The sequence below is a fragment of the Streptomyces sp. NPDC055632 genome (assembly GCF_053618675.1).
On record NZ_JBSHHY010000019.1, the window covers coordinates 1 to 56,037 of the forward strand.

The 56,037-nt window shown below is 73.2% G+C and carries 49 protein-coding genes and 1 tRNA gene (1 of these 50 only partly in view); 18 read left to right on the top strand and 32 right to left on the bottom strand.

Features of this window, described 5'->3' with window-relative positions:
* Positions 1 to 46: 46 nt before the first annotated feature.
* Together ACWGSR_RS23180 and ACWGSR_RS23185 are read right to left on the bottom strand one after the other, a co-directional pair.
* Positions 47 to 340 (bottom strand): YkvA family protein, encoded by a 294-nt coding sequence (locus tag ACWGSR_RS23180; protein WP_376232920.1) that lies wholly within the window; start codon positions 338 to 340, stop codon positions 47 to 49.
* Between the two features lie 167 nt (positions 341 to 507).
* Positions 508 to 3,603, bottom strand: a complete 3,096-nt coding sequence (locus ACWGSR_RS23185; RefSeq protein WP_453568616.1) for a glycoside hydrolase family 3 protein — start codon at positions 3,601 to 3,603, stop codon at positions 508 to 510.
* A 472-nt stretch (positions 3,604 to 4,075) separates the two neighbouring features.
* On the opposite strand from ACWGSR_RS23185, the gene ACWGSR_RS23190 reads away from it, so the two are divergent.
* Together ACWGSR_RS23190 and ACWGSR_RS23195 are read left to right on the top strand one after the other, a co-directional pair.
* A complete protein-coding gene (locus ACWGSR_RS23190; RefSeq protein WP_376232917.1) occupies positions 4,076 to 4,801 on the top strand; it encodes an LppU/SCO3897 family protein in 726 nt (241 codons plus the stop codon).
* A gap of 38 nt (positions 4,802 to 4,839) precedes the next feature.
* Positions 4,840 to 5,286 (top strand): hypothetical protein, encoded by a 447-nt coding sequence (locus ACWGSR_RS23195; protein ID WP_376232915.1) that lies wholly within the window; start codon positions 4,840 to 4,842, stop codon positions 5,284 to 5,286.
* 21 nt (positions 5,287 to 5,307) lie between these two features.
* Here ACWGSR_RS23195 and ACWGSR_RS23200 read toward each other — a convergent pair whose 3' ends face one another.
* On the bottom strand, positions 5,308 to 8,667 hold the full coding sequence (locus ACWGSR_RS23200; RefSeq protein WP_453568618.1) for a S8 family peptidase: 3,360 nt from the start codon (positions 8,665 to 8,667) through the stop codon (positions 5,308 to 5,310).
* 467 nt (positions 8,668 to 9,134) lie between these two features.
* Positions 9,135 to 10,160: a DUF5954 family protein gene (locus ACWGSR_RS23205; RefSeq protein WP_453568620.1), complete on the bottom strand. Its 1,026-nt coding sequence runs from the start codon at positions 10,158 to 10,160 to the stop codon at positions 9,135 to 9,137.
* A 159-nt stretch (positions 10,161 to 10,319) separates the two neighbouring features.
* On the opposite strand from ACWGSR_RS23205, the gene ACWGSR_RS23210 reads away from it, so the two are divergent.
* Positions 10,320 to 10,394 (top strand) — tRNA-Trp (locus tag ACWGSR_RS23210).
* A gap of 42 nt (positions 10,395 to 10,436) precedes the next feature.
* Here the strand turns inward: ACWGSR_RS23210 and ACWGSR_RS23215 are convergent.
* From ACWGSR_RS23215 to ACWGSR_RS23225, 3 genes are all read right to left on the bottom strand, one after another.
* The gene (locus tag ACWGSR_RS23215; protein WP_376232909.1) at positions 10,437 to 11,570 is read right to left on the bottom strand and encodes an AI-2E family transporter; all 1,134 of its coding nucleotides are present in this window, start codon (positions 11,568 to 11,570) and stop codon (positions 10,437 to 10,439) included.
* Between the two features lie 113 nt (positions 11,571 to 11,683).
* Positions 11,684 to 12,682, bottom strand: coding sequence for an NEW3 domain-containing protein (locus tag ACWGSR_RS23220; RefSeq protein WP_453568622.1), 999 nt, complete (start codon positions 12,680 to 12,682; stop codon positions 11,684 to 11,686).
* Between the two features lie 59 nt (positions 12,683 to 12,741).
* Positions 12,742 to 14,175, bottom strand: a complete 1,434-nt coding sequence (locus ACWGSR_RS23225; RefSeq protein ID WP_453568624.1) for a Gfo/Idh/MocA family protein — start codon at positions 14,173 to 14,175, stop codon at positions 12,742 to 12,744.
* Between the two features lie 266 nt (positions 14,176 to 14,441).
* Between ACWGSR_RS23225 and ACWGSR_RS23230 the strand changes: the two genes are divergently transcribed.
* Positions 14,442 to 15,029 carry a GNAT family N-acetyltransferase gene (locus ACWGSR_RS23230; protein ID WP_453568626.1) on the top strand — a complete coding sequence of 196 codons (588 nt, stop codon included), beginning with the start codon at positions 14,442 to 14,444 and terminating at the stop codon, positions 15,027 to 15,029.
* A 78-nt stretch (positions 15,030 to 15,107) separates the two neighbouring features.
* On the opposite strand, the gene ACWGSR_RS23235 is transcribed toward ACWGSR_RS23230, so the two are convergent.
* Both ACWGSR_RS23235 and ACWGSR_RS23240 read right to left on the bottom strand, forming a co-directional pair.
* The gene (locus ACWGSR_RS23235; RefSeq protein WP_453568628.1) at positions 15,108 to 15,635 is read right to left on the bottom strand and encodes an NUDIX hydrolase; all 528 of its coding nucleotides are present in this window, start codon (positions 15,633 to 15,635) and stop codon (positions 15,108 to 15,110) included.
* A gap of 377 nt (positions 15,636 to 16,012) precedes the next feature.
* Positions 16,013 to 16,438: a contact-dependent growth inhibition system immunity protein gene (locus tag ACWGSR_RS23240; protein WP_453568630.1), complete on the bottom strand. Its 426-nt coding sequence runs from the start codon at positions 16,436 to 16,438 to the stop codon at positions 16,013 to 16,015.
* 255 nt (positions 16,439 to 16,693) lie between these two features.
* On the opposite strand from ACWGSR_RS23240, the gene ACWGSR_RS23245 reads away from it, so the two are divergent.
* Entirely contained in the window at positions 16,694 to 19,168 is a 2,475-nt protein-coding gene (locus tag ACWGSR_RS23245; RefSeq protein WP_453568632.1) for a polysaccharide lyase 8 family protein, read from the top strand.
* 38 nt (positions 19,169 to 19,206) lie between these two features.
* Here the strand turns inward: ACWGSR_RS23245 and ACWGSR_RS23250 are convergent, their stop codons facing one another.
* Positions 19,207 to 19,659 carry a VOC family protein gene (locus ACWGSR_RS23250; RefSeq protein WP_453568634.1) on the bottom strand — a complete coding sequence of 151 codons (453 nt, stop codon included), beginning with the start codon at positions 19,657 to 19,659 and terminating at the stop codon, positions 19,207 to 19,209.
* 94 nt (positions 19,660 to 19,753) lie between these two features.
* On the opposite strand from ACWGSR_RS23250, the gene ACWGSR_RS23255 reads away from it, so the two are divergent.
* Together ACWGSR_RS23255 and ACWGSR_RS23260 are read left to right on the top strand one after the other, a co-directional pair.
* Positions 19,754 to 20,332: a TetR/AcrR family transcriptional regulator gene (locus tag ACWGSR_RS23255; protein WP_453568636.1), complete on the top strand. Its 579-nt coding sequence runs from the start codon at positions 19,754 to 19,756 to the stop codon at positions 20,330 to 20,332.
* A gap of 191 nt (positions 20,333 to 20,523) precedes the next feature.
* Positions 20,524 to 20,898, top strand: a complete 375-nt coding sequence (locus tag ACWGSR_RS23260; RefSeq protein ID WP_453568638.1) for a hypothetical protein — start codon at positions 20,524 to 20,526, stop codon at positions 20,896 to 20,898.
* A gap of 97 nt (positions 20,899 to 20,995) precedes the next feature.
* Here ACWGSR_RS23260 and ACWGSR_RS23265 read toward each other — a convergent pair whose 3' ends face one another.
* Together ACWGSR_RS23265 and ACWGSR_RS23270 are read right to left on the bottom strand one after the other, a co-directional pair.
* Positions 20,996 to 21,601, bottom strand: coding sequence for a GOLPH3/VPS74 family protein (locus tag ACWGSR_RS23265; protein ID WP_453568640.1), 606 nt, complete (start codon positions 21,599 to 21,601; stop codon positions 20,996 to 20,998).
* A 201-nt stretch (positions 21,602 to 21,802) separates the two neighbouring features.
* Entirely contained in the window at positions 21,803 to 22,411 is a 609-nt protein-coding gene (locus ACWGSR_RS23270; protein ID WP_453568642.1) for a hypothetical protein, read from the bottom strand.
* Positions 22,412 to 22,581: 170 nt separating this feature from the next.
* Here ACWGSR_RS23270 and ACWGSR_RS23275 point away from each other — a divergent pair, with 170 nt between their 5' ends.
* Entirely contained in the window at positions 22,582 to 23,106 is a 525-nt protein-coding gene (locus ACWGSR_RS23275) for an AAA family ATPase (protein ID WP_453568644.1), read from the top strand.
* A gap of 22 nt (positions 23,107 to 23,128) precedes the next feature.
* On the opposite strand, the gene ACWGSR_RS23280 is transcribed toward ACWGSR_RS23275, so the two are convergent.
* The 3 genes from ACWGSR_RS23280 to ACWGSR_RS23290 form a co-directional block, all read right to left on the bottom strand.
* Positions 23,129 to 24,166, bottom strand: coding sequence for an MASE1 domain-containing protein (locus ACWGSR_RS23280; RefSeq protein ID WP_453568646.1), 1,038 nt, complete (start codon positions 24,164 to 24,166; stop codon positions 23,129 to 23,131).
* Between the two features lie 278 nt (positions 24,167 to 24,444).
* Entirely contained in the window at positions 24,445 to 25,344 is a 900-nt protein-coding gene (locus tag ACWGSR_RS23285) for a PP2C family protein-serine/threonine phosphatase (RefSeq protein ID WP_453568648.1), read from the bottom strand.
* A gap of 173 nt (positions 25,345 to 25,517) precedes the next feature.
* Positions 25,518 to 26,510, bottom strand: a complete 993-nt coding sequence (locus ACWGSR_RS23290) for a LacI family DNA-binding transcriptional regulator (RefSeq protein WP_376232879.1) — start codon at positions 26,508 to 26,510, stop codon at positions 25,518 to 25,520.
* Between the two features lie 333 nt (positions 26,511 to 26,843).
* Here ACWGSR_RS23290 and ACWGSR_RS23295 point away from each other — a divergent pair, with 333 nt between their 5' ends.
* The 3 genes from ACWGSR_RS23295 to ACWGSR_RS23305 all read left to right on the top strand — a co-directional run bounded on the left by ACWGSR_RS23295 (position 26,844) and on the right by ACWGSR_RS23305 (position 30,600).
* Positions 26,844 to 28,556: a discoidin domain-containing protein gene (locus ACWGSR_RS23295; RefSeq protein WP_376232877.1), complete on the top strand. Its 1,713-nt coding sequence runs from the start codon at positions 26,844 to 26,846 to the stop codon at positions 28,554 to 28,556.
* A gap of 80 nt (positions 28,557 to 28,636) precedes the next feature.
* Entirely contained in the window at positions 28,637 to 30,064 is a 1,428-nt protein-coding gene (locus ACWGSR_RS23300; protein ID WP_453568650.1) for a DUF1996 domain-containing protein, read from the top strand.
* Entirely contained in the window at positions 30,040 to 30,600 is a 561-nt protein-coding gene (locus ACWGSR_RS23305) for a DUF305 domain-containing protein (RefSeq protein ID WP_453568652.1), read from the top strand. Before ACWGSR_RS23300 ends, ACWGSR_RS23305 begins: the two co-directional genes overlap by 25 nt.
* Before the next feature lie 118 nt (positions 30,601 to 30,718).
* On the opposite strand, the gene ACWGSR_RS23310 is transcribed toward ACWGSR_RS23305, so the two are convergent.
* From ACWGSR_RS23310 to ACWGSR_RS23370, 13 genes are all read right to left on the bottom strand, one after another.
* Positions 30,719 to 30,940: a ferredoxin gene (locus tag ACWGSR_RS23310; protein WP_453568654.1), complete on the bottom strand. Its 222-nt coding sequence runs from the start codon at positions 30,938 to 30,940 to the stop codon at positions 30,719 to 30,721.
* Complete coding sequence (locus tag ACWGSR_RS23315; RefSeq protein WP_453568656.1) at positions 30,937 to 32,130, bottom strand: cytochrome P450; 1,194 nt, start codon at positions 32,128 to 32,130, stop codon at positions 30,937 to 30,939. The genes ACWGSR_RS23310 and ACWGSR_RS23315 overlap by 4 nt, the downstream gene beginning before the upstream one ends.
* A 196-nt stretch (positions 32,131 to 32,326) precedes the next feature.
* Positions 32,327 to 34,075 carry an alpha-amylase family protein gene (locus tag ACWGSR_RS23320; protein WP_453568658.1) on the bottom strand — a complete coding sequence of 583 codons (1,749 nt, stop codon included), beginning with the start codon at positions 34,073 to 34,075 and terminating at the stop codon, positions 32,327 to 32,329.
* A complete protein-coding gene (locus ACWGSR_RS23325; protein ID WP_376232864.1) occupies positions 34,072 to 35,070 on the bottom strand; it encodes a TIGR03885 family FMN-dependent LLM class oxidoreductase in 999 nt (332 codons plus the stop codon). Before ACWGSR_RS23325 ends, ACWGSR_RS23320 begins: the two co-directional genes overlap by 4 nt.
* A gap of 69 nt (positions 35,071 to 35,139) precedes the next feature.
* Positions 35,140 to 36,840, bottom strand: a complete 1,701-nt coding sequence (locus ACWGSR_RS23330) for a glycoside hydrolase family 13 protein (RefSeq protein WP_453568661.1) — start codon at positions 36,838 to 36,840, stop codon at positions 35,140 to 35,142.
* Between the two features lie 109 nt (positions 36,841 to 36,949).
* Entirely contained in the window at positions 36,950 to 37,654 is a 705-nt protein-coding gene (locus tag ACWGSR_RS23335) for a nitroreductase (protein WP_453568663.1), read from the bottom strand.
* 116 nt (positions 37,655 to 37,770) lie between these two features.
* Positions 37,771 to 38,349: a Clp protease N-terminal domain-containing protein gene (locus ACWGSR_RS23340; RefSeq protein WP_453568665.1), complete on the bottom strand. Its 579-nt coding sequence runs from the start codon at positions 38,347 to 38,349 to the stop codon at positions 37,771 to 37,773.
* Positions 38,349 to 38,558, bottom strand: a complete 210-nt coding sequence (locus ACWGSR_RS23345) for a helix-turn-helix domain-containing protein (RefSeq protein ID WP_366377428.1) — start codon at positions 38,556 to 38,558, stop codon at positions 38,349 to 38,351. Before ACWGSR_RS23345 ends, ACWGSR_RS23340 begins: the two co-directional genes overlap by 1 nt.
* A gap of 68 nt (positions 38,559 to 38,626) precedes the next feature.
* Positions 38,627 to 39,964 (bottom strand): MFS transporter, encoded by a 1,338-nt coding sequence (locus ACWGSR_RS23350; RefSeq protein ID WP_453568667.1) that lies wholly within the window; start codon positions 39,962 to 39,964, stop codon positions 38,627 to 38,629.
* A complete protein-coding gene (locus tag ACWGSR_RS23355) occupies positions 39,961 to 41,967 on the bottom strand; it encodes a carbamoyltransferase C-terminal domain-containing protein (RefSeq protein ID WP_453568668.1) in 2,007 nt (668 codons plus the stop codon). Before ACWGSR_RS23355 ends, ACWGSR_RS23350 begins: the two co-directional genes overlap by 4 nt.
* A gap of 5 nt (positions 41,968 to 41,972) precedes the next feature.
* Positions 41,973 to 42,698, bottom strand: a complete 726-nt coding sequence (locus tag ACWGSR_RS23360; RefSeq protein WP_453568670.1) for a hypothetical protein — start codon at positions 42,696 to 42,698, stop codon at positions 41,973 to 41,975.
* The gene (locus ACWGSR_RS23365; RefSeq protein ID WP_376232849.1) at positions 42,698 to 43,411 is read right to left on the bottom strand and encodes a hypothetical protein; all 714 of its coding nucleotides are present in this window, start codon (positions 43,409 to 43,411) and stop codon (positions 42,698 to 42,700) included. Before ACWGSR_RS23365 ends, ACWGSR_RS23360 begins: the two co-directional genes overlap by 1 nt.
* 34 nt (positions 43,412 to 43,445) lie before the next feature.
* Positions 43,446 to 43,754 (bottom strand): hypothetical protein, encoded by a 309-nt coding sequence (locus tag ACWGSR_RS23370; protein WP_366377423.1) that lies wholly within the window; start codon positions 43,752 to 43,754, stop codon positions 43,446 to 43,448.
* 107 nt (positions 43,755 to 43,861) lie between these two features.
* On the opposite strand from ACWGSR_RS23370, the gene ACWGSR_RS23375 reads away from it, so the two are divergent.
* A complete protein-coding gene (locus ACWGSR_RS23375) occupies positions 43,862 to 44,359 on the top strand; it encodes a GNAT family N-acetyltransferase (protein ID WP_376232846.1) in 498 nt (165 codons plus the stop codon).
* Positions 44,360 to 44,595: 236 nt separating this feature from the next.
* Here ACWGSR_RS23375 and ACWGSR_RS23380 read toward each other — a convergent pair whose 3' ends face one another.
* From ACWGSR_RS23380 to ACWGSR_RS23395, 4 genes are all read right to left on the bottom strand, one after another.
* Positions 44,596 to 45,726 carry a DUF1015 family protein gene (locus ACWGSR_RS23380; RefSeq protein WP_453568673.1) on the bottom strand — a complete coding sequence of 377 codons (1,131 nt, stop codon included), beginning with the start codon at positions 45,724 to 45,726 and terminating at the stop codon, positions 44,596 to 44,598.
* 271 nt (positions 45,727 to 45,997) lie between these two features.
* Positions 45,998 to 47,263, bottom strand: coding sequence for a pyridoxal phosphate-dependent aminotransferase (locus ACWGSR_RS23385; RefSeq protein ID WP_376232842.1), 1,266 nt, complete (start codon positions 47,261 to 47,263; stop codon positions 45,998 to 46,000).
* Entirely contained in the window at positions 47,256 to 48,638 is a 1,383-nt protein-coding gene (locus ACWGSR_RS23390; protein WP_453568675.1) for a KamA family radical SAM protein, read from the bottom strand. Before ACWGSR_RS23390 ends, ACWGSR_RS23385 begins: the two co-directional genes overlap by 8 nt.
* A 151-nt stretch (positions 48,639 to 48,789) precedes the next feature.
* Complete coding sequence (locus tag ACWGSR_RS23395; RefSeq protein WP_453568677.1) at positions 48,790 to 50,094, bottom strand: MFS transporter; 1,305 nt, start codon at positions 50,092 to 50,094, stop codon at positions 48,790 to 48,792.
* A 152-nt stretch (positions 50,095 to 50,246) separates the two neighbouring features.
* Here ACWGSR_RS23395 and ACWGSR_RS23400 point away from each other — a divergent pair, with 152 nt between their 5' ends.
* The 6 genes from ACWGSR_RS23400 to ACWGSR_RS23425 all read left to right on the top strand — a co-directional run.
* Positions 50,247 to 50,792, top strand: coding sequence for a CGNR zinc finger domain-containing protein (locus tag ACWGSR_RS23400; protein WP_376232836.1), 546 nt, complete (start codon positions 50,247 to 50,249; stop codon positions 50,790 to 50,792).
* A 434-nt stretch (positions 50,793 to 51,226) separates the two neighbouring features.
* Positions 51,227 to 51,967 carry an SDR family NAD(P)-dependent oxidoreductase gene (locus ACWGSR_RS23405; protein ID WP_376232834.1) on the top strand — a complete coding sequence of 247 codons (741 nt, stop codon included), beginning with the start codon at positions 51,227 to 51,229 and terminating at the stop codon, positions 51,965 to 51,967.
* A complete protein-coding gene (locus ACWGSR_RS23410; protein WP_453568680.1) occupies positions 51,964 to 53,268 on the top strand; it encodes a glutamate-5-semialdehyde dehydrogenase in 1,305 nt (434 codons plus the stop codon). Before ACWGSR_RS23405 ends, ACWGSR_RS23410 begins: the two co-directional genes overlap by 4 nt.
* Positions 53,269 to 53,430: 162 nt before the next feature.
* Entirely contained in the window at positions 53,431 to 53,715 is a 285-nt protein-coding gene (locus tag ACWGSR_RS23415) for an acyl carrier protein (protein ID WP_376232830.1), read from the top strand.
* Positions 53,712 to 55,094: a TrpB-like pyridoxal phosphate-dependent enzyme gene (locus tag ACWGSR_RS23420; protein WP_453568682.1), complete on the top strand. Its 1,383-nt coding sequence runs from the start codon at positions 53,712 to 53,714 to the stop codon at positions 55,092 to 55,094. Before ACWGSR_RS23415 ends, ACWGSR_RS23420 begins: the two co-directional genes overlap by 4 nt.
* A protein-coding gene (locus ACWGSR_RS23425) for a phosphopantetheine-binding protein (RefSeq protein ID WP_453568684.1) crosses the window boundary here: on the top strand, positions 55,091 to 56,037 show its 5' portion. 175 nt of this gene lie beyond the right edge of the window; 947 of the gene's 1,122 nt are visible here — the first part of the coding sequence; its start codon is at positions 55,091 to 55,093; its stop codon lies off the right edge, out of view. Before ACWGSR_RS23420 ends, ACWGSR_RS23425 begins: the two co-directional genes overlap by 4 nt.

Consider the following 56,037-nt stretch of genomic DNA (forward strand, 5'->3'; position numbering starts at 1 on the left):
GGTCCCCGCAGCCACTGCGGGGACCGCCTCGTCATATCAGCTCGGGTCAGCCCTTCAGCTCCTCGCCGCCCGCCCTGCTCCTGGCCGCCGCCGAGTGCAGCGCGCGCAGGGCCAGCAGGAGGACGCCGACGTCGTCCAGGTAGACGGGGTCGGGGATCAGGTCGATCGGCGACACCGTGTACACCACGGCCGCCCAGAAGAGGGCCTTGGACTGCAACGGGACGCCGGCGTCGAGGAGGAGCCTGCGGGCCCGGAAGACGCGTACGAGCAGAACGGCCGCGTATCCCGCCACCACGAGCGCGAGAACCGCGACCACCACGATCCAGAAGGAGCTGTCCATACCGCTCTCCTACCCCGTGCCTCTCCCGCATGCCTCCGGACCGTACCGATCGTACGTTTCGCCGCCCGCCGGACGGACACCGGGAACCGGCGGCCGGCACGTCACCCGCGGGAAGGGGCCCTTCCCGCACCCGGGAAGGGCCCCTCGCACACGCCGTGCCCGCCGGCTCAGGCCGCCCGGTACGCCGTGGTCAGCCGTGCGACCGCGCCCGTCAGATCACCCGTGAGCAGCAGCCGGTCCGCCTCCGCGAACGGCTTGGCCGTCGCCGGGGTGACGTTCTGGCCGATCTTCTTCTGCACGACGTCCCGCGCCCGGGACAGCAGCTCGCGGCCCTCCGGCGACGTCCCGCGACCGGCCGCCTGGAGCACCTTGGCCGCGACCCCGATCGCCTTGAGCGTCAGCTCGCCCCCGGCCTGCGGGACCGGCCGGGTCGTCAGACCCCAGCCGAACGGGAACTGCGGGTCGTACGAGGCGTCGCCGACGTTGATCGGCAGCTGCGCCTCCGACTTCGGCCAGGTGACCGGGAGCTGGCCGGTGAACGGCCGGGCCCCGTACAGGACGTCCGCCACGCCGTCGCCCTCGGTGCCGGGCAGCCAGGAGGCCACCAGGGCGTCGATCGCCCCGAGCCGGTCGCCGATCAGCTGCGGCCGCCCGGAGACGACCAGGACCGCGCACGGCATCGCCGCGCAGACCTTGTCCACCGCGGCCCTGTCCGCCGCCGTCAGCTCCAGGTCGTGGCCGTTGCCCACGTCGCCGATGCCCTCGGCGTACGGCGTCTCGCCGACCACCACGACCCCGACGTCGTATCCCCCGGTCGCGGCCGAGGCGTCCTTCGAGTAGGCGATCTCGGTGTCCGGGGCCGCCTTGCGCATGCCTTCCAGGATCGTCGTGCCGGTCGTGTTCCGGCCGGACGAGCCCTGCCAGCTGATGGTCCAGCCACCGGCCTGGTTGCCCAGGTCGTCGGCGTTGGAACCGGCGACGTACACCTTCTGCGACTTCTTCAGCGGCAGCACGCCGCCGTCGTTCTTCAGCAGTACCTGCGACTTGGCGACCGCCTCCCGCGCCACGGCGCGGTGCGCGGCCGAGCCGACCGAACCGAGGTGGGTGGTGTCGGCGTACGGCCTCTCGAACAGGCCGAGCCGGAACTTCTGGGTCAGGATCCGCGCGACCGCGTCGTCCACGCGCGCCCGGGAGACCCGCCCGGCGGTGACCTCCTCCGCGAGGATCCGGGTGAAGTCCTGGTAGTTGGTCGGCACCATGATCATGTCGAGGCCGGCGTTGACCGAGGTCCGGACGTCGCTCGCGTAGTCGCCGGGGATCTGGTCGATCGCCTGCCAGTCGCTGATGACGAAGCCCTCGAAGCCCATGCGGTCCTTGAGGACGCCGTTGATCATCTCGGCGTTGGCGTGCATCTTCACCGGGCCCTTGTCGTCCCCGATGATGTCGAGCGAGGAGTACGAGGGCATCACCGTGCCCGCCCCGCGCTTCACCGCCTCGGCGAACGGCGCCAGGTGCACCGCCTCCAGCTCCTGCCGGGTCACCTTGGTGACGCCCTGGTCGATCGTGTACGAACCCGTCGTCGACGACCCGAACTCCGTGCCGCCGTCGCCGACGAAGTGCTTGGCGCTGGTGAGGACCTTGTCGTTGCGGTGCAGGTCCGCGCCGCTGCTCGCACCCTGCATGCCGTCGATGACCGTCTCCATGGCCTTCACCAGGGCCGGGTCCTCGCCGAACGCCTCGTACGAACGGCCCCAGCGCTCGTCCCGGGTGACGCACACGCAGGGCGCGAAGTCCCACGGGATGCCGGTGGCCCGGACCTCCTTGGCGGTGACCGCCCCGGTCCGCTCGGCGACCTTCGGGTCGCGTCCGGCGCCGATGCCGATGTTGTGCGGCATGATCGTCGCGCCGATGACGTTGTTGTGCCCGTGCACCGCGTCCACGCCGTAGATCAGCGGCACCTGGAAGCGGGTGGCCCGCGCCCGGAGCTGGTAGGCGTCGATCATCTTCGCCCACGCCTCGGGCGTGTTGGGCGTCGGCACCGAGCCGCCGCCGGAGAGCAGCGAGCCGAGCCGGTAGGAGGCGATGTCGCCCTGCGACCGCAGCGCGTTGCGCTCGGCCTGCGTCATCTGCCCGACCTTCTCCTCGAGCGTCATCCGCGCGAGGAGGTCCGCGACCCGTTTCTTCACCGGCAGCCGCTTGTCGAGGTACGGGAGGCCGTGCGCGTCCACGACGACCTGCGGCGTCTCGGCGGGCGCCTTGGCGCCGGTCACGTCGAGCGTGAGCGGGATCGTCTCGGCCTCCTCGGCCGAACCGTCCTTCTTCGTCGCCACGGTGACGACGTGCGAGGTGCCGGACGGAGTCCCGGCCGGGAAGGTCAGGGTGCCGCTGACCGGCGCGTAGTCCTTGCCCGCCTCGGCGGTCCCCTTCCCGGTCGTGTACGCGACGGTGACGGGCTCGCCGATGGGGCCCGAACCGGTGGTGGCCACCGTCACCTTCACCCGCGCGCCGCCGCCCTCGGCCACCGGGTACACGGCGGCGTCGGTGATCACCTTGGTGTTCAGCGCGGGCTCCGCCTTGCCGTACAGCTCCACCCCGTCCAGGGCGAACTCGCCGGGGGAGCCGGGCGGCAGGGTCAGGGCGTAGCCCCACATCTCGTTGAGCCCGAGGACCTGGTCGATGCCGCCGACGGGCTGGTAGTCCGCCCGGTACCGGAACTCGGAGAACGGGATCTCGACGAGGTGCCAGCCCTCCCAGTCGTCGGTGAAGGACGTGGTCCACAGCTCGGACGCCTCGCCGTTGGCGCCGCCGTCCTTGAGCTCGAAGTTGATCCGCTTGCCCGAACCGGGCGGCAGCGGAGCGGTGTTCTGGCCGTACCACCAGAAGCGGATGCCCTTGAAGGCGGTCCAGTCGTGGGCCGGCCGGTCGAAGGCGAAGTCGTGGGTGAACCCGCCCCAGCCGCTGATGTCGAACGTGCCCTCCAGGACCTTGGAGCCCTCGGGCGCGTCGGCGCGCTCGGCGAGCCGCAGCGCCGGGTGGTCGTCGGCGTCGCTGCCCCAGGTGAAGATGCCCTCCGCCGGCGGATTGCCGAAGGGGACCTCGCCCTCGAACCGGTCGACGGCCACCGGCACGGGCTCGTCGGCGGCGGCGCTCGGCAGCGCCCCGGCGAGCAGCCCGCCGAGCACGGCGCCGGCGGCGACCACCGCGGTCGCGGTTCTGCCCCGGACGCGGTTCCCGAAGCGGCTCTGGTGTCTGGTGCGTGGCATTGCGGCTCCTTCAGTACGGGGTGCGGTGGTGCGAAGGGGGCGGGCCGGGCGAGTTCCTTCGATCACTTCACGAACGCGGTGCGGGACCGTGGAGCCCGTCTCGGCCCCGGCGCCCGGGGCCCGGGGAACGGCGGTGCCGCCGTCCTTCCTCACGTGGGAAGTCGGCGATCGTGGCACGCATCGGGGCCTCCGCGTCGAGGGACGACATCGCTGTCAGAACCGCTCTGGAAGCGCTCTCAGCGCGGTGCGGGCGAGTCAACCGCCAGCCCGTCACGTCGTCAAGAGTCAACACCGACAACGACCGAAACACGGGGCGCCCCGGTCAGGCCTCCCTCCCGGCACCTGCTTTGCGTTCAAAGCCTGAACATTCAAAGGCCCTTGACGGCTCGTCCCCTGCGGAGGGGAGCGCCGACATGGGCATGGCGAGGTTGCGGTTAGGGTGCTGGTCGACGACGAAGGGGGAGCCGGCTCCATGACGTTTCCGCATCCGCAGGCGCAACCGCACCCGCCGCACCATCCGCAGCAGTACCCGCCTCCACAGCCGTACCCGCACCCGCATCCGCAGTCGTACGGGCCCGGGCACCCGGTGGCGGCCGGCTGCGAGGTCTGCGGAGCGCACCCCGCGATCCCCGTGACCGTCCGCGCCCACCAGGGCATGATCGTCATCATGCGCACGGTCACGCGGCGCGGCACCTTCTGCCGCACGTGCGGACTCGCCGTCTACCGGCAGATGACCTCCGACACCCTGCTGACCGGCTGGTGGGGCCTCTTCTCCTTCTTCGTCACGCCCTTCGTGGTCCTGGGGAACGCCTTCGGCGCCCGGGCCGCCCTGCGCCGGCTGCCCGAGCCGTACGGCGCCGTGCGGCCCCCGCTCCACCCGGGCCGACGCGTCCTGCGCCGGGCCCCCGCGCTGCTGATCCTCACCCCGATCGCCCTGATCGCCCTGGCGGTCCCCGCCCTGCTGCTCGTGGGGCTGCTCACGAGCGGCGGCGGACCCGTCGCGCTGTCGGTGGGCGATTGCGTACGCAACGAGGCCGACTGGCCCGAGCAGCGGTTGCTGAAGGTGGACTGCGGGTCCCCGCTGGCCGAGTACCTGGTGTTGGACGAGGCGTCCTGCGGCCCCGGCGACTACCTGCTGTACCCCGAGTACGTGACCGACTCGCCCGGAAGGCCGGGCTCCTGCGTCACGCCCCGCTGACGGACCGGTGCGCACCGGCGACGCGAAGGAGGAACGCCATGGAGCGGCAGGCACCGTTCGTCCGCTTCCAGGGGGTGGTGAGGCATCCGCGAGGACACTTTCCCGGTGTCTTCGTGCTCGCCAACGAGCTGGCGGCGCAGGGCCGGCTGACCGAGGAGCAGCACCGGTTCTGGAGGGCCGGCAACGACTGGTACGACGCCAACTACACCAATCCGACCCGTGTGGACCCCTCCGTCTACGACCCCCGGGTGCATCCGGGCGCCGTCGCCTGGTTCAAGACGTCCGCCCGGCACCTGATCGAGCGCGTGGACGGCTACCTGGAACTCCTCGCCGCCCACGGCGTCGAGTGCCGCCGCCTGGAGTCCTGGAACCCCGGCCGGATCCTCTACGAGGACGAGCACCAGGTCGTGGTGGCGGCGGAGGAGGCGCCGGACGGACCCCGGCCCGGTGCCACCGCTCCGGGCGGCGGCACCGGGCCGGGGTAGGGAACGGTCACGCGGCAGGCGTCACCGGCCGTACCACGCGTTGCGGATCGCCAGGGTCGACGCATTGCCCCGCTTGTCCACGACCACGGCGGAGAGGGAGACGCCCCTGCCCTTCGCCGGGCTCTTCACGGAGATCCGGCCGTTCCGGACCTCCACGGCCTTCCAGCTCTTCCCGTCGTCGTAACTCACCGACACGGCGAGCGACTTGAGGTTCGCGCCGGCCGCCGCGCCCTGCACGGTCACCGGGACCGTGACCGGAGCGCCCGCGGGAAGCCGCGAGGCGAGGTCGACCGGGGGCGCGAAGCGGACCGTGGACACCGGCAGGGCGGTGGTGGCCGCGACCCGCCGCGAGCGGAACGCGAAGCCGACGTCGACCCGGGTGGAGGCCGCGGCGATCTCCGCCGGGCGCTCCACGGAGGCCGTCAGCCGGTACTCGGCGTCGGCGGCGTCGACCGTGAACGGCTGCGAGCCGCTCAGCGGGTCGTCGTTCCTGCCGATCTCGACGCCGTCGCGGTACAGCGCCGACGTGGCCGAGGTGTACTCCGTGCTCCCCGCGTGCCCCTCGCCGTCGGCGAGCAGCGGCAGGGCGCCGACGATCCGCTGCTCGCCGGTGGCCGGGTCGGGAGCGGTGCGGTAGACGCCCGTGTCCTCGCCCAGGAGCGGGCCGAGGACGCCCGTGTTGAACGTCTCCCGGTACGTCCCGCCGGCCTCGTAGCGCTTCGGCCGGACCGTCTCGTAGGTGCCTTCGAGGGCCGGGTAGCCCCACTCGTCGGGCGCGCCGAGCTGGTTGAACCTGGTGAGCCACGTGACCCCGTCGCCGGTGGAGACGTGGAAGGTGCGCGTGCCCGGCGCCGTCTGCGGCGCGGAGAACCCGTTGCCCTCCGGCGCGCCGGGGATGCGGGCGTACGGGGAGGCGAGGGCGGACTTCCCGGGGGCGGAGGCGCCGAGGCCGACCTTCAGCGTGGCCAGCTCGTTCGCCCTCACGTGCTTGGCGTAGCCGGTCGCGACCCTGTCCGTCCCGCCGCCGAAGGCCACCGCGTACTGGGTGGCGGCGTCCTTGACGAAGTGCGCGTCCCAGGTCTGCAGGAGGGAGCCGTCGGTGACGGCCGGGCCCATGTGGGCCGTGCGGAAGCCGGTGAAGCCCCTGAGGACCCAGCCGTTGCCGACGCGGCCGATCTCGGTGGCGCGCTCGTAGTACGTCCCCGCGTAGTCCGCCTCGTCGATGCCCGGCACGGTGAGGGACACCGGCTTCGTGGTGCGCGCGTCGGCGACGAGCGTGGTGTCACCGGCGACGTCCAGCTTCGGCCGCACGATCCAGTCGGTGCCCTTGGTGAAGTCCGAAGGGTCCTGGTAGACGGCCGTGTTGAACGTGTACGAGCCCTTGGGCACGCGGATCGTGTGGCTGCCCGGCTCGTCGTTGACGGAGGCCTGGAAGCCCGCGGCGGGCCCGGCGACGCCGAACAGGGTGGTGGCGAAGTTCCGGGCGTCGGCGCCGTCGCGGCCGACGGCCCGGAACGTGAGGTCGTAGGACTCCGCCTCCCGTACGGCCACCGCGGCCGTACGGACGGACCGGCCCGCGCCGGTGGCGGTGACGTAGCCGGAGTAGGCGCCGTCGGCGTCACCGATCCGGGTGTCGGCGACGAGGTCGACCCCGGCCGTGCCGCCGGCGGGCACGGTCACCTTCGGGGAGCCGAGCGAGAAGAACCCGGCCGGGGCTTGCCTGCCCGCCGGGTCCAGGGCGGACACCGACAGGTCGAGGGTGACGTCCTCGGTCCCGAGGTTGCGGTAGACGACCTTCCTGGTGAGGGGCAGGTCGTCGGTGTGCGGCCACCGGGCCGTGCCGAAGTTCAGCGAGACCGGTTCGGCGACGACGCTCTGCGCCAGCGCCCCGTCGACCTGGACGCGGCCCGCGCCCTGCTGGAAGACGGTGAGGTCGCCGCCCTTCGCGGACGCGGTCAGCGCGCCCTTGAGCTCGGCGGCCTTCCAGTCGGGGTGCCGCTGCTTCAGGATCGCGGCCGCGCCCGCGACGTGCGGGGTCGCCATGGAGGTGCCGTCGATCTGCAGGTACCCCGGTGCGGGGTGCGGGACGCCGGGCCGGGTGTCGAGGGCGCTGCCGGGGGCGGCGGCCGCGGTGATCGCCACGCCGGGCGCGGTCAGATCCGGCTTGACGGCGCCGTCGCCGACGCGCGGGCCGGTGCTGGAGAAGGGCGCCAACCGGTCGTCCCCGTCGACCGCGCCGACGGTCAGGGCGGCGTCCGCGCTGCCCGGCGAGCCGACCGTCGACCCGCCGCTCTCGCCCTCGTTGCCCGCCGCGACGGCGAACAGGACGCCCTTCTCGGCGGACAGCCTGTCGATCGTCTCCTCCAGCGGGTCGACGCCGGGGCTGTCGGGGCCGCCGAGGCTGAGGTTGACCACGTCCGCGCCCTCGGCGGCGGCCCACTCCATGCCCGCGATGACGGCGGAGTCGTCCCCGTAGCCGTCGTCGTCGAGCACCTTCCCGCTGATCAGCTCGGCGCCGGGGGCCACGCCCTTGTACCGGCCGCCCGACTTGGCGCCGGTGCCGGCGGCGATCGACGCGACGTGCGTGCCGTGCCCGACGCGGTCCACGGCGTCGGGGGAGGCGGAGAAGTTCTTCTCGCCCACGACCCGGGTCCGCAGGTCGTCGTGGGTCCGGTCGACGCCGGTGTCCAGGACGGCGATCCTGACGCCCGTGCCGTCGTACCCGGACTCCCACGCCCTGTCGGCGCCGATCTGCCGGACGCTGCGGTCAAGGCGCGCGCCGCGCACCCCGTCCAGCCACACCTTGTCGATGCCGGAGGCGGTGGCGCGCACGCCGTTCCCCCGCCGGTCGGTCAGCGCCTCCCACACCTCGGCCAGGTCCTCCCGCGAGGCCCGTACGGCGTCGGCGCCGAGGGTCGGGAACGTGCGCCGCAGCTCGGTGTCGCCGGCCGCGCGCACCTCGGTCCGCGCGGCGCCTGCGCCCCCTTCGTACCGCACGATCAGCTTGAGCCCGTCGCCGTGGCTCTCGCGCAGCCGCGGGTCGGTGAGCACGTCGAGGTCGAAGAGTCGCTGGTCCAGCCTGCCCGTGGCGATCAGGCCCTGCGCGTCGGCGGGCACCACCAGGGTGTGGTCCCCGGTGCGCCGTATCTGTACGGGTATGTGCTCACGGCCCTCGGCGGACTCGAAGCCCACCATCCGGCCGTCGGCGGCCACCACCACGCGGTCGCCCGTGACGAGCGGTATCCGCCGGTCGCCGCCGACGCGGGTGATGTCGGGTGCGGCCGCCGTGTGTGCGGCGACCGCCGTCGCGGGGCCGGTCGTGCCCGTGGTCAGGGCCATCGTCGTGGCCGCTGCGACGGTGAAGGCGCCTGCTCTCTTCACATGTGCGCGCAAGTCTCCCCCAGGAGCTCGGAACGGGGTGTCTCAGGTCGTTTCCAGCCAGGGGGCGGAAGGCCGCCCGCCGCTGGTCAGCGCAGTATGTGAGCCGGGGGAGACGTGATCAAAAGCGGTGCGGGGAAAGAGGGTCGGGACGTGTGCTTTCCGGCCGTTCCGGAGTCGCCGGGTTCGATGGGACGACGACGGCGATGTGACCGCTCCGTGACGGCCGGACGATGCTTGTGCGACGGCGGTGCCCGCCGGCTCCTCCGGATCGCGCTCCGGCGCAGGTCCGGGCGTTTTCGGGGGAGGGTCGTGCCCGTGGACGGAGGACGCCCCTCCGATCGGCCGTATCCGCACGCGGACGGAACGGCCCTCCGTCCGCGTGCGTGCGGCTGCGAGCGGGTGGGCCTCCGTCCGCGTGCGTGCGGCTGCGGATGTACGACTGCGGGCGTGCGGGCCCTCTCCCGCGCCTACTCGTCCTCGTCGTAGTGCAGGGTGCCGTCCTCGTCCATGCGCGGGTGCATCTTCGTCGGCCCGTACTCGTCGATGTCCGAGGGGCGCGGCCCCTCGGGGCCGTCGGGACCGAACCGGACCATCCGCTCGACCCGGCAGATCCGGAACTCCCGCCCGTCCACCCGTACTTCGTCGGAGCGTTCGGCGGCCCGGAACAGCTCGCCGGCCCGCCGGTACCGCTCCCGCTGCTCGTCGTCCCACGCGTACAGGCGGGCCCACAGGTCGGTGAGGCAGTCGTACAGGCCCCGCCGGGCCTCGTGCGGGGTCGGCGCCAGTGAGCCCTGCGGCTGCCAGACGTCGCCGGCCCGTTCCACGACGCCGAAGCCGACGGGCAGCATGGCGATGTCCGGATGGGTGGTGACCGCCTTCCGGGAGTCGGCCCGGACGGCGGCGGGGTAGCGCTTGCCGACGTAGTGGAACTCCCGCAGCCCGAGCCGCAGGGCCTCGGCCATGAGCCCGCGCGTCTTCTCCGGGTCGAGCACGGTGCCGGTGTCGAGGCAGCGGCCGGCGCCGGTCTGCCGCTCCCAGACCCGGAAGACCGGCTCCGGATCGGTGGGGCGCGGCGGCTCCAGGCCGTCGGGGCCGGTGCGCGCCACCTCGTCGCCGCGCACGATCCGGTACGTCGTCCCCAGCACGACCAGTTCGTCGACCGGTTTCCGTTCGAGGACGCGGACGGCCGCGAGGAGTTCGCGCCGCACCTCCGGGTCGTCGGTGTCGTCCTTGGCCCGGAAGAAGAACTTCGACTGCAGGCCGTCCCGGCTCTGTTGCGGCATCCCGTCCAGCAGCGGCAGCACCACCCGCCACGGGGAGTCCGCCCCGGCCTCCCGCGCCGCCACCCCGAACAGCGAGCCGCGCACGGCGAGCCCCGGATACCGCACGGCGGCCTCGGCGGCGTCGGCCTCGGTCACCCAGGCGACGGGATCGCCCTCCCGCACCAGCCCCGCACGCATCTCGTCCAGGCGTCGCTTCGCGTGTTCGTCCATGCGCGCATTGTGGTGCCGGATCCGGTGGGCGGTCCGGTGATCGGCCCATCGGTTCAACTTACGGGTGACAACGGGAAGCGTTTCGAGCCACCATGGGCGTCTTTCGGACGGGAGCGGGACCGGCCGCGAGCCGCCGGACCCGTAGGATCGCCGTCGGGCGGGGCCGTAGCGCAGAGGTCGACGCGCGCGGTCTCCAAAATCGCGAGGACGCCGGTTCGACTCCGGCCGGTCCCGCCCGCACCCCCGCACGGTCCGGAGGTCCGGCGGGGGCGGGTCCTACGACGGTACGGCGGCGGTGTGCGGTTCGCCGGCGTCCGGTCCGTCGACGTCCGGCTCCGGATCCGCCGAGGGGGCGGCGAGCTGCTCGCGGAGGTAGTTCCAGGCCACCGAGACCAGCGCGGCAGCGGGCACCGCCAGGAGGCTGCCCACGATGCCGGCCAGGCTGCCGCCCAGCGTCACCGCGAGGAGGACGACCGCCGCGTGCAGGCCGAGGCCGCGGCTCTGGATCATGGGCTGGAACACGTTGCCCTCCAGCTGCTGCACCACGACGATGATCGCGAGCACGAGCAGCGCGTCCGTCAGACCGTTCGACACCAGCGCGATGAGGACCGCGACCAGACCCGCGAACAGGGCTCCCACGATCGGCACGAACGCGGAGACGAAGGTCAGCACGGCCAGGGGGAGCACCAGGGGCACGTCGAGGAACCACAGGCCCAGGCCGATGAACACGGCGTCGAGCAGACCGACGAACGCCTGCGAGCGCACGAACGCGCCCAGGGTCTCCCAGCCGCGCTCCGCCACGACGGGGACGTCGGTGGCCAGGCGGCCGGGAAGCTGACGGGTCAGCCAGGGCAGGAAGCGCGGGCCGTCCTTGAGGAAGAAGAACATCAGGAAGAGCGCCAGGACGGCGGTGACGAGGCCGTTGAACACCGTGCTCACCCCCGTGACGACGGTGGTGACCATGCTGCCGACGCTGTCCTGGACCCGCGCGACCGCCGCGTCGAAGGCGCTGGAGATCTGGTCGTCCCCGATGTTGAGCGGCGGCCCGGCGGCCCACTCGCGCAGTTTCTGGATGCCCTCGACCACCCCGTCGGCCAGCTCCCCGGACTGCGAGGCGACCGGCACCGCGATCAGGGCGACGATGCCCGCGACGGCCACGAGGAAGAGGACGGTGACCACGGCTGCGGCCAGGGCGGGGGGCCATCCGCGCCTCCGCAGGAAGCGGGCGAAGGGCCAGGTCATGGTGGTGAGGAACAGGGCCACTATGAGCGGCCAGACGACCGACCACATACGGCCCAGGATCCACAGGGACACCGCGGCCATCAGCAGGACCAGCAGCGACTCGGCGGAGACGCGTGCTGCCGTGCGCAGTGCGGCGGCGGTCTTCGTTGAACTCAACGTGGCAGGCATGGGGCTCACCCTAGTGAACCGCCGTCCCCCTCCTCACCTCTCCTCTCCTCCGTCACCGCCACCGCTCCCGCCCCGGACGCAGGGCACGTCCGGGGCGGGAGCGGTGGTGGGGATCAGGGGGCGACGGCCAGGTCGAAGAGGTGGATGTTGCCGTTGCCCGGCAGCACCACGAACTCCACCCGCTTGGCGGGGTCGAGCGGGATCGAGTGGGCGAACACGCGGTACGCGATGCCCGCGTTGCCGTACCCGGTGGGCCGGTTGCGCCCGTCGCTCGACGCCACCAGGGTCGCCCCGTGGGCGTTCGCCGGATCGAACGACCAGTTCGGGAAGCCGAACGAGCCGCTGCTGCTCGTTCCGTCCGCGTAGTACACGGTCGCGGTGCCCGAGGCCCCGCTCGTGACGCCCGAACCGAGGAGGACGAGCCTGCTGCCCGTACCGCTCAGAGCGATGGCCTGGCCCGCGGCGGAGACGTTGTCCGGGGTCCCGCGCGGCACGTCCGGCCAGCGCAGCGCGGCGCCCAGGGCGCTGACGGTCCCGCCGGGACGCAGCCCGGCGTCGGCGAGCTTCTGCGCGGAGAAGCTGTTGCCCTCGCCGTCGTAGTTCCCGGGCCTCGTGTCGCCCTCGTCGGTCACCCCCACGTTGTTGTAGGCGGCGGCCAGGTTCGCCAGGGGAGTGCCGCTGTGCTGCGTCCTGGTGCCGGTGGCGGACCCGGCCCCGTCGCCGCCCCGGTAGGTCGCGGTCGCGGTGAACGTGCGGACGGTGAAGCCGGGGCGCCGCTCCGGCACCTGGATCCGGAAGACGGCCTCGGCGGAGGCGCCCTTGGCCAGGGAGCCGTCCACCTGGAGGACCGAGGGCTGCACGGCCCAGCCGACCGGCCCTCCGAAGGAGACCTTCAGCGAGCGCATCCGCTCCGGCCCCGGGTTGGTGACGGTCACCTTCACCGTCGAGATGGCGGGGCCGTCCAGATCGACGGGGGAGACGGCCACCGCTGTGGCCACGTTGGCTATCGAGGTCGCGGACGGGGGCGCGGCCGAAGCCGTGGCCGGGAGGAGCGCGAGCGCGCCCGCCGCGACGACGGCCCCGAGCGATCGGATCAGTCCTGCTGGTCTCACGTGCTGCTCCTTCACGGCAGAGACAGAGGTGGAAAGCGGAGGTGGGGACGGAGGCGGTCTCAGACGACGGGGGGCATCTCGGTGGCGCGCGAGTCGAGGCCCGTGCGGAGGTTGACCCAGGCGCCCCGGGTGAAGTCCGGTATCTGCACGGGACGCCCCTTGGCCGCCAGGGACATGACACTCAGGGGGACGGGGGCGCACCAGGCCGCCGAGTCGTAGACGTCGATGTCGGGCACGAGGCCCGCCCGCATGAGCTGCACCGTCCGCCACTGCAGGACGTAGTCCATGCCGCCGTGACCGCCGTTGTTCGCCGCGTCGTCACCGATCTTCTTCCACAGCCAGTGGTCGAACTCCTTGCGGTAGGAGCCGAAGTCCCGCCAGGAGTGCCCGCTGTGGTCCGGCTCGACGTAGACGCGACCGCCCCCGGTCGACAGCACGCCCGCGTAGTCCTCGAAGATCCCCCGGCTGCCGGCGAGGGAGTTGATCCGGCTGTAGGGCCGCGGGGAGCTCACGTCGTGCTCGGCGCGGATGATCCGGCCCTTGGCCGTCTCGATCAGACAGGTGACCAGGTCGCCGTTGACGTACGTCTCCTTCCACGAGGGGTGGCTCCTGGGCACGAACCGCTCCCGGTAGTCGGCCAGGCCCTTCGGCTCGGTCGCCGTGGCGCGCAGGGTGGTCATGCGGTCGCCCCGGTTGATGTCCATGGCGGCGGCGATCGGCGCGAGGCCGTGCATGGCGTAGAAGGAGGCGGTGCTGCGGGTGTGCCACCGCCGCCGCCACGCGTCGGTGTAGTAAGTGTCGGAGAAAAGCAGTTCGCGCAGGTCGTGTAGATAGCCGCCGTGCCCGTTGGTGATGTCGCCGAACAGGCCTTCGTGCGCCATCTTCAGCATGGCCAGCTCGTTGCGGCCGTAGCTGCAGTTCTCCGAGAGCATGAGGTGCCTGCGGGTGCGCTCGGAGGTGTCGACGAGGTCCCACAGCTCGTCGAGCTCCGTGGCGATGGGCAGCTCGACGACGACGTGCTTGCCGGCGAGGAGCGCGGCCTTGCCCTGCGCGTAGTGGAACTCCCAGGGCGTGGCGATGTAGACGAGGTCGATGTCGTCGCGCCGCAGCATCTGCGTGTACGAGTCGGCCGAGCCGCCGTACTCGGCGGGGCGCGGCTTTCCGGCGGCGGCGAGGCCGTCGGCGACCCGCTTGGCGCGGTCGGCGCGCACGTCGCAGACGGCGGTCACCGTACAGCCGGGGACGACGGACCAGCCCGTGGTCATGCCGGCGCCGCGGTTGCCCAGTCCGATCACGCCGACGCGCACCGTCCGGTGGACGTCGTAGGCCACGTCGACCATGGACTTCTGGCCCGGCCTGCGGCGCGGCGAGGGCGCCGCCACCGCCGCCGCGGCCGCGTCGGGGGCGGATCCCACCCCGGTCGCGAGCGCTCCGGTGGTGGCCAGGGCGCCTCCCAGGAGCAGGCGGCGTGAGACTGCGGGGAGTTTTGACATGGGTTCGACGCTCCTCAAGACATACGGCAGCGGACGCGTGACGACTCTGACGGGGCGATCAGGTGCGTGTCAATAGGTGTTCAATGAGGGCGGGTTGTAAGCAGGATCGCGCAACAATCGCCGAGTTTCACGCACGAGGTCACACGACGAGCCCGTGAACGGTCTCCGGAACCACGCGATGCCGGGGGCGCCGCGGCTCGCTCCCCGACCCGTTTGGAGCCCCCCACCACTCCCCACGACCCCGAAGGCTGTGGCAGGATGCCGCGATGATCTCGGGCTCACGCATACCGGCGGTCGTTCCCGCAGGCCGGATGGCCGCGTCGGAACAACCGGTGCTCGCTCTTCCCTGCGGCCTGGAACTGCGCCCCTGGCGCGTCTCCGACGCCGACGCCCTGGTGGCCGCCGGCCGGGACCCCGGAATCCGGCACTGGAACCGGCTGCTGGTGGAGACGCCCGAGGACGCGCGCCGGAGGATCGAGCGCATGCACGAGCGCCGACGGGCCGAACTGAGCGCGATCTGGGCCGTCGCGCGACCGGCCGGCGAGGCGATAGGTCTGGCCGGATGGGGCGACCTCGACCTCGTCGGCGGCAGCGCCGAAATCGTCTACTGGCTCCTGCCCGCGGCGCGCGGCGGCGGAGTGGCGGCCGAGGCCGTGAGGCGCCTCGGCGCATGGGCCCTGGACGACCTCGGCCTGCACCGTCTGCGCCTGTGCCACTCGGTGGCCAACCCGGCGTCCTGCCGCGTGGCCGAGAAGGCCGGATACTCCTTCGAAGGCACCATGCGCGGTGCGCTGCTGCACGCGGACGGCTGGCACGACGAACACCTGCACGCGCTCGTCCGGGGCGACGTCTGATCCTGTACGGCCCCGAGCCGCCCCGCCGCGCGCTACGGGCTCCCGACGCGTCCGTACGGCCGGTGATCCGGCCGCCCGCTACCGCACCTGCCGCGCGGGCCGGGACCCGAAGGAATCCGCAGCGGGCACAAGGTGGAGCCGGTCGGTGTCGGAGGTGTGGGCGATCGGGTCGCCCGGCTCCTGGAAGTGCAGCGCGACTCCGCCGCCGGACCGGTACGCGTCCAGCCCGGCGCGGCAGTAGGCGACCATCGGCTCCGGCGGCGCGCCGAGCGGGAACCACCCCATGCCGTCGCAGACTTCGGGCTCCATGACCTCCGGCGTCCCGCGCCAGCGGCGGACCTCGAAGAAGAACCCGACCCGCGCGCCGCCGGACGGCGAACGGTGGTGCACGGTGACCGCGGCGCGCACGTCGGCCGGATCCACGACGAGGCCCGTCTCCTCCCGCGTCTCGCGGACGAGCGCGGTGACGACGTCCTCGCCGGCCCCGTCGACGTGACCGGAGGGGAAATGCCAGTGCCCCGCCGCGTAGACGGCCCCGGCCCGCCTCGACAGCAGCACCTCGGGCCCTTCCTCGCCGTCGCGGACGGCGACCAGATGCACGTCCACCGGCACCGCGTGCCGCCCTCCGCCGCTCAACGGACACCGCCCGAGCGCCGGCCGACCGGTGCCTGCCCGAGCCCCCCGGTGGTCGAGCTCTTTCCCGCCGCGGGCGGACCGGCCATCACGATCAGCATGACGGCACTGTCGCACACCCGGCTGCCGGTGTCCGCGCCGATTGGGCCATCCTTTTCGGGCCTTGCGTGATGACCGGCATGAACACGGCAACCTGTGTCCCGGCCGGATGCCCCCTGATGCCGGGTCCGCCCGGGTTCACGGGGTGGGCGGCCCACTGGGCCCAGGGCCGCTCCTGGTTCGCGGACGTCCAGGGGGGCGATCGAACGGGGCGGCCCGGACGTCTCTTTCCGTTCGGTCGGCCTGAGGGTTCATCCGATCTCGCCCCTTCGGCCGGCGAAGCGGGCCAGTTCCTCGGCGGCGCCGTGGGGCAGATAGGCCACCGCTGTCTCCGGCAAGGCCGTGATCGCGGCGCGCAACCGTGTGCCGAGGTCCGGGAACAGGGACCAAACAGAAGGAGGGACGTTCACTGCGGCGAGCAGTAGGTCGCCCTCGTAGAAGTACGCGTCGAGCAGCGGCTCTTCGAGCAGCAGGCGCACCGCGAGCGGGAGAACGTACGGCAGTGCCACCTGCTGGGAGACGAGGGTGCGCAGGTCCGCCGGGCCGAGTGCGCCCAGCGGCACCCGCCGCAACTCGTGCACCTTGCGCACCAGGAGGGTCGCGTCACCGCCGGGAGGAGCCCAGAGGGGCGGGTCCAACTCGTCCAGCGTGCGGTCGAGGTGCAGGAGAGGGTCCATGGGGGTTCATTCTGCGGGCCCTCCCGCTGCCTCGAACAGCCGGTCGCGGGGTGTGCCGCAAGGCCTGCGCTCCCGCGCGACCGCTTCCGTGTCGGCCGGCCGCCGAGGGGATCCCCGCTTCCGGCAGGGCGGAACTCCTCCCTCACCCAGGGGTAGAAATCGCTTTCTATCCCGGGCGTGCTGTCGGCCACCGGGCCACCGCCGGGTGCCCGCCCGGGCTTCCTTCCCCCGTGCTCCCGAGAGGTCTGCCCCGCCATGTCCTCATCGCCCGAACCCTTCTCCGCGTCCGGCCCCGACTCCGCCTCCCCGCTCTCCCGGCGCGGCCTGCTGCGCGCGGCCCTCGGCACCACCGCGCTCGGTGCCGCCGCGCTCGCCCTCCCGCTCGCCGTGCCGTCCCCCGCGCACGCCGCCGACGCCTACGACGCCCTCCGGCTGACCTGGCGCGGCCTGCTCCTCGGCACCGGATTCGACGCGGGCGCCCAGCCCTTCGCCGCCAAGCTGGCCGCGCTCGGCGCCACCGCGCGCGACCTGCGGGCCGCCATGGCGCCGGCGAACGGTTCCCTCTGGCCGGACCTCCCCTACGCGGACCCCGACCCGGACACGGACCCCGAGTCGTACACGTACTCCGGCAACCTCCACACCAGTTGCGCGAGGCTGCGCACCCTCGCCGAGGCGTACGCGCAGCCCGGTACCGGCCTCACCGGCGACACGGGGCTGCGCGACGCGATCCTGGCCGGGCTCGACCACCTCCACGACCAGGCGTACCACGCGGGCCAGGCCCGGTACGGCAACTGGTACAGCTGGCAGATCGGCTTCCCGCAGGCGCTGCTCGACGTCGACGTCCTGCTCTACGACCACCTCGGCGCCGCCCGCGTCGCCGAACACTGCGCCGCCGTCGACCACTTCGTCCCCGACAGCGCGGTCGCGCAGTACACCGGCACCTCCACCGGCGCCAACCGCGTCGACCTGTGCCGGGTGCTCGCGCTGCGCGGCGTCCTCGGGAAGTCCCCGGCGAAGCTCGCCCTGGCCCGCGACGCGCTCTCGCCCGTCTTCCCGTACGTCACCTCCGGCGACGGCCTCTACGCCGACGGCAGCTTCGTCCAGCACACCTGCGTCCCCTACGCCGGTTCGTACGGAGCCGTCATGCTCGGCGGCCTCTCCCACCTCTTCGCCCTGCTCAAGGGCTCCGCCTGGGAGGTCACCGACGGCGGCCGGCAGGTGGTGCTCGACTCGGTGGAGAAGGCGTACGCGCCCTTCCTCTTCAACGGCCTCGCCATGGACGCCGTCTCCGGCCGGGCGGTCAGCCGGGGAGTGCAGAAGAGCGACACCCGGGCCGTCCGGCAGGACGACCACCTGCGCGGCCACGGGATCATCGCCTGCGTCGCGCTGCTCGCGCAGAGCGCGTCGGCGGCCGAGAGGACCCGCTGGGAGGGCATGGTCAAGGGCTGGATCGCCCGGGCCTCCTACAGCCCGCTCCTGACGAGCCCCGCCCTCGGCGTCGCCGCGCTCGCCCGCCTCAAGGGGATCGACGACGGCCCGGCCGCGCCGAGCCCGGAACCGGCCGGGCACCGGCTCTTCCCCGGCATGGACCGGGCCGTGCACCGGCGGCCGGGCTGGGCGGCCTCGCTCTCCATGGCCTCGAAGCGCATCACGTACTACGAGAACGGCAACGGCGAGAACCTGCGCGCCTGGCACAGCGGTTCGGGCATGCTCTACTGGTGGGGCGACACCTTCGCCAACGGGCAGTACAGCGACGACTTCTGGCCCACCGTCGACCCCTACCGGCTGCCCGGCACCACCGCCTCGCGCAAGCCGCTCGCCGACGGCGCGGGCGGCGCCTGGGGCGCCGCGCGGCCCGACGTCCGATGGGTCGGCGGGACGACGGACGGCACGTACGCGGCGGTCGGACAGTATCTGAAGGGGCTCTCCTCCACGCTCCTCGCCAAGAAGTCCTGGTTCTTCCTCGACGACGCGATCGTCTGCCTGGGCGCCGGGATCCACGGCCGGGACGGCACCGGCGTCGAGTCGACCGTGGAGAACCGCAACCTCGGCGAGAACGGCGTCCACGCCCTCACCGTCGACGGCGCCGCCCGGCCCACGGCGCCCGGCTGGAGCGCCACGCTCACCGGAGCCCGCTGGGCGCACCTCGCGGGGCACGCCGGCTACGTCTTCCCGGGCGGCGCGCCCTCCTCCCTGAAGGCCCTGCGCCAGGCGCGCACGGGCAGGTGGTCGGAGATCAACCTGGGCGCCGTCACCGACCCGGTCACGCGCCGGTACCTGACGCTCTGGTTCGACCACGGCACCGATCCGACCCGGGCGGCGTACGCGTACGTCCTCATGCCGGGCGCGAGCCGGGAGCGGACGGAGGCCCGCGCGGCCGACCAGGGCTGGCTCACCGTCCTCGCCAACACCGACGACCAGCAGGGCGTACGCGTCCCCTCCCTCGGCCTCACCGGCGTCAACCTCTGGTTCGCCGGCACGGTCGGCGAGGTCACGACCGGCGCCCCCGCGGCCGTCCTGATCCGCGAGTCCGGCACCACGGCCACGGTCTGCGTCTCCGGCCCGCTCCGGGACGGCGCGGCGATCGACCTGACGTGGAACCGGCCCGTCTCCGCCGTCCTCTCCCACGACCCGGCGGTCCAGGTCCTCGGCACCGGCGCCGCGCTCCGGCTCCGCGTCGCCCCCGGCACCCTCGCGGCCACCCACAAGGCGGTCGTACGGCTGGGCTGAGGGGGGGCGGGCGGTGAGGTCGCGTCCCGTCCCGGGTGTCAGGCACCGGTGTACAGGGCGGCGTACTCCTCGCCGGGCGGGACGACGGTGATGACGTCGACCAGTACGCCGTCGGGGGCCGCGACGATGAAGTGCCGCTGGCCGAACTCCTCGGTGCGCAGGGACAGCACCTCGGGCAGACCGGCCTCCGTCACGAGCCGCCGGTGCTCGGCGTCCACGTCGTCCACCTCGAAGTTCAGCAGCAGACCGCCCCGCAGCGCGGCCCGGTGGCCCTCGGGGACGGTCGGATGGGCGTGGTCGAGGAGGGCCAGCTCGTACTGCGGGGCGTCGGGGCGGCGCAGGCTGACGTACCAGTCCGCCTCGAAGGTCACCTCGAACCCGAAGTGACGGGTGTAGAAGTCGCGCGAGGCCGCCACGTCCCGGGTGGCGAGCACCGGGTAGAAGCCGCCGAGTCCGGCCGCGGGAGCAGGGGTGGTGAGTTCGTTCGTCATGGCCGGGGCCCTCCGTTTCCTTTTCGCATACCCGGGGTATGTGAATCGTGGCGTTAGCATACCCCGGGTACGTGAAAGGGGAAGGGTGAGGGCGATGGCGGTCAACCGGGCGGAGCAGCGGGCGGCCACGCGGCGGGCTCTGCTGGCGGAGGGGAGGCGGCGGTTCGCCGCCGACGGGTACCACCACGTGGTGCTGGCCGAGGTGGCGCGGGCCGCCGGGGTCACCAAGGGGGCCGCCTACCACCACTTCGACAGCAAGGCGGGCCTCTTCCGGGCCGTGGTCTCCGAGGTCCAGGAGGAACTGGGGGAGCGGGTCGCGGCCGAGGCCGAGCGGCACGAGGACCTCTGGGAGCAGCTCCGGGCCGGCTGCCGGGCCTTCCTGGCCTCGGGGACCGACCCGGCGGTGCGGCGGATCCTGCTGGTCGACGCGCCGACCGTGCTGGGCTGGGACGAGTGGCGCACCATGGACGAGGAGTCCTCCGCCCGGCACCTCGCGGAGGCCCTGGAGGCGCTCGCCGAGGCGGGACTGATCGCCGACCGGCCGGTGGAGCCCCTGGCCCGGCTGCTCTCGGGCGCGATGAACGAGGCCGCGCTCTGGATCGCGCGGGGCGGGGACCCGCGGGCCGCGGAGCAGGCGCTCGACCGGCTCCTGGCGGGGCTGCGCACTCCCTAGGGGATGTCCGGCGGGTCATGGCCGGGGCCGCGACGCCCGGGAAGGCCCCACGCGCCGTACGTCGCGGCCTGCGACCCCCTGACCCGCCGGACAGGCCAGGGTTTCCCTGGCGGGTCGACGGGCCGTGAGACCATCGCCTTCGCGGTCTCGGGGCGCCGGGGACACCGGGCCGCGACACAGGGGGAGCGGACATGGAACACGGCCGGACGGTGGAAGCGCGCGGAGAGCGCACGCGGGGCGAGCGGCTGACCGAGGGGCTGACCGTCGCCGTGGCGTCGGTCCTCTCGCTCGGCCTGCTGGCCGGCCCGGTGGTGGTCTTCGGCACCACGGCCTGGGGCCTGGCCACCGACACCGGGACCACCACGTTCAGCCGGTTCCTGGTGCCGGTGCTCCTCCTCGCCCTCTTGGCGCTGCCGCCCGCCCTGGCCCGCGCGGTGTTCCGCTCGGGCCGGCGCAAGGGAGGCGGACGGCTGACGGCGGCGGCCCCGGCGACCCTGGCACTGCTCGGCGGAGCCGTCGTGCCGTTCGTGGTCCTGTGCCTGCTTCTGGTGACCGCGGCAGGCTGACTGCCGGCCGACCTCGGGCCGCGTCAGCCGTCCGGACCTCCGGCCGAGGAGGCCGTCCGGCGTCCGCCGAGGGGAGCCCGCCGTCGTCGACCGCGACTCACGGGCCGCGCCAGACGTTGGCGAAGGCCGCGTTCTCGATGGTCCTCCGCTGGCGCACGGCCTCCAGCTCCATCACCGCGTCGTGGACGGCCGCCACCACGCTCGTCACCGCCTCGTCGTCGAGACCGGGATCCTCGTCGGGCCGCCCGCCGTCGATTCCCACGGCCGAGGCGAGTGCGGCCAGGACGGGCTCCCTCGCCTCCCGGCGGTCGACCGCCCGGCGGCGGGCCGGCGTGTCGACCGCTTCCACGCGTTCCTTGCCGAAGGGCGACAGGCCGCTCCGCTTCCGCGTCAGCTCGCCGTCCTCCTCCAGCGCGGCCCGGTACGCGGACGAAAGGTCCTCGCCCCGGCGCCACAGCCAGTCCTCGACCCGTTCGTAGGGCGGCTGCCGGGTGAGCCGTCCCGCGGCCTCGTCCAGGAGCCTGTCGTCCGGCGCCGACGGCCCGCCCGGCACGATGCGGTCGCCGTCCACGGTGACGGCCCCCGTACCGACGAGATCGATCAGCTCGGCCCCCGCGAGCGCGAGCGACAGGTCGCCCTGCCCCACGGAACGCTCCGGCCCCGGGTCCATGGCGATGATGAACAGGTCTTTCGCCGTGCTCATGAACGGCTCCCCTCGAAGACGTCGACAAGGCGCGCCTCCCCACCGGCCGATCCCGGCCGGCACCCGGCCCGGCCCGTGTCCGGAGTCGGTTCGGCGGCGGAGCGCCCACCACGATCAGTATCGCCCCGCCCCGGCGGTCGAAGCCCTGCCGCCGGACGGATTCCGCGACGGCGGTCCGTCCGAGGAGCCCCGAGGGGACCCTCAGGGACGGAGCCCGACGTGCTTGAGCGCGACCGCGCCGAGGTTGGCGATGGCCTCCCGGTCTCCCCGGCGCCATGCGTCGGCCCATCCACCGGGCGGCGGAGCCGGCAGCGCGGTGAGTGCGCCGGGAGGGCCGGTGAGGGCGCGCAGGGCGAGCAGATCGGCGCCTCCGGGAGCCTCGGCGAGGCGGCGCAGGGTGCTGCTGCGCCGGATCCAGAGCAGGCGGGGCGGGAGCCACAGCAGCAGGACGAAGAGCACCGGGATGACGATGAGGGCCGCCGTGACGACGTCGGCGACCTGGCCGACGGTCTCCTGGAACGACACGCCCGCGTCGGCGAAGCCGGAGCTGGCGTCGGCCGCGGACCGGAGCGGCTTCTGCAGGACGTCGCCGATGAACGGCACGTCCGACGCCGCGTCCCCCGCCTCCCCGAGCTCCCTGGCGAGGCTGTCACCGGAACTCTCCACCTTCTGTCCCGGCTCGGCCAGCAGCATGATCGTCTCGCGGACGGCGAGGGCGGCCCACACCGCGGCGGCGATCAGGACCACGGCGACCAGGTCCACGAGGACCTGGCGGTTCCGGCGTGCGGGTGTCTGGGCGTAGAAGCGCAACGGAGGTGCTCCCCTTCGGATCGTGGCGTCGAGGAGGTCCGGCCACCCCGGCCGCGACTCGGCCGACCGGTCGTCGGGATCAACTCTTCCACCGCTCCTCGCGGGCAAACGTGCGGAGCACGGTGCGAGGGGATACCGCCACCGCCCCGCGCACCGTTAGCGTCGGGCCCATGATCGTATGGCTCAACGGCACCCACGGCGCGGGCAAGACGACGACCGCCGCGCTCGTGCGGCGGCTGATCCCGGACTCACGGGTGTTCGACGCCGAGAAGGTCGGCGAGACCCTCATGGACATCACGCCGGGGCTGCCCGAGACGGACAACTTCCAGCACTGGCCGCCGTGGCGGCCGCTCGTGGTCGAGACCGCCCGCCGCGTGCTCGACTACACCGGCGGCACCCTGGTGATCCCCATGACCGTCCTGGTCGAGGAGTACTGGCGCGAGATCAGCGAGGGCCTCGCCCGGTACGCCGTCCCGATACGGCACTTCGTCCTCCACGCCGACCGGGACGCCCTCCGCGCGCGCATCGCGAACGACACCGTCACCGGCCCCGACTCCCCGTTCCGCCTCCAGTACCTCGATCCCTACGCCGAGGCGGCCCGCACGTGGCTGCACGCCGAGGCCGAGGTCGTCGACACCACCCACCTCACACCCGACCGCGCCGCCCTGCGGATCGCGGAGGCGCTCAAGGGCTGAGCGGCCCCTCCGGGCAGGCGGGTCACGGGTCCCGGCGCCCGCCGGGCGAGGCCGCCCGGCTCCCGGTGGGGTCGGGCGGGTGTCCGGCGGCGGGGGGCTTCGGCGAGGGCTCGCCCGCCGCGAGGTGTTCCAGGACCTCCGCCAGTTCCTGGCAGGCGCGGCGCACCGACCGGCGGGTCGCCCGCTGCTCGGTGATGACGGAGGAGAGGAGCAGGGCCGTCAGGGCGGCGGAGCCGTTGAACGCCTGGAGCTTCACCATGATCTCGACGTCCGACAGGTGGAGGAACGCGCCCTGCCCGGCGGTCGCCTCGAAGGTGGTGAGCACGGACGCGAAGAGCGCGCACAGCATGCTTCCGGCGAGCTGGAAGCGGAGCGCCGCCCAGATCAGCAGGGGGAAGACCAGGAAGAGCAGGCTCATCGGGCTGTGCACGGCCGACGGCACGAGGACCAGGGCCGCGAGCCCCAGACAGACCGCCTCCTTCCAGCGCCGTGTCCGGAACCGCCCGACCGTGCCCGCGAACGCGAGCAGGAGCGGAGCGACGAGCAGCACGCCCATCGTGTCGCCCGCCCACCAGGCCAGCCAGACGGGCCAGAACTCGCTCTTCCCCAGGGAGCCGGTCGCCACGTGCAGTCCGACCCCGGCGGTCGAGCTGATCAGCATGGCGCCGAACCCGCCGAGGAAGACCAGGGAGAGCCCGTCCCGCAGCCTGGCCATGTCGAGCCGGAAGCCGACCCGTCTCAGCAGCAGGAAGGCGCACAGCGGTGCGGCGGTGTTGCTCACGACGGTGACCACCGTGGTGAGCCCCGGAGTGGTGAGGGAGGCGATGACGAGGAAGCAGCCCAGGGCGATCCCGGGCCAGACCCGCACGCCGAGCAGCAGCAGGGCGGCGACGGAGACGCCCGTGGGCGGCCAGATGGGGGTGACCACCACGCCCTCGACGACGAGGCGGCCCAGCAGGCCGATCCGTCCGGCCGCGTAGTAGCAGGCGGCCACGGCCAGCGAGGCCAGGACCGCTTCCGTCGAGGGCCGGAACTGCCGAGTGACCAACACATCAGCCATCAGACACCGGCCGGACCGTCCCGACCGGGCAAGAACCCCCTGCGTGTCGGGCGCGACCGTACGGAACGGGCCGGGCCCGGCCCGCACTCCGGCTCGCACCGGAGCGGACCCCGGCCCGGCATGGATCGGGCCCCGGTCCGGCCCGGATCGGACCGCGGCCCGTACCGGATCGGCCTCCAAAACGGACCGGATCGGATTCCTGCCCGCACCGGATCGGACTCCGGAACGGCCCGGATCGCGTCCCGGCCCGCACCGCTCCCGGCACCGGGCGCCGGGCGTCACCCGTTCGGGGGTGGGCCGTTCAGGGGCGGGCCGGCCGGGGTGGCGGTCGCTCCCCCTCGGCCCCTCACCGGCCAGGCGGTACCGCCGTCGTGGCCGACGACCAGGACGGCGGCGTCGTCCTCGTGCCCCACCGTGCTCGCCAGCTTCATGACGGCGGTGGCGAGCGCGTCGACGTCCAGCCCGGCGACGGCGGTGATGCCGGCGAGCCGCATCACCTGGTCCAGGCCGTCGTCGAGGTGGAGCGAGGGCCCCTCCACCACCCCGTCGGTCAGCAGGACGAAGACGCCGCCGGTGGTGAGCCGGTGGCGGGTGACGGGGTAGTCGACCCCGCTGAACACACCGAGCGGGGGCCCGCCCTCGCCGTCGTCGATGCCGGAGCGGCCGTCGGCGGTGGCCCAGATGTGGGGGATGTGACCGGCGCGGGCGCACTCCAGGGTGCCGGCGGCGGGGTCGAGCCGCAGGAAGGTGCAGGTGGCGAAGAGGTCGGCGCCCAGGGTGACCAGCAGGTCGTTGGTGCGGGCGAGCAGCTCTCCCGGGTCCCCGGTGACGGAGGCCAGCGCGCGCAGCCCCACGCGGACCTGTCCCATGAAGGCGGCGGCCTCGATGTTGTGCCCCTGCACGTCGCCGATGGACATGCCGATGTGCCCGTCGGGCAGCGTGAAGGCGTCGTACCAGTCGCCGCCCACGTTGAGCCCGTGGTTCGCGGGCATGTAGCCGACGGCCAGCCGGACGCCCGGAGGGCTGGGAAGGTCCGGAGGCAGCATGCCGCGCTGCAGGGCCACGGCGAGCTCGACGCGGGAGCGCTGCGTCTCGGCCAGCTCCCGCGCCCGGGCGGTCAGCGACCCGAGTCTGGTCAGCAGCTCGTCGCTGCTGTCGGCCGGCCGTCTGCGGAACATCGATCACTCCGGCGTGGCGAGAGTCCCTCGCATCAGTTCGTTCTCTCTCCGGCTCGTAGGACCATGGGGCCACCTCGGCATGAACAGGGCCTTCCCTACTCTGCCCGGAGGAGACGCCGCCCGCACCTCTACCGGCGCCCCGCCCTTCCGCGCCGCCGTGCCGGAGCGCGTGATCAGGTCGACTCGCGGACCACGAGTTCGTTCGGGATGACGACCGGTTCCCTGGGGCCGCCCTCGATGAGTCCGAGGAGGAGGTGGACCGTGGCGATGGCCTGGTCGGCCATGGGGCTGCGGACGGAGGTGAGCGCCGGCGCGGTGTACGCGGCGGCCTCGATGTCGTCGAAGCCGACGACGGCCACGTCCTCGGGCACGCGGCGGCCCGCCCGGCGCAGGGTCCGCAGGGCTCCGATCGCCATCAGGTCGTTGGACGCGAACACGGCGTCCAGCGCCGGATCGTCCTCCAGGAGCTGTCGCATGGCCTCGGCGCCCGACGCCCGGGTGAAGTCGCCCAGCGCGACGATCGACCGGCGGCCGGTCCCGCGCAGCGCCTCGCGGTAGCCGTCGAGCCGCTCGCGGGCCTCGAACAGGTCGAGCGGGCCGGTGATGGCGGCGATCCTGCGGCGCCCGCGCTCCAGCAGGTGCCGCACGGCGAGCGAGGCGCCGCCGACGTTGTCGAGTCCGGCGTACGGCACCTGGGGTGCGGACGTGCGGTTGAACGAGGCCATCGGCAGACCCGTCCTGGCCAGCGCCGCCGGCAGCGGGTCGGTGCCGTGCAGCGCGACGAGCATGACGCCGTCCACGTGCCCGCCCGCCACGTACGCCTCCACCCGGGCCCGGCTCCTGTCGGACTCCGCGAGCATCAGCACGACCTGCTTGCCGGCGGCTTCCAGCTCCCTGCTCACGGCCCGCACGACGGTGGAGAACAGGGGGTCGTCGGAGACCACGCCCTGGGGCGGGTCGGAGACGACGACGGCCACCGCGTCCGTCCGGCGGGTGACGAGGTTGCGGGCGGCCGCGTTGGGCACGTACCCCAGCTCGCGGACGGCCCGCATGACGACCTCGCGGATCTGCGGGGCGACGGTCGTCTCGCCGTTGACGACCCGGGAGACGCTCGACTTGGACACGCCCGCGCGAGCGGCGACCACTTCCAGCGTGGGTCGTTTCATCCCGGTCCATTCGATCGACGGCGTCCGTGCTCCCCGGGGAGCGTTCTCCGGCGAGGATGACGCCCCGTCGACGCCCATGTCAACGGCGCTGTGAAGACGGCCGCCGCTCCGTCCGCGGGCCGTCCCGCGCCCCGGCCGCACGGCGCCTCCGCCCTGGCACGGCGTGCTTTCCGGCTTTCCGACGCCGCGTGAGAAACCGTTCCCGGAAAGGGAGTTGGTGAGTACGTGGTGTTTCCAGCGAGTGAACCAAAGCCTTGACAGTCGATGTGGACCGGCCCATTCTCACCCCTCAGGGAGCGCTCCCTGACCCCTTCCCCCCTCTGAGGAGACGCCGTGCGTCCGCTGCTTCGCCGCGTCGGTCTACTCGTCGCCGTCGTGACCGCCCTGCTCACCTTCACCGCCGCACCCGCACCACCCGCCCGCGCCGCGGAGGCCCCGCTGTCCCAGGGCAAGAACGTCACCGCCTCCAGCACCGAAGGCCCTTTCTCCCCGGCCGCCGCCGTCGACGGCGACGCCGGCACCCGCTGGTCCAGCGCGTTCACGGACACCCAGTGGATCCAGGTCGACCTCGGCACGAGCGCCGCCATCGGCCGGATCACCCTCAACTGGGAGACCGCCTACGCCAAGTCCTTCCGCGTCCAGGTCTCCGACGACGCCGCCACGTGGCGGACCCTCCACGAGACGACGTCCGGCACCGGCGGCGTGCAGAACCTCACCGTCTCCGGCACCGGCCGCTACGTCCGCATGACCGCGACCGAACGCGCCACCGCCTACGGCTACTCCCTCTGGGAGTTCCAGGTCCACGGCACCGGCGGCGGGAGCGGCGGGGACACCCTGCTCTCCTACGGCAGGCCGGGCACGGCCTCCTCCTCCCAGAGCGACCAGAACTGCTGGGAGTGCACCCCCGCCCGGGCCTTCGACCGCGACCCGGCCTCCCGGTGGGCCACCAGCTCCACCACCGGGTGGACGGACCCCGCCTGGATCGCCGTCGACCTCGGCGCCACCGCGCAGATCAACAGGATCGTCCTCCAGTGGGACCCCGCCCACGCCAAGTCCTTCCAGATCCAGGTCTCACCGAACGGCACCGACTGGACGCCGATCTACTCGACCACGACCGGAACGGGCCTCAAGCAGACCCTCACGGTGTCCGGCACCGGCCGGCACGTGCGGATGTACGGCACGGAGCGCGCCACCGCCTACGGCTACTCCCTGTGGGAGTTCCAGGTGTACGGCACCGGCGGCGCGCCGATCCCGGCCCCGCCGCTCCCGCCCGACCCGGCGAACCCGCCGCGGCTGGTCTGGAGCGACGAGTTCGACGGCGCCGCCGGCGCCAGGCCCGACCCCGCCAAGTGGAGGGCCGACCCGGGCACCGGCCAGAACGCCGAGCTGCAGTACTACACCGACCACGACAACGCCGCGCTCGACGGATCCGGGCACCTGGTCCTGGAGGCGCGCAAGCAGGCCACCCCCGGCAGGGGATGCCCGCCCGACCCGCTGACCGGCAGCACCACCTGCCAGTACACCTCGGCGCGCATGAACACCGGCGCCACCTTCCAGTTCACCTACGGACGCGTCGAAGCACGCGTCAAGGTCCCCAAGGGCAACGGCCTCTGGCCCGCCTTCTGGATGATGGGCGCCGACTTCCTGAGCGGCCGGCCGTGGCCGTACAACGGCGAGATCGACATCATGGAGGTCCTCGGCAAGGACGTGAAGACCTCGTACTCCACGGTCCACGCGCCCGCGTACAACGGCGGCGGGGGCATCGGCGCGCCGTACCGGCTGCCCCAGGACGCCGACTTCTCCGACGACTTCCACACCTGGGCCGCCGACTGGACCAGCAAGGGCATCGTCTACAGCCTCGACGGACGGACGGTCCTCACCCTCGACAAGGAGCAGGTCGAGCGGACCCGCGGGCCCTGGATCTTCGACCACCCGCACTACATGATCCTCAACCTCGCGGTCGGCGGCGACTGGCCCGGCCCGACCGACACCACCACCCCCTTCCCCGCCAGGATGCTCGTCGACCACGTGCGCGTCTACCAGTAGCCGGACCGCGTCGGCCGAGGAGGCCCGGCGGGGTCGCCGGGCCTCTTCCTCCCCCCACCCACGAACCGAGAGGAACGGACATGCGCGGAAAACACGGCGAAAAACGCGGCGAGAACCACAGCGGAAAGCACAGGGGGAAACCCCTGCGCCTCTACACCCTGATGGCCGGTGCGCTGGCGGTCGCCCTGGCCGCCGCCCTCGGCGTCACCGTCACCACCCGGTCCGCGTGGGCCGCCACCGTCGTCGTCCAGGCCGAGTCCTACGCGGCGCAGTCCGGCGTGGTCCTCGAAGCGACCGCGGACACCGACGGCGGCCGGAACGCCGCCTTCCTCGCCGACGGCGACTGGATGCGGTTCGACGGCGTCGGCCTCGGGGCCGCCGGCCCGCTGAAGGCCTCGGTCCGCGTGGCCTCCGGCGCGAGCGGCACCGGCACCGTGGAACTGCGCACCGGGTCGTCGACCGGCCCGCTGCTCGCGACCTTCCCGATCTCCCCGACCGGCGGCTGGCAGAGCTGGACGACCCGGACCGCCGACGTCGCCACCCACCCCGCCGGCCCCCAGACGCTGTTCGCCGTCATGCGCAGCGCCACGCCCGGCGACTTCGTCAACATCAACTGGTTCTCCTTCGACGACGGCACCGGCAGCGGCGGCACCGCGCCCGGCTGGGTCGGCGTCGACCAGGCCGCGTGGAACGCCCAGCTGGCGCGGTTCCGGGCCATGACCCCGGCCGCGGTGCCCGCCGGCACGGTCCGCGTGCCCGAGTTCAACGCCACCTGCACCTACAGCCACTCCAAGCCCGACGACCCGATCGTCGTCCCGGGCCTGCCCGGCGCCTCCCACATGCACAGCTTCTTCGGCAACAGGAGCACCGACGCGTTCACCACGGCGCAGAGCCTGCGGGCCGACAGGCGCACCAGCTGCACCCCCGCCGAGGACCTGTCCGCGTACTGGATCCCCACCCTCTACGAAGGCGGCAGGACCGTCGAATCCGACGGAATGATCGTCTACTACGGCTCCCGGCTGCCCGACCCCTCGGTGACGGTCCCCTTCCCCCAGGGGTTCCGCATGATCGCGGGCAACGCCAAGTCCCAGGTCCCCACCCCGGCGGGCTCGGCCAACCAGTTCTTCTGCGCGGGCGAGGGAGGAGAGATCGGACGCAGCGCCGACGGCAACTGGCCGATCTGCGCCCCCACCGCCAAACTCGTGTACCAACTGCTCTTCCCCGACTGCTGGGACGGCAAGCACCTCGACAGCCCGGACCACAAGTCGCACGTCGCCTTCGCCCGGAACGGTGTGTGCGGCGGCGACCACCCCGTCACCATCCCGTCCGTCTCCTTCGTCATCGGCTACCCCACCTCCGGAAGCCCGGCCGGCTTCTCCCTGTCCTCCGGCATGGCGTCCTCCATCCACGGGGACTTCTTCAACGCCTGGGACGACGCGGCCCTGGGACAGCGGGTGAAGGACTGCATCGTGCAGGGCGCCAAGTGCAACTCCGCCGGCACCTTCTGATCCGGCGGACGGCGCGGGCCCTGCTCGCGGCGCTCGTGGTCACCGGCTGCGCCCCGCAGCCGGTGACCGGTCCGCCGCGGGCGGCGGCTTTCAACGCCACCGACACCGCGTGGATCCAGCTGATGATCCCCATGAACGAGCGGGCCCGCCTCCTGACCGGTCTGGCGCCCTCGCGCACGACGGATCCGGCCCTCAAGGACCTCGCGGCCCGGACCGGGACGCGACTGGAGGAGGAACTGACAGAACTGCGCGGGCTCCTGGACCTCTCGGGCGTCCCCGACACCCGCCCCCACGAGGGGCACGACATGCCGGGCATGGTCGCGCTCGGCACCCTCGGAAGGGCGGGAAAGGCGAGGGGGAGGGAGTTCGAGAGGATCCTCGTCGACGGCCTCCACGCCCACCTCGCGCAGTCCGGGACGCTCTGCGCGAGCGAGCGGGCCTCCGGCGGGGCGAAGGAGGCGAAGGACCTGGCCGCCGCCATCGAGAGGAGCGCCGCGCGAGAACTCGACCGGCTGGGCACGACGACCCGATCCTGACCGATGACCGATGACCGATGACCGATGACCGATGACCGACGGCCGATGACCGGCGGCACGACCATCAGGCCGCCCGCCGGGCCGACCACCAGGCCGCCCGCCGATCCTCCTCCCGGAGTCAGAAGCCGTCGGGGGCGGCCTCGTGGAGTCTGATCGCGCCGGAGGGGCAGACACCGACGGCCATGCGGACGGCCGCGCGGTGGGCGGCGGGCGGCTCGGCGTGCAGCAGGAGCACGAGGCCGTCGTCGGGGTCCTGGTCGAACACGTCCGGGGCGGTCATGGCGCACATCCCGGCGCCGATGCAGCGCTCGCGGTCGACGTCGAGACGCGGGGCGCTCACGTCTCGTCCCAGGTGACCGGGAGGCTCTTCACCCCGAAGATGTCCGCGGTCTCCGGCCGCAGGACGACCTCCTCGGCCGGTACGGCCAGCCGCAGGTTCGGGAAGCGGTCGAGCAGCGCGCGGAACGCGACCCGCATCTCGACGCGGGCCAGCTGCTGCCCGAGGCACTGGTGGATGCCGTGGCCGAAGGCCAGGTGCCCGGTGGCCTTCCTGCGGAGGTCGAGCACGTGGGGGTCGGGGAAGCGCTCGGGGTCGCGGTTGGCGGTGTGGTACGAGAGGACGACCGTCGTGCCGGCCTCGACGGTCCGGCCGTCCAGCTCGACGTCCTCCAGCGCCGTCCTGTGGAACGTCTTGGCGACGCTCAGGTACCGCAGCAGCTCCTCCACGGCCCCGTCGGTCAGGGCGGGATCGGCGCGCAGCGCCGCGAGCTGCTCCGGGTGCCGCAGCAGCGCGAAGGTGCCCAGGGAGAGCATGTTCGCGGTGGTGTCGAACCCGGCCGCCAGCAGGATCAGGCTGATCCCCCTCAGCTCCTCGTCCGTCAGGTCGGTTTCGGTGAGTTCGCTGAGGACGTCGTCGGTGGGGTTCGCGCGCTTGGCGGCGACCAGCCGCGCGAGGTACTCCTGCGTCGCGGTGTAGGCCGCGACCAGCTCCTCGTCTCCGGCCTCCCCGCCCATGAACGTGTCGATCTGCTCCTGGAAGGACGCCCGGTCCTCGTAGGGCACGCCCAGGATCTCGCAGATCACGATGGTGGGGATGGGCTTGGCGAACGAGGTCACGAGGTCCGCCGGCGGTCCGGTCTCCTGCATGGCGTCCAGACAGTCGGCGGTGATCCGCTCGATCCGCTCGGTGAGCATCCGCATGCGCCGCACGGTGAACCTGCCGACCAGGGGCTTCCGGTAGCGGCTGTGCTCGGGCTCGTCCATGAGGAGGAACTCGCCGGGCGGGGCCGGTGGAAGCGCGAAGTCGACGACGTTCATGAGCTCTTTGCGCGAGCTGAACCGGGCGTCGGCCAGGACGGAGCGCACCGCGTCGTATCCGGTGATCAGCCGGCCCGGCTTTCCGCCGGGGTGGGTGAAGTGGCTGACGGGACCGTGCTGGCGGGCGTCGGTCAGTTCGGCCGGCGGGTCGAACGGGCAGGCGGCCGGACGCTCCGTCGGCAGCGTCGTGACGGTGTGGAGGGATTCGCTCATGGTCCGTCCTCATCTCGCGATATGACGTGTTTGAACTCTTCGAAAGCTACGTTGCGTTCACTCCCTCGTCAAATAGTCTACCGCGTTTTCCCAGGTAGAAGACGGATAATTGGTGCAATGGCCTGCGGTCGAATGCAACGATACGTTGCAATGGGTCGCGGTGAAGGCAATGCCTTCGACACGCCGGGCGGGGCGCCTACGGACGGCGCGCGGGCGCGTCCGGCGCGGAGGGGTTCCCGGTGCGGCCCGGCCGGACGGCGGTCGCGCGTTCCGGATCGTCCAGCGCGGTGTCCACCCGCAGCCAGCGGTAGCCGTACGGCTCCAGCGCGACGGCGACGCGCCCGCCGGCCGCCGCCTCGACGGTGCCGCCGGTGAACACGTCGGTGAGCCGGTGGCCGTCCTTCAGGTCCGGCACGGTCGTGGTCGCGTCGACCCGCCGGGACGAGAAGTTGTGCAGCGCCAGCACCGCCCCTTCCGGGAGCGAGGCGAGGTGGGCCAGTACGCCGGGGTCGTCCGCGTCGAGCACCTCGGTGCGGCCCCAGGCGAGTTCGGGGGCTTCGCGGTACCCCTCGATCAGCGTCCGCACACGGCTGAGGAGCGAGTCCGGGTCGTGCGCCTGGTCGTGCACGTTCACCCGTTCCGGCCCGTACGCGCCCTCGGTCATCGGGTTGGGGAAGTCGCCGCTCGGCGCGGTGGAGAACCCGGCGCCGCTCTCCGCCGTCCACTGCATGGGGGTGCGGACGGCCTGCCGGCCCTCGGCGGCCAGGTTCTCGCCCATCCCGATCTCCTCGCCGTAGAAGAGCACGGGCGTGCCGGGCAAGGTGAACAGCAGGCTGTAGGCCAGCTCCACGCGACGGCGGTCGCCGCCGACCATCGGCGGCAGCCTGCGGCGCAGGCCCCGGCCGTACAGCTGCATGTCCTCGTCCGGGCCGAAGGCCGCGAACACCTCGGCGCGCTCGTCGTCGTCCAGCTTGTCGAGCGTCAGCTCGTCGTGGTTGCGGACGAAGGTCGCCCAGTGCCCGTCGCGCGGAGCCTCCGGGCGCTCCCGCAGGGCCGCCGCCAGCGGTCCCGCCTCCTCCCGGGCGAAGGAGAGGTACATGTTCTGCATGCCGATGAAGTCGAAGCACATGGTCAGTTCGTCGCCCCGCTCGGACTCCGGGCCGCCGAAGAACTCCATGGTGTCCGGGTAGGGCAGGTTGACCTCGCCGAGCAGGACCGCCTCGCCGTTGCGGCGCCCGAGGAACGCCCTCAGGTCGGCCAGGTAGTCGTGCGGGTCGGGCAATCGGTCCGCGTCCACCTGGCCGTCGGTCTCCAGGAGGAAGGGGACCGCGTCGACGCGGAAGCCGGAGAGCCCCAGCTGCGTCCAGAACCCCATGATGCGGGCTATCTCGTCGCGCACGGCGGGGTTGGCCACGTTGAGGTCGGGCTGCTGCCGGTAGAAGCGGTGCAGGTAGTACTGCCCGGTCTTCTCGTCGTACTCCCACGGGCTCTTCTCGGCGTCGGGGAAGACGACGCCCTCGGGCCCGTCCTCGGGCGGCTCGTCGCACCAGACGTACCAGTCGCGGCGCGCGGACGTGCGGCTGGAGCGGGACTCCCGGAACCAGGGGTGCTCGTCGGAGGTGTGGTTGACCACCAGGTCGGCGATGACCCGGATGCCCCGGTCCCGGGCGGTCCGCACGAACTCGGTGAAGTCGCCGAGGGTGCCGAGGCGCGGGTCGACGGCGTAGAAGTCGGTGATGTCGTAGCCGTCGTCCCGCTCCCGCGTCGGATGGAACGGCATCAGCCACACACAGGTGACGCCGAGGCGGGCGAGGTGGTCGATCCGCTGGGTCAGACCCGCGAAGTCGCCGATCCCGTCCCCGTCGCCGTCCTGGTACGTCTCGACGTCCAGGCAGTACACGACGGCGTTCTTCCACCACAGGTCGGAGGTCCGGGTCAGCCTCATCGGGTCTCCTCCGCGCGCGCGGGGCCGGCGGGGGTCGCGTCGAGCCGGGGCAGCACCTTGGCGCCGAACGCGTCGATGAAGGCGCTCTGTTCGCGGCCGACGTGGTGCAGCATCACCGCGTCGAAGCCGAGGTCGGCGTACTCCTGGAGCCAGGCCGCGTGCTGCCCGAGGTCCGCCGACACATTGACGGCTTCGGCGACCCGCTCCGGCGTGACGTGCTCGCTGACGCCGTCGAAGAGCTCCGCCGTGTCGAGGTCCCAACTGGCGGGCGGACCGTGCACGTTGGTGCGCCACTGGTCGTGCGCGACGGCGAGGGCGGTGTCCGGGTCCGGGTCCCAGCTCAGGTGGACCTGGAGGCGCAGCGGGCCGGAGCCCCCGGCGGAGCGGTAGGCGTCCACGATCCGGCGCAGCCGCTCGTGCGGGGCGTTGACGGTGATGAGCCCGTCGGCCCAGTCGGCGCACCAGGCCGCGGTGGCCTCGCTGCACGCCGCGCCGATCAGCGGCGGCACCGTGTCCGGAAGGGTCCAGAGGCGCGCCCGGTCCACGGTCACCAGACCGTCGTGGCTCACCTCCTCGCCGCGCAGCAGCGCCCGGATGACGTCGACGCACTCGCGCAGCCGCGCGTTGCGCACGTCCTTGCGCGGCCAGCGGTCCCCGGTGATGTGCTCGTTGGACGCCTCGCCGCTGCCCAGGGCCGCCCAGAAGCGGCCCGGGTACATGGACGCGAGGCTGCCGACGGCCTGGGCGACGATCGCGGGGTGGTAGCGCTGTCCGGGCGCGTTGACGACGCCGAAGGGGATGCGGTCGGTGGCCTGGAGGGCGGCGCCGAGCCAGGACCACGCGAAGCCGGACTCGCCCTGCCGGACGCTCCAGGGCGAGAAGTGGTCCGAGCACATGGCGGCGCCGAAGCCGGCCTCCTCCGCGCGGACGGCGGCGGCCAACAGGTCGGCCGGGGGCACTTGTTCGTGCGAGGCGTGGAATCCGTAGACGGTCATGGGCCGCGCCTACCCGGGGAGGCGCGGATCATCGGCGGTGCGGCCCGCGCCGATCGCCTCCCCGGCGCCTCACCCGACCCGCCGGTGCACCCTCGCCTCCCAGGGCGCGAGGGCCGCGCGTCCGTCCTCCGCCGGGGCGGACGGCCCGTTGCCCAGGACGAGTTCGGCGCCCTCCCAGCCGCCGGGGAGGTCCACGGACACGGTGTCGCCCGTGAAGTTGCCGACGACGAGGAGGGTGGTCCCCTCGTGGTGGCGGGTGAAGGCGTACACGCGCTCGTCGTCGGGCAGCAGCATGGTGAAGTCGCCGTGCACGACCGCCGGTTCGGCGTGACGCAGGGCGATGAGCCGCCGGTAGTGGTGGTAGACGGAGTCGGGATTCGCGCGGCCCGCGGCGGCGTTGACCTCGGTGTGGTCCGGGTTGACCGGGAGCCAGGGGGTGCCCGTGGTGAAGCCGGCCTGCGGGGAGGCGTCCCACTGCATGGGCGTACGGGCGTTGTCGCGGCCCATCGCGCGCAGTCCGGGCAGGACGTCCTCGGGCTCCGCCCCCGCGCGCAGCGCCTGCGCGTAGTGGTTCAGGGACTCGATGTCCCGGAAGTCCTCGATGGTGCGCAGGGGGGCGTTGGCCATGCCCAGTTCCTCCCCCTGGTAGACGTAGGGGGTGCCGCGGTGCAGGTGCAGGACCGTGGCCAGCATGGTCGCGGACCTGGTGCGGTGGCGGGGGCCGTCGTCGCCGAACCGGGAGACGACGCGGGGCTGGTCGTGGTTGTTCCAGTACAGGCTGTTCCAGCCGACGTCCGCGAGACCGGCCTGCCAGCGGCCCAGGGACGCCTTCAGGTCGGTCAGCCGCAGCGGCCGCGGATCGAACTTGTGGGCGCCGTGGTCGAGTCCGACGTGCTCGAACTGGAACACCATGTCCAGCTCGGCGCGGTCCGGGTCGGTGAACAGCCGGGCCTGCTCGACGGTCACGCCGGGCATCTCCCCGACGGTCAGCAGCCGGCCGGGGTAGCGGGCCATGACCTCCCGGTGCATCTCCCGGAGGTACTCGTGGACGCGCGGGCCGCAGACGAAGAAGGGCGACCCGTCGCCGTACGGGCCGTCACCGCGCAGCGCCCCGTCGGGCAGCGCCGGGTCCTTGGAGACGAGGTTGACGACGTCCATCCGGAAGCCGTCCACGCCCCGCTCCAGCCACCACCGCATCATCGCGTACACGGCCTCGCGCACCTCGGGGTTCTCCCAGTTGAGGTCGGGCTGCTTCGGCGAGAACAGATGGAGGAAGTACGCGTCGCTCGCGGGGTCGTGCGTCCAGGCGGAGCCGGAGAAGAACGAGCCCCAGTTGTTGGGCTCGCGGCCGTCGCGCGGCGGCCGCCACCAGTACCAGTCGCGCTTGGGGCTCTCGGGATCGCGCGACTCCTGGAACCAGGGGTGCTCGTCGGAGGTGTGGTTGACGACCAGGTCCATGATCAGCTTCATGCCGCGTCCGTGCACCGCCGCGAGCAGCCGGTCGAAGGCGGCCAGGTCGCCGAAGACGGGATCGACGTCCTGGTAGTCGCTGATGTCGTAGCCGTTGTCGTCCTGCGGCGACGGGTAGACGGGCGAGAGCCACAGCACGTCCACGCCGAGCTCCACCAGGTGGTCCAGGCGGCCGGTGATGCCGTCCAGGTCACCGATGCCGTCGCCGTCGGAGTCGGCGAAGCTGCGGGGGTAGATCTGGTAGACGACCGCGGACTTCCACCACGCGTCGTCCTTCCCTGTCACGGTGCCGGGCGTCATCGGCGGTCTCCTCCGGGCGTCGGGGGCACGGGCCATGGATTCCCTTTCCCGCGGACGGCGACTGAACCGTGCGGGCGCGTGCGGGGCCGGCCCGGGCACGCGGCCGGGGTCAGGCGGTGTGCCACGTGACGGCGTTCTCCGGCTCCTCGCGGTCGGTGCGGAACGCGTTGACCGGGTGGTCGGGGTCGGGGTACCCGAAGGAGATGCCCGCCACCACGCGCCGGTTGTCCGGGATGCCGAAGTGGGCGCGCAGGAAGCCCGAGCAGGCGGCGAGGGCGGCCTGGGGCGCCGCGGCCACGCCGAGGCTGTGGGCGGCGAGCAGGAAGGTGTCGATGTAGAGGCCGCAGTCGACGGCGCCGTAGACGCCGAGGTCGGCCTCGGTGGTGACGACCGCGACGTGCGGCGCGTCGAACAGCTCGAAGTTCCGGAGCATCTGCCGCAGGGTCCCCTCCCGGTCGTCCTTGGCGATGCCGAGGCTGCCGTAGAGCTGGAGGCCGCACGCGCGCCGCCGCTCCCGGTAGGCGCCGGTGTACCGGACGGGAAACGGGAAGTCGGGCGAGTCCGTGCTGCTTAGGACGTGTGCCGACAGCTCGGTGCGCAGCCGTTCGGTCGCGGCGCCCTCGGTGAGGTGCACCTGCCAGGGCTGGGTGTTGCACCAGGAGGGGGTGCGCTGGGCCAGGCCCAGGATCTGCTCGACGGTCGCCCGGGGGACGGGGTCGGGCAGGAACTGGCGGCAGGTGAACCGTTCGGCCAGGATCCGGCTCAGTGCCTCGTACGGGTCGGTGCTGCCGTCGCCGGTACCGGTCGGGTTCAAGGGACGCCTCCGCGCAGTGGCCTCGTTCGGGGGCCGCACCCTATCCGGGGCGGTCCCGTCGCGGAACCGCCCCGGTCGGGAGCGCGTGGTCGCCCGGGGAGCGGCGGGGGCGGTTCTCAGCTCCGGGTTCCGCTTCCGCTTCCGGTTCCGCTCTCGGTTCCGCCGAGCGCGCGCTCCACCGTCGTGTAGGTGACTCCGTGGTCCGCCAGGGCCTCGGAGACGACCCCGGGACGAGCCGTCAGGGCCAGGAGCAGGTGTTCGTCGCCGATCTCCTTCTCCCGCCGGCCGAGGCAGACGCGCAGCGACTGCTCCAGCACCTTCTTGCTCTCCCGGGTGAAGGGCCGCCGCTTCGCGCGCCGGTTCCGGGCGTCGGGGCCGGCGAGGGCGCCCGGACCGTGCGTCTCCTCGACCCGCGCGACGATCCGCGTCACGTCGATGCCGAGGTCCGCCAGCGCGTCCACGTCGACCGCGGAGAGTCCGCCCCTGCGCCGGGCCGCCGCGAGCGCGGCCTCCAGCGACGCGCGCCGCTCCGTCGTACCCAGGGCGTGCAGCACGTCGGCCGCCCTGCTGTCCTCCGCGTCGAGCAGGGCCAGCAGGAGGTGCTCCTCCGTGACCGAGGGCGCGCCCTCGCGCTCGGCCACCGCCACCGCTCCGGTCACCACCGCCCGGGCCCCCTTGGTGAACTTCTCGAACATCAGTGCCTCCCGTGCTTCTTGTGGACGGCCTGACGGCTCACGCCCAGCTCGGCCGCGATCTCCTGCCACGACCAGCCCTGGGCGCGGGCGCTGCGCACCTGAACGGCTTCCAGCTGTTCGAGGAGGCGCCGCAGCGCGGAGACGGCGCGCAGGCCGACCCGTGGATCGCGGTCGCCGGCCTGCTCGGCGAGATCGATTGCATCGGTCATGGTGTCAACGTACATTGACACCCCCCTCGCGTCAACCAAGGTTGACGCGAGAGGGGTGCGGGAGCACGTCAGCCGGTTTCGCGTACGGAGCGGGAGAGGACCAGGACCGCCGGGAGGAGCATCAGGGCGCCCACCGTGACCAGGGTGTGGACGGGGCTCAGGAAGAGCCCGGCCAGACCGCCGAGGGCGAAGCCGACGGGGACGGCCGTCAGGTTGGCCGCGCGGTAGGACGCCGTGGCGATGGCGCGGTCCTCCTGGGCGATGGCCCGGGCGCGGAAGGTCTGGACGCGGACCACCACGACCCCGGAGCAGAACTCGTCCAGGACGAAGCCGGCCAGGACCAGCACGAGACCGGCCGTGCCGCCGAGGTACGCGCCGAAGCCGACCAGGGCGTACGAGGCCACCGCGCCGCAGCCGAAGACGGATGTGCCGAGGCCGGTGCGGAGCCGGGCGGGGAGCCGCTCGGCCAGGCCCGAGCCCGCCACCGCGAACAGGACCACACAGCTCCGGATGACGCCGAAGCCCAGCGCGGTGAGCGGGGTCTGGTCCAGCAGCACGATGAGCAGCAGGGCCTCGATGACGCACTGGCCGAGGTTGTACGCGAGGGCCCAGAAGGTGAGGATCCGCAGCGCCGGGGTCGCCAGGTTGAGCCGGAGACCGTGGCGGAGGGTGGTCCGGCCGGGGGAGCGCTTCTCGGTGCTCTCGGTGCTCTCGGTCGTCTCCTCGCCCTTCCCGGAGGCCTCCGGGCCCGCCGGCACCCGGATCCGCGGGATGCGGACCAGCAGGGCGCAGGCGCACAGGGCGAGGGCCGCCGCCGTCGCGAAGGTCCACGGGACCCCCAGGAGGCCGAGGCCCACCCCGGTGACGAAGGGCGCGAGCCCGTCGGCGCCGGATTCGGCCATGCCCAGGCGGGCGTAGATCCGGGGCAGTTCCCCGTCCGGGAAGACGGCCGGCACCAGCACCTGCGTGGAGACGGAGGTCAGCACGGATCCGCAGGCCAGGGCGACGTTGGCCAGACAGAAGACGACCGTGCCCCAGGCCGGTCCGGCCGCCAGCGCGAGCGCGGACAGCAGGAAGGCGAGGACGCGGAGGAGCTCCGAGCCGAGCATGACGGACCGCTGGTCGTACCGCTCCACGAGCAGGGCCGCGGTCCTGGCCAGCAGCACCTGCGGGGCGAACCGGCAGATGCCGAGCGCTCCGACGACGAGGGAACTGGCGCCGAGCGTGGACACCGCCACGAACGGCACCGCGAACTCCACCGCGGCGATGGCGAAGAAGGAGAGGAAGTTCGCGACCGGGAGGGAGGTCCGCAGGGCGGCGGCGGGGTCGGGCCCCGGGCGTCCCGGGGCCTTTCCGCCGCCCTCGCCCGCCGCCTCCGGCACGGTCTCTTCGACGACGGCCGTCACCGGTCGGCCTCCACGAGCAGGCCGGCGTTCAGGCAGTCCAGGACCAGCCGCGAGCCGCCGTCGGCGAGCGCCCGGTCCTGTTCGCACAGGTCCAGGAACAGCTGCCGGTCCACGTCGCTGGAGGCGCTCTGGCTGCTCAGCACGTACCGGGCCGAGGAACCGGACCCGAAGGCGGCCATCACGACCGACTCCGGGCGCCGTACCCGCAGGGGACCGGAGTCCGGGGTGGCGATCAGGTAGTCCTCGCCGAGGAGGTGATCCACGACGGGGTGGCGGACGAACTCCAGCACCTCCTCGGCCGAGTCGATGATCGGCTGGCCCGGCCCGTTGAGGGAGGTGTTGATGAGGACCGGCGGCAGACCCAGTTCGGCGAGCGCGGTGAGGAGCGCGTGGATCGCCGGGTTGTACTCCGGGGCGACGGTCTGCACGCGGGCGGTGCCGTCCGCGTGGAGCGCCTCGGCCAGCAGGTCCGCGTACTCCGGCCGTACCCGGAAGTTGAAGTTCATGAAGGGGGACTCGGCCGGGCCGTGGAAGTACGTGTCCAGGTCCTCGGCGCGCACGATGGGCGCGACCGGCCGCCAGTCCTGCCGCCGTTTGAGCAGGTTGAGCTTCGCCCGGGCGTCGGCGCAGGCGACCGGGTGGCAGAGCAGGGAGCGGTTGCCGAGGGCACGCGGACCGAACTCGGCGCGGCCGGCGAACCGGGCCACCACCGCGCCGCGCGCGATGACCTCGGCGGCGGCGCGGGTGAGGTGCGGAGAGACCGCCGGGGCTCCGGGGGCGCGCGTGCCGCCCTCGTCCGTGTCCCCGGGACCGATCGGCACGGGCACGTAGCCGTACTCCCCGGCCAGGGCCGGGCCGACGCGCTCCGCCGGACGTCCGAGGAAGTCGCCGCGGATCCGCCGGGGCGGCAGGCCGGCGCCCGGTTCCTGCGCGCGGGCCCACCCGAGGAAGGCGGCGCCCACGGAGATGCCGGCGTCGTGCGGGCACGACGGCACGTACAGGTCGTTCACCTCGGGCAGCGCGGCGATCTCGCTGTTCGCGGTGAGATTGAGGAACACCCCGCCGGCGCAGGCCAGGTCCGCGATGCCCGCGAGTTCGACCGCGCGCCGCGCGTGGTGCGTGAGCAGGCGCGTGAACGCCTCCTGCACGACGGCCGCGACGTCCGCCTGGTCCACGGGATCGCCTCCGCCGCCGTCGAGCAGCTGCCACCCGTTCCTCGGCCGGGGCGGCTCCTCCTCGGTGACGACGTCCGAGACCGAAAGGCGGGGCGCCCGGGTCGGGGGCAGCCCGGCCAGGGCCATCAGCTGGCCGTGGGCGTGCTCCGTCCGGAACACGTACCGGGAGACGTTGTCGAAGAGGCTCGCCTCGCTCTGGACGAAGACGTCCGGCTGGTTGTGCGGGACGCTGTAGGCCCGGTCCAGCAGGGTGAACCCGCCGTTCCTGAAGGCGTAGAACGAGCGCATCTCGGTGAACACGGCCCGGTCGGAGGCCCCTTCGGCACCGACCGGGACGGCGTCCACGCCCGCTTCTCCGCCCCCGCCCGTGTCCGCGTAGTAGCGGCCGTGGAACGCGGCGAACGGCTCGTAGAAGTCACGGCCGTCCCAGGACGTCGTGCCCGCGCTGTCCGAGACCAGGACCGCGGCGGCCGGGAACCCCGAGGGGTAGACGGCCGAGGCGGCGTGGGCGAGGTGGTGGGACACGACGTGGTGCCGGGGGTCGAAGGGGTCGAAGGCGGCGAAGGAGGGCGAGACCAGCGGCCGCTGGAGACCCACCCCGGAGGGCCCGGCCGCCTGGAAGGAGCTGACGATGACGTCGACCTCGTCCATCGTCGTCCCGGCCAGGCGCAGGGCCTCCTGGATCGGCAACCGGTCGGAGAGGAACTCCTGCCCGTCGTACTTGCGCCGGGTCACGCGTTCCTGCTGGACGGCGGAGAGGAGCCGGCCGTCCCGAACGACCGAGCACGAGGACTCGTGCCCGCAGTGGATTCCCAGGACAGTGGTCACCTCGGTCACCTCTTGTAGTTCTCCAGAGGGGCACCCTCGGGCATGAAGCCGAAGGTCAGGATGGTGACGCGCTCGCCCTCGGCGATCGGCGTCCGGCTGTGCGCCTGCGTGCCCGCCAGGAAGACGACGACCTCGCCGGGGGACAGCTGCAGACGCTCCTCGCTGCCGTCGGGGTAGTGCATGCAGAGGGCCGAGGGCTCCTCGACGCCTTCGGGGATCTCGTGCTCCAGCATCATCAGCACGTTCAGCGAGAAGATGTCCGTGTCGATGTGCGGGATGATGCCCTGCCCCGCGTCGCGGTAGAACAGGTAGCTCGCGATGCCGGTGGCCTCGGCCCTCGGCACCACCGAGGCCACGAGCGCGGCGAGTTCGGGGCTGACGGCGACGCGGTCGGCGAGCGTGCCGCCGCAGCCGAGGTAGTGCTCGTCGAAGGGCACGGCGGTCCTGCCGACCTCGTCCTTCTCCGCCTGGAAGGCGGCCAGCAGCTCGTCCGTCAGGAACTCCGGACGGCCGCGGTACTGGATTCCGCGCGGATCCTCGACCTCGTACGGGCAGAGGATCTGCAGGGCCTCGGAGACCGCGCGCCGGCCGTTCTCGGCGCTGGCCTCCTTGGAGGGGACGAGCTGTCCGGCCGACAGGCCGAGGATCAGCTTGAGGTTCGCCTGCTCCGCCGGGGTCAGCGTGCCGTGCAGTTCGGCGAGCCGCCGCCCCATGGTGAGGGTGTTCGTCATCACACACTTCCGATCGTGCGGTAGCCGAAGGACACCAGGCGGATGGCCTCGCCCGCGACGGTGCGGGTGCGCTGGTGGGTGACGCTGTCGGCGAAGAAGACAAGGGATTCGCCCGGGGCGAGGTGGACGTGGAGGGCGTCCTGCTCCGGCGGGTAGAGGATCAGCTCCGAGTGCCTGTCCTCGGGGCTGTGCTGCAGCATGGTCAGGACGTTCAGGGAGAACTCGTCCTTGTCCACGTGCGGGTCGATGCCGAGTCCCGGCTCGTCGTAGTACAGGTAGTTGGCCTTGTGCGTCGGAAGGACCGGGCCCACCTGGGAGACCAGGAAGTCGTGGACCTTCGTCGACAGGGCGAGTTCGCGGGCGAGCGGGGCGCCGGAGGCCACGTAGTGGTCGTGGAAGCGCTCGGCCCGCTCGCGGTACCGGCGGGACTCCGCGTCCAGCGCGGCGATGTCCCCGTCGGAGAAGAACGGCCCCCGGCCCAGGAAGACCACACCGGTCTCGAACGCGGGCCGTCCGCCGCCGTGCAGCCGGGGCAGCGAGCGCTGGGCGGTGGCCAGGGCCACCGCCCGCAGCTCTTCCGGCACGGCCCGGGCGTGGCCGCTGAGGAGTCCTCCGGCGGCCATGCTCAGGAGGAACTTGAGGTTCTCCCGCTCCGCGGCGGTGAGTTCCGTTGACAGGTGCGACAGCCGGTCCACCAGCGTCGGTGCAGACATTGCGGGATCCTCCCGTTCCGTGTGTCGGGCCGAATTACTCGTTGAAGCCGAGGGTGTTCGGCAGGTTCAGGAGCTCCGTGCGGATCGACGGGGTCGCGGCCGCGGAGATCGGCTTGGCGAAGATGTAGTCCGCCTCGGCGTTGATGTCCTGCAGCTCCTTCAGGTGCAGGCTGGAGGAGGTGACGATGCTGCTGAGCACGGCCTGCTCGTCCTGGCTCAGGGTCGCCTTCAGCGCGGCCAGCTTCTCCGTGAGGGTCGGGAGCGCGGCCTCCAGGGCCGCCGCGTCGAGCTCCGCGTCCAGGGCGGGGTCGGCGAGGAACAGGTCTGCGGTCTGAACGGTCATGTCGGATCTCCTCGTTCGCGGCCGGTGGCCCGGCCGGGTTCCTTGCGGTGGTCGCGAACTATCGTTCGCGGATGACTCCATTGACTCAGTGGCCACTCGCGGATCCCTTGACGACCTCTCGACTGTCCCTCGAACCCCTCAGGGCCGAGCACGCGCCCGAGGCCTTCCCCGTGCTCGACGACGTCCGGCTGCACACCTGGACCGGCGGGAAGCCCTACACCCTGGAAGAACTGCAGGCCAGGTACGCGTTCCAGGCCGGCGGCACCTCCCCGGACGGCAGCCAGGGCTGGCTGAACTGGATGCTCCGCAGGGCCGACGACGGACGGCTCGCGGGGACGGTTCAAGCGACCTTGTACCGAACCGGGAGCGGTGAGGTGGAGGCCTCGCTCGCCTGGGTGGTAGGGGTCGAGCACCAGGGCAGGGGCTACGCGGGCGAGGCCGCGCGGGCCATGGCCGACTGGCTGCGCACCCGCGGGGCGACCTCCCTGGCGGCTTACATCCACCCCGACCACGAGGCGTCGGCGGGCGTCGCCCGCTCCCTCGGCCTGACCCCGACCGACGAGGTCGCCGACGGCGAGGTCCGCTGGAGCGACTCGGGACGCTGACCGGCGCGCTCACGGCGATCGGCCCGCACGCGCGCCGATCGCCGTACCGCCGCGGAAAGGAGCGGCGCACGTGCTGAAAGGAGTGTTCGGGAAGGCGGGTGCCTCCTCCGTGCGCCCCGCCGCCTCCAGCAGCCGGGCGGCGCCCACGCGTCGTGCGTCCGGGCCCGGTGGCCGAGTGCGGAGGCGTCCGTGACCGCGTCCGACGGTCGCGGAACGGGCCCCACCGGGACGGTCGGTCAGACCAGGGCCGCCGGCACCGCGACCGGGCCCCGGACCTGGTGGGTGTGGTGGTAGGTGACGAGCCAGGGAAGGGGTTTGGGGCCGAAGGCCGTGGACTTCTGCGGCATCAGGACGCCGTCGCCCGCCAGCCGGTGCACCTCCTCCTCCCCGGGCGGGGCCAGCAGGACCAGCGTGCCCGGGGCCGGGACCTCCCGGCCCCCGCGCGGGAGCCCGTGGACGTACGAGATCCGGGACGCGGTCAGGAGGCCGCGCCAGACGCGGTCGACGAACAGGTGGTGGAGCAGGGCGGCGTCGAGGACGGACCAGGCCGCGGGGCGGCCCCGCAGCGCGGACCGCGCGTGGTCCGCGGAGACGTCCCGGACCGACCAGCACCGCCCGCCGGAGCCGACCAGGACGAACTCGCCCGGACGCGGTTCGGGCGGCGGGCCGGGACGGGTGACCTCCTCGACGGTGGCCACGGCGGCGGCCCGCCGCGCCGCCTCCTCGGCGGCCAGGTCCGGCAGGTGGCGGTGGATGGCACGCAGTTCGAGGGGGTGGGCGGCGGTGTCCACGACGAGCGCGGGCAGCCGGTCCCAGGGGCCGGGCCGGCCGCCGAAGGCCCGGCGGTGCTCCCGTGCCGCCGCGAAGCGGTGGTGGCCGTCGGCGAGCAGGGCGCGGTGCCGGGCGAGACCGGCGGCGACGGCCTCGATCCGGTCCGGATCGGTGCAGCGCCACAGGAGGTGGCGGGTGCCGTCCGGCTGGACGAGGGCGGTGTCCGGCCGCCCGGCCGCGACCCGGTCGAGCACGGCGCCGACGCCGGTGGCGCCCCGGCAGGCGAGCAGGACCGGCTCGGGGCTGCCGCCGACGGTCCGGAGGATGTTCCGCTGGACGGCCACCTTGTGGGGGAGCACCCGCTCGTGCGGGTGGACGGAGCGTTCCGCCGCACCCAGGTCGAGCGCGCCGATCACCCCCCGCTGGAGCAGCTCGGGACCCCGGCGCTGCTCCAGGACGTAGAAAGCGGGCGTGCGGTCGCGCGTGAGGGCGCTCCCCGAGCGGCGGATCCCCAGGAAGGGGTGCAGGATCAGTCCGGCCGGTGCCCCTCGGGTGAGGAGCCCGTCCGTTCGCGGAGTCTCTGTGCTCGTACGCATCCGAGGTGCTCGCTGCTTTCTCGTCGGCCCGGATCGTCGACCTGGAACGTCGGACTGGCACGCCGACCGGGATCGTCGGCCCGGATCGGCGACCGGGATCATGGGTCGGGGTCGGGGTCGGGGTCGGGGTCGGGGTCGGGGCGGTGTCGTGGGCCGGGAGCGTCCGCCGACGGGTCCGGTGGGCGGGATCCGACCGGGGACGGCCGGAGACGCCCCGGGGCGCCCGGCGGATCGCGAGGCGGGCGCGGCCCGAGCGGGACGGGACGCCCTCCTAGCGGCTCAGCTTGACGAAGGCTTCCTCCAGCCGGGCCAGCACTCTCGCGACGTGCGGCAGGGCCGGCGGATCGGCCGCCGCCAGGGACTGCTCCTGCTCCTCGGCGGTGTCGCCGTACAGCATGCTGGTGGCCGCCTTGAAGCGGAGCGCGCCCTCGTCGTCGCCCAAGTGGTGGCCGCCCAGGACCAGGACGCCGTGGCTGTCGAAGAGGTGGCGCTGGAGGCCGGGCGAGTCGGTGACGCCGTACGAGGCCAGACGGTCGCGCATCGGCTCGAAGTCCGGGTACACGTAGAAGCCGCCGGTGGGCGGACGGCAGTCCGCGCCCGCGTCCACCATGATCCGGTGGACCGAGCGGGCCACCGCGCCGTGCAGCCGGGCGCTGGCGGAGAGCCGCCGCCTGATCTCCTCCGGCTCGGAGAACGCGTAGGCCGCCACCTCCTGCATGGGGCCGGCCAGGGTGGACCAGACCTCGCTGGCCACCGAGACCACCCCGTCGCGGACCGCCAGGCCCCAGGCGTTGTCCGGGAACCGGCAGACGCCGATGCGCCAGCCCCCGAGGGCGAGCGTCTTCGAAAGGCCGCTGGTCACGATCGTGCGGTCGGGCGCGACCTCGGCGGGGCTGAGGAAGGGGGTTGCCGGATCGTGGACGATGTCGCGGTAGATCTCGTCGGAGACGATGACGAGGTCGAGCTCCTCCGCGATCGCGCAGAGCTCGCGGACCAGCGCGGGCGGGGCGAGCGTGCCGGTGGGGTTGTCCGGCAGGGTCAGCACGACGACGCGCGGGTCGCCGCCCCCGGCGCGCGCCCGCCGGACCGTGTCGCGCAGGGCGGCCGGGTCCGGGACGCCGCCGCACTCGGCGGGGACGGGCACCTCGTACGCCGTCTTGCCGGCCAGTCTCACCTGCGGGACGTACGAGTTCCAGGCGGGCCGGGGGACGAGGACGTCGCCGGGGAGCACGTGCTGGAGGGCCATGAGCAGCGGCTTGCTGCCCGGGCCGACGACGATCTGGTCCGGCCCGGTGGGCAGGTCGCGGCGGCTGAAGTAGCCGGCCACGGCCCGGCGCACCGGCTCGCCGCCGGCCACCGGCCCGTAGGCGTTGCGGTGCGCGCCGCGGGCCAGGCGTTCGGCCAGCGGTGCGAAGGCGGGGAGCCGCGATTCGCCGAAGGCCAGGTGCAGCACCTCCTGGCCGGCCGCGCGGCGCTCCTCCACCAGCTGGTTCAGGGCGAGGTTGGGCGACGTCCGCCGGTGGGAGACCTCAGACATGGGCGAGCTCCTGGCGGAGCCAGGCGGACGCGTCGACGCGGCCCGCGGACTGCGGCGCCGCGCCGCTGATCGCGGCGGCGATGTCGGCGGGGGTGTCGTCGGCGGGCCGCAGGTCGTCCAGCCAGGCGGCGGTCTCCGAGTAGTGCGCCCGGAACGGGCGTCCGACCAGCCGCGGATCGCGGGCCTGGAGCATGCGGAGCTGGAAGAAGCGGCCCTCCGCGCCCTCGGTGACGCCGTCGACGACCACCTTGCCGGGCGTGGCCGACATGACCGGCCCCCGCACGGTCCGGGCCAGCCCCGGCAGGGTCCGGTAGGCGGACCGGAAGATCTCGTGGGCGCGGGCGAGCGGCACCTTGAAGTACTCGTACGGGCCGGTGTCCCGCTCGACGAACATGTAGTACGGCACGGCTCCCGCCGCCAGTTCGGCGCGCCACAGCGCGCTCCAGGTCTCCGCGTCGTCGTTGACGTGCGCGACCAGGGGGGCCTGGCAGTAGGCGAGGGCGCCGGTGGAGCGGATGCGGGCGACGGCCCGGCGGGCCAGGTCGGACTCCAGCTCGCGGGGGTGCGTGAAGTGCATCATCACCGCGAGGTTGCGCCCGGAGGCGACGACCTCCTCGAAGAGGCGCAGCACGTCGTCGGCGTCGGGGTCGGTGACGAACCGCTGCGGCCAGTAGGCGACCGACTTGGTGCCGATGCGGATCGTGCGGACCGTGGGCACGCCCATGATCGGTTCGAGGTGGCCGCGCAGCCGGTCGGTCGACATGATCATCGGGTCGCCGCCGGTGACGAGCACGTCGTCGATCTCGGGGTGGTGGCCCAGGTACTCCACCAGCCGGCTGGGCTCCGGCACGGCGAAGCGCAGATCGGCGTCGCCCACGAACTGGGCCCAGCGGAAGCAGTAGGTGCAGTACGAGTGGCAGGTCTGGCCCTGGCCCGGGAAGTACAGCACGGTCTCCCGGTACTTGTGCTGGACGCCGGGCACCTCCTCGCCCTCCACGGTGGGGACGTTGAGCTGCTTCTGGCCGGAGGGGTGGGGGTTGAGGCTGCCCCGGATCTGCTGGACGGCCAGGCGCAGCTCCTTCTTCGCCCCGGGGTCGTCCACGAGGGCGGCGAGCCGGCGCTCGTCCTCGGCCCGGAGCATCCCGGTCTGCGGGAAGACCATCTGGAAGACCGGATCGTTCGGGACGTCGTTCCAGTCGACGAGGTTCGCGAGGACGTATTCGTTCACGCGGAACGGGAGCACCGCGGCGAGGGATTTTATGGACCGCGTGAGGTGGTCCGGTATTCCGAACCTTTTACTCAGCTCGTCCACGTGACGGGCGCCGTAGGCCCGGAACCTTTCCGTTTCCAGGGCGGCAGGAGAAAGAGGGGGCATGCGTTTTCCTCCGGTTCAAGGAAGCTGACCCGAGCAATTTCCTTGATCGTAGGCCGACCGGCCCTGCCGGAACCAGAAAGTTCGGCGGCCGGTCGATAGTCCCTTCGTATGCCTGGATAAGCGGATTCGGTTCACGGCGGAGGAATCCGGGTCAGTCGCGGGCGGGGCTCGCGTCGGCCTCGCTGAGCGCCTGCGGCGTCACGGTCCGCAGGAACGGGACGATGATCACGAGGGTGGCGACGGTGAACACGGCGAAGGCGGCGCGGATGCCGAACCACTCGGCGAGGACGCCGACCAGACCGGCGCCGAGCGGCATCGCGCCCCAGCTGAAGAGCCGCGCCGCGGCGTTGTAGCGGCCGAACATGGCGTCGGGGACCAGCCGCTGGCTCAGAGTGCGGGAGTTGACCGTCCACAGGATGCCGCCCATGCCGCCGAGGAACGCGCCGGCCGCCACGACCCAGAGGTTCGTGGAGAGGACCGGGGTGGCGACCATGGCGGCGGTGCCGACGAGGTCGGCGAACATGGCCCAGCGGCGCCCGAGGAGGCGGTTGACCGTGGTGACGGTGAGCGCGCCGACGAGCCCGCCGGCGCCGAGTGCGCTGAGCAGGATGCCGTACTCGCGGGCGTCGAGCCCCATCAGCGAGGTGGCGACCAGGGGCATCAGGGCCAGCCAGGCGCCCCAGCAGGCGGAGAGCACGGTCAGCGCGAGGGCCATGAGGCGCAGCAGCCGCTGCTGCCACAGGAAGCGGACCCCTTCGGCGATGCGCTGGTTGACGGTGCCGGTCGGACGGGTGTCGTCCGCCTTCGGCCGGAACCGGCCCACCAGCAGGACCAGGATCAGGGTGCCGACCAGATAGCCCGCGCCGGTCCAGCCCAGCGCCACGCTCGCGCCGGCGGCCACCAGGAGCCCGCCGACGAACGGCCCGCAGAACTCGTTGCAGACGGTCTCGGCGCCGGCCACCCAGGCGTTCGCCCGTTCCTGGCCCGCGGGGGCCACCGCGGAGGGGACCAGGGTGGCGGCGGAGGTCAGCGCGACCACCTCGGCGACGCCCAGCACGAAGCCGCCGACGTACAGGGCGGGCAGGGTCACCGCGTCGCGCACGGCGAGGAACAGCAGGGACGCCACGACGAGCATGCGCGCGATGTCGGCGATCCACAGCAGCACGCGCCGGTCGAAGCGGTCCACCAGGACGCCCACGTGGAGGGCGACGAGCAGCCAGGGGAGCGTGAGGGTGAGGCCCACGCCCGCCACCTGGGCCGGCGAGTCCGTCAGCCCCGTCGCCATCAGCGGCAGGACGACCTTGGTGACCCCGTCGGCCAGGTTCGTGATCGCGGTGAAGCTCACCAGGACCGCGGTGTTGCGGGTGCTGGGGTCGCCCGGGCCCGTCCGCTTCTCCGTCGAGGTCGGGGGCCCTGCCTCGGCCGTCGGCGTCCGCCGGTCCGTCGCGTTCTCCATGACTAACCTCCTAAAGCTCTTTGGTGGTCAGTATGGCAGCGGTATCGTGGGCGTGCAGCTGATCTCGGCCACCGGCCATCGGGCCGTGCCATGGCCCCATAGCGCGCTCACATGGGAGAGCCGCGCACCCGCATCGGAAAGGCGGCGCACCCGTGCTCGACCCGTCCCCGGCCGCCGAACTGATCGAGGCCTTCACCAACACCGTCGACCTGGAGAGCGGCGACGACGACGTCGCCACCCCCGCCGAGCTGGCGCAATGGCTCGCCGGGCGGGGTCTGGCGCCGTCCCCGCCGCGGCTGACCGAAGCCGAGCACGGGGACTTCCTCGCCCTGCGGGCCGGCATCCGCGAGGCCCTCGACACCGACGACCCCGTGGCGCCCGCGCACCTCGCCCTCGCCGACGCGGTCCTGGCCGACGTGCCGCTCCTGGTCGCCTTCGCCGCCCCGGGCGCGCCGCTCGTCCCGGCCCCCGGCGGCCCGCCCGCCCGGACCGCCCTCGCCCGGATCGCGGCCGCCTGGGCGGAGATCGTGCTGAGCGGCCACGTCCACCGGCTCAAGCGGTGCGCCGAGCACACCTGCGGCTGGGTCTTCTGGGACGCCTCCAAGAACCACAGCCGCCGCTGGTGCTCGATGCGGGTGTGCGGCAACCGCACCAAGTCCCGGCGGTACGCGACCCGGCGGCGCGACCTCGCGGGCTGAGCCCCGGTCCCGCCGGCGCGCGCCCCGCCGGAAGCGTCCGAGTGCGGCGCGCACCGTGACGTCCCGTGTGCGGCGTGAGCCCCGACGCCCCGTGTGCGGCGCGCGAACCGTAACGCCCCGTGTGCGGCGCGCGAACCGTAACGCCCCGTGTGCGGCGCGCGAACCGTAACGCCCCGTACGCGGCGCGCGCACTGTAGCGCCCCGGTCGGGGAGCGCGGAAAATCGCCGCACGGACATTCCTATGGGGTCATTCGGAAATCCGATGCCCGTGACGGGCGGCGCTTTTCCCGGCCCGGGGCGATGGCCTCATCCGGCATCCTTATGGACTCCGGGCCGTGAATCATTGACCCCACCCGGCACCTCCTCCCTAGCATGGCCGCATTCCATTCGGCATTCCGAATGAATTCCACCCCAGCCATGACGAGGAATCCGCAATGACGGACAAACTTGCCATTGTCACCGGCGGGACCAGGGGAATCGGACTGGCGCTCAGCCGCCGCCTGATCCGCATGGGACACCACGTCGTCGCCTTCTACGGGTCCGACCGCGAAGCGGCCGCGAAGGCGGAGCAGGACAACGCCGGATCCCTCACCGCGATCCGGGCCGACCTCTCCGACGCCCGACAGGTGGCCGACGCCGCCGCCACGGTCCTCCGCGAGCACGGCGCCCCCGCCGTCCTCGTGAACAACGCCGGCCTCAACCGCGACCGCCCGTTCCTCGAACTCACCGACGAGGACTGGCGCAAGGTCCTCGACACCAACCTGTCCGGACCCTTCTGGCTCGTCCGGGCCCTGGCCCCCGCGATGATCGCGGCCGGCGGCGGCTCCATCGTCAACGTCGGGGCGACCACCGGCATCCGGCCCCGCGTCGACGGCGCCAACTACTGCGCCAGCAAGGCGGGGCTGCTCCAGCTCACCAAGTGCCTCGCCCTGGAACTGGCCCCGGCCGTCCGGGTCAACTGCCTCATCCCCGGCATGATCGACACCGAGGAACTGCGCACCCGCTGGCGCCTCGACGACCCGGAGCGGATGGCGCAGACCCTGGACGAGATCCCGGTCCGCCGCATCGGCACCACCGAGGACATCGCCGACGCCCTGGAGTTCATGGTCGGCCCCGCCGCCACCTACCTCAACGGCCAGAAGGTCATCGTCGACGGAGGGCAGTTCATGTGGTGACCGCGACAGCGACCGCGAAGCCGACCGCGAGCGAGACGGCCGACGCCCTCCTGCGCCGCGCCAGGACCGCCTTCGACGCCGCCCCGCCGCTCGGAGACGCCGCCTACACCCGCTACTGCCGGGAACTGGCCGCCCTGCTCCAGGAGCGCCGGCCCGACATCCGGGCCGCCAACCGGGCCGACGTCCGGCGTGCCGAGGCGCGGGGCCTGCCGCCCACGCTCGTCGACCGCCTCCGCCTCACCGACGAGCACTTCGACCGGATGGTCGAACTGACCGACGCCGTCGTACGGGAGCTGGACGCGGTCCTCGCCGACACCCGGGGCGTCCCGGCCGGCGACTGGGGCGTCCTGCGCGGCGTCCCCAAGCCGCTCGGCGTGGCCCTCATGATCTACGAGGCCCGCCCCACCGTGACCGTCGACGGCGCCCTGCTGCCCGTCGCCGTGGGCAACGCCGTCCTGCTGCGCGGCGGCAAGGAGAGCGCGGCCACCGACGCCGCGCTGGCCGCGACGGTCGAGGCCGCCCTCGTCTCCGCGGGCCTCCCCGCCGGTCTCGTCACCGTCCTGGAGGACCCCGACCGCTCGCTGATGAAGGCCGTCCTCGCCCGCCCCGACCAGGTGGACGTCCTGATCCCGCGCGGCAGCCCCTCCCTGATCGAGTACTGCCGCACGGCGAGCTCGATCCCCCTCATCGCCAGCGGCGGCGGGGTCAACCACCTCTACGTGCACCGGTCGGCCGACCTGGCGCTGGCCGCCCGCGTCACCCTGAACAGCAAGATCCCGGAGCCGGCCGGCTGCACCTCGGTCGAGATGGTCCTTGTCGACCGGGAGATCGCGCCCGACTACCTGGCCGCCGTCCTCGCCGAATGCGAGCGGCAGGACGCCCGGCTGACCATCCGCCTGGACTCCTCCATGGCCGGACCCGCCGCCCGGGACGACATGCCCTGGCGCACCGAACCGCTGGAACCGCACGACCTGGGACGGGAGTTCCTCGACCCGGTCATCGGCCTCCGGCCGGTCTCCGGCCTCGACGAGGCGGCCGAGCACATCCGGGCCTACGGCTCCCGCCACACGGAGGGCGTCCTCGCCGAGGACGCCGGGACGGCGCGGAGGTTCACCCGGCTCGTGGACGCCGCGATGATCGTCGTCAACGGATCGCTGCGCCTCCACGACGGCCCCAAGCTCGGCCTGGGCTCGGAGATCTCCATCGCCACCGGACGGCTGCACGTCCGCGGCCCGGTGACCCTCGGCGCGCTGGTGACCACCACCTGGGTCGTCGAGGCCAACGGCGAACTGCGCGACTGACCGCCCGCGCCCGCCCCCTCCTCCAGGGACGTCCGTCCGCCCCGCACCCCACCGCGTCACGGCTCGTCACCCCCCACCCCGGACGCCGCCGCCCCGCACCCCCCCACGTCCTCCGAGCTCCCCGAGCTCCCCGAGTCTTCTACGTCTTCGTGAGAGGCAGCAATGACCACCGTTCCGCACATCGACCGGACCGCCGTCGGCGACACCGTCAAGCGCGTAGTCGTCGCCGAGTCCCGGCTGTCCATCGACCCCACCACCATCTCCGACGGCGAACCGCTCGTCGGCGAACTGCTGCGCGTCAACTCGCTCGGCTTCGTCGGCATGCTGGTCCGCATCGAGGACGAGCTCGGCACCACGCTCCCCGACGACCTGTTCGTCGGCCGCAGCTTCCAGACCGTCGGCGACCTCATCGACGTCGTCCTGTCCGGCACGGAGAACGCCCGATGACCGTCGCGCTCCCGACCCGCTGGCGCAGCGCCCTGCCCCACCTCTCCGCGCCGATGCCCCCGGACCTGACCCCCGAGACGGCGGCGTCCGGCACCGGGGTCGGCGTCAACCTGCCCATGGAACTGGTCCGCCAGAGCGTCCTGGAGCGCGAGTACTGGCAGATACCCGACGAGGTCCTCGCCGCCTACCGCCAGTTCCGGCCCACCCCGCTGTGGCGGGCCACCGGCTTCGAGCGGGCCATCGGCTCCCGGGTGCCGATCTACATGAAGTACGAGGGCGGCAACATCTCCGGCAGCCACAAGCTGAACACCGCCCTCGCCCAGGCCCACTACTACAAACAGGCCGGCGTGAAGGAACTGGTCACCGGCACCGGAGCGGGCCAGTGGGGCACCGCGATGGCCGCCGCCTGCGCGCTGTTCGGACTGCGCTGCCGGGTCTTCATGGTCGACTCCAGCCTGCGCCGCAAACCGTACCGCGGGGTGCTGATGCGCATGCTCGGCGCCGAGATCCACTCCAGCCCCAGCGGTCTGACCGGGGTCGCCGACCGGCGCGGCGAGGGCATCGGCAACAGCCTCGCGCTCGCGATCGGCGAGGCCGTCGAGTACGCCTCCACCCACGAGGGCGTCGCCTTCTGCATCGGCAGCGGCGAGACCTACAGCATCCTGCACCAGTCGGTCATCGGCATCGAGGCACAGGACCAGCTCGCCGACCTGGACGGAACGGTGGACATGGTCGTCGGCGCCGTCGGCGCCGGATCCAACTTCGGCGGCATCGCCCTGCCCTTCCACGCCGAAGCGCGGGCCACCGGCACGGAGGCGCCCACGCTGGTCGCGGCCGAGTCGTCGACGGCGCCCAAACTCACCCGCGGCGTCTACGCGTACGACAAGACCGACGCCACCGGCACCGGCCCGATGGAGGCGATGTACACCATCGGCAGCGACTACCCGATCCCGGACGCCCACTCCGCCGGCCTGCGCTTCCACGGCGCCGCGAAGATCATCTCCGCGATGCGGCACACCGGCGACATCGCCGCCACCGCCGTCACCCAGCAGGAGGCGCTCGACGCCGGCCGCCTGCTGACCCGCAACGAATGCGTGCTGCCCGCCCCCGAGTCGGGCCACGCGCTCGCCGCGGCCGCCAAGCTCGCCACCTCCGGCGCGGACGGCATGCGCGCCCGGAACGGCATCCTCGTCTGCGTCAGCGGCCACGGCTACCTCGACCTCGCCGCGTACGAGCAGCTCCTCAACGACGAGCTCGGCGACGAGGCGCCCAGCGAGCAGGCCCTGCTGCGCGCCGTCTCCGGCCTCACCCCGGCCGCCCCGGACGGCGCCGCCCCCCGCCTCGCCGGGGGCCCGCTGCTCGCCGGAGGTCCGCGATGACGTCCACCACCGACACGGCGCCGACGCCGGAACGGACGCCGACGGCCCCCTCCGTCCGCGCCGAACTGCTCGACTGCGTGCAGTCCAACCTGGCCGTGCTCGCCGACCGGTTCCACGGGCCGGACACCCACCTGGCCCTCGGCGCCGTTCTCCGGTTCGCCCTCCGGCCCGGCCCGCACGGACTGCCCACCCTGGAGCCGGAGGCGGCGCACCAGCTGGCCGCCGTCGCGGACGTCGGCCTCGTCGAGCACGCGCGCCGGTACGACGTCCCGGCCGGGGAGCTCGCCGCACTGGCCGCCGCGCACGGCCCGCTGTACGTCATGGCCGACAGCCACGACATGCCCTGGCTGCCCTACCACCGGCAGCGGCACATGCAGCACAGCTACCTGGTGGCGGCCGAGGGCGACCACGCCCTGGTCGTCGACGCCTACCACAGCCACACCCCGTGGGGCCTCGCCGCACCGGGGGAGTGGACCCTGGACTGGGCCGAACTGCCCCCGTCCTCCCTGGTGGTGGTGTTCGGACCGGCCGAGGCCGGAGCACCGGAGACCGTCCCGGGCGGCGAGTACGGCGACGTCGACGGCTACACCGCCGCGTACGCCGGCCACCCCGACCGGTTCGCCGCCCTCGACCAGCTGACCACCGAGACCTGGCTGCTCGCCCGCTCCCGGCGGCTGCACGCCGCCTTCCTGGAGCACACCGGCCGGACCCCGGGCCCCGGGACCGCCGAGCACCTGCGGCGCCTCGACCGGCTCGCCGAGCAGGCGTTCCTCGCCATGCGCCGGGTGCAGCGCGGCCGACCCGAACCGGCTCGGCTGATGACCGACCTGGCCGACGCCCTGCACGCCGACCGCGCGCTCTTCGCGGCGCCCCCGGACCCGTCGCACGACACGGTGACGCGGACCGTCGCCGAGGTGCTCGGCGTCGACACCGCCGCGCTGCT

Excerpts from the sequence above, each read along its gene's own strand:
- ACWGSR_RS23180 (WP_376232920.1), bottom strand. The coding sequence starts at position 340 with ATGGACAGCTCCTTCTGGATCGTGGTGGTCGCGGTTCTCGCGCTCGTG.
- ACWGSR_RS23185 (WP_453568616.1), bottom strand. The coding sequence starts at position 3,603 with ATGCCACGCACCAGACACCAGAGCCGCTTCGGGAACCGCGTCCGGGGC.
- ACWGSR_RS23190 (WP_376232917.1), top strand. The coding sequence starts at position 4,076 with ATGACGTTTCCGCATCCGCAGGCGCAACCGCACCCGCCGCACCATCCG.
- ACWGSR_RS23195 (WP_376232915.1), top strand. The coding sequence starts at position 4,840 with ATGGAGCGGCAGGCACCGTTCGTCCGCTTCCAGGGGGTGGTGAGGCAT.
- ACWGSR_RS23205 (WP_453568620.1), bottom strand. The coding sequence starts at position 10,160 with ATGGACGAACACGCGAAGCGACGCCTGGACGAGATGCGTGCGGGGCTG.
- ACWGSR_RS23215 (WP_376232909.1), bottom strand. The coding sequence starts at position 11,570 with ATGCCTGCCACGTTGAGTTCAACGAAGACCGCCGCCGCACTGCGCACG.
- ACWGSR_RS23225 (WP_453568624.1), bottom strand. The coding sequence starts at position 14,175 with ATGTCAAAACTCCCCGCAGTCTCACGCCGCCTGCTCCTGGGAGGCGCC.
- ACWGSR_RS23230 (WP_453568626.1), top strand. The coding sequence starts at position 14,442 with ATGATCTCGGGCTCACGCATACCGGCGGTCGTTCCCGCAGGCCGGATG.
- ACWGSR_RS23240 (WP_453568630.1), bottom strand. The coding sequence starts at position 16,438 with ATGGACCCTCTCCTGCACCTCGACCGCACGCTGGACGAGTTGGACCCG.
- ACWGSR_RS23245 (WP_453568632.1), top strand. The coding sequence starts at position 16,694 with ATGTCCTCATCGCCCGAACCCTTCTCCGCGTCCGGCCCCGACTCCGCC.
- ACWGSR_RS23250 (WP_453568634.1), bottom strand. The coding sequence starts at position 19,659 with ATGACGAACGAACTCACCACCCCTGCTCCCGCGGCCGGACTCGGCGGC.
- ACWGSR_RS23255 (WP_453568636.1), top strand. The coding sequence starts at position 19,754 with ATGGCGGTCAACCGGGCGGAGCAGCGGGCGGCCACGCGGCGGGCTCTG.
- ACWGSR_RS23260 (WP_453568638.1), top strand. The coding sequence starts at position 20,524 with ATGGAACACGGCCGGACGGTGGAAGCGCGCGGAGAGCGCACGCGGGGC.
- ACWGSR_RS23265 (WP_453568640.1), bottom strand. The coding sequence starts at position 21,601 with ATGAGCACGGCGAAAGACCTGTTCATCATCGCCATGGACCCGGGGCCG.
- ACWGSR_RS23275 (WP_453568644.1), top strand. The coding sequence starts at position 22,582 with ATGATCGTATGGCTCAACGGCACCCACGGCGCGGGCAAGACGACGACC.
- ACWGSR_RS23280 (WP_453568646.1), bottom strand. The coding sequence starts at position 24,166 with ATGGCTGATGTGTTGGTCACTCGGCAGTTCCGGCCCTCGACGGAAGCG.
- ACWGSR_RS23285 (WP_453568648.1), bottom strand. The coding sequence starts at position 25,344 with ATGTTCCGCAGACGGCCGGCCGACAGCAGCGACGAGCTGCTGACCAGA.
- ACWGSR_RS23290 (WP_376232879.1), bottom strand. The coding sequence starts at position 26,510 with ATGAAACGACCCACGCTGGAAGTGGTCGCCGCTCGCGCGGGCGTGTCC.
- ACWGSR_RS23300 (WP_453568650.1), top strand. The coding sequence starts at position 28,637 with ATGCGCGGAAAACACGGCGAAAAACGCGGCGAGAACCACAGCGGAAAG.
- ACWGSR_RS23315 (WP_453568656.1), bottom strand. The coding sequence starts at position 32,130 with ATGAGCGAATCCCTCCACACCGTCACGACGCTGCCGACGGAGCGTCCG.
- ACWGSR_RS23320 (WP_453568658.1), bottom strand. The coding sequence starts at position 34,075 with ATGAGGCTGACCCGGACCTCCGACCTGTGGTGGAAGAACGCCGTCGTG.
- ACWGSR_RS23325 (WP_376232864.1), bottom strand. The coding sequence starts at position 35,070 with ATGACCGTCTACGGATTCCACGCCTCGCACGAACAAGTGCCCCCGGCC.
- ACWGSR_RS23330 (WP_453568661.1), bottom strand. The coding sequence starts at position 36,840 with ATGACGCCCGGCACCGTGACAGGGAAGGACGACGCGTGGTGGAAGTCC.
- ACWGSR_RS23340 (WP_453568665.1), bottom strand. The coding sequence starts at position 38,349 with ATGTTCGAGAAGTTCACCAAGGGGGCCCGGGCGGTGGTGACCGGAGCG.
- ACWGSR_RS23345 (WP_366377428.1), bottom strand. The coding sequence starts at position 38,558 with ATGACCGATGCAATCGATCTCGCCGAGCAGGCCGGCGACCGCGATCCA.
- ACWGSR_RS23360 (WP_453568670.1), bottom strand. The coding sequence starts at position 42,698 with ATGACGAACACCCTCACCATGGGGCGGCGGCTCGCCGAACTGCACGGC.
- ACWGSR_RS23365 (WP_376232849.1), bottom strand. The coding sequence starts at position 43,411 with ATGTCTGCACCGACGCTGGTGGACCGGCTGTCGCACCTGTCAACGGAA.
- ACWGSR_RS23370 (WP_366377423.1), bottom strand. The coding sequence starts at position 43,754 with ATGACCGTTCAGACCGCAGACCTGTTCCTCGCCGACCCCGCCCTGGAC.
- ACWGSR_RS23380 (WP_453568673.1), bottom strand. The coding sequence starts at position 45,726 with ATGCGTACGAGCACAGAGACTCCGCGAACGGACGGGCTCCTCACCCGA.
- ACWGSR_RS23385 (WP_376232842.1), bottom strand. The coding sequence starts at position 47,263 with ATGTCTGAGGTCTCCCACCGGCGGACGTCGCCCAACCTCGCCCTGAAC.
- ACWGSR_RS23390 (WP_453568675.1), bottom strand. The coding sequence starts at position 48,638 with ATGCCCCCTCTTTCTCCTGCCGCCCTGGAAACGGAAAGGTTCCGGGCC.
- ACWGSR_RS23395 (WP_453568677.1), bottom strand. The coding sequence starts at position 50,094 with ATGGAGAACGCGACGGACCGGCGGACGCCGACGGCCGAGGCAGGGCCC.
- ACWGSR_RS23405 (WP_376232834.1), top strand. The coding sequence starts at position 51,227 with ATGACGGACAAACTTGCCATTGTCACCGGCGGGACCAGGGGAATCGGA.
- ACWGSR_RS23415 (WP_376232830.1), top strand. The coding sequence starts at position 53,431 with ATGACCACCGTTCCGCACATCGACCGGACCGCCGTCGGCGACACCGTC.
- ACWGSR_RS23420 (WP_453568682.1), top strand. The coding sequence starts at position 53,712 with ATGACCGTCGCGCTCCCGACCCGCTGGCGCAGCGCCCTGCCCCACCTC.